Below are 56,977 nucleotides of genomic sequence, written 5' to 3' on the forward strand. Positions count from 1 at the left end.
GGGGCCCCACAGGGGAGAGCCCGGCACCACACCGCCCGTTGGCCGCGCGCGATGCCCCGGGTCAGAGGTGACTCCCGGCCACTTCCCGCTCGTGCCGCGGCGCGTGCGCGTGCCGGGGGAGCAGGAGCGGGGTCATCAGCATGAGGAGACCGGCGACCGCGATCGCGGTGCGGAGGCCGGTGAGGGCGGCCAGCAGGCCCCATAGCCCGGTGAGGGCCGCGGTGGTGGCCTTGCTGGTGACCGACCACGCGGATAGGGTGCGGGTGATCCGGTCGGTTGGCGTTCGGTCGAGCCGGTAGGTGGCGTATACCGGGTTGAACACGCCTATGCAGGTGATCAGCCCCAGCTCGACGACCATGACGAGCACCAGCCCGGTGATGCCGGGGCGGACGAAGACCAGCCCGAGCGACCAGCACGCGCGCAGCGTCCCCGCCGTGAACAGGACCCTGTGCTGTCCGAACCGCGCGACGAGCCGCCGGGCCAGTCGTGCGCCGATCAGCCCGCCGACGCAGGGCACCGCGAAGGCGAGACCGTACTGCCAGGGGGCGAACCCGAGCCGGCCGAGCAGAAGGACGGCCAGCAGCGGCGACGTTGCCATGATCAGGCCGTTGACCAGGATGGTGTTGAAGAACAGCGGGCGCAGCGCCGGGTGGGTCAGCAGGTACCGCCACCCTTCGAGCAGGTCCCCGGCCCGGAGTCGTGGGGCACCGGTACGCACGGGCCGCGGCTCCTCGCCGCCGATCGCACGGATTCCCGCCGCCGAGAGCAGATAGCTGACCGCATCGGTCAGCACGGTCAGCACCGGACCGAACAGCCCGACCGCGGCCCCGCCGAGCGGGGGGCCGAGCACGGTGGCGGTCCAGTTCGTGGACTCGAAGCGGGAGTTCGCGACGAGCAGGTCCGCCGGCCGTACCAGTGCCTTCAGGCAGGCGCCGCCGGCCGCGTTGAAGGTGATGTCCGCCGCGGCGACGACGACCGACACCACCAGGAGCTGGACGAAGCTGAGCAGACCGAGGGCGAACGCGACGGGGACGGTCAGCAGCGCCGCGCACCGCGCCAGATCCATCGCGATCATCACCGGCCGCTTGCGGCGGAACTCCACCCACGGGCCGAGCGGCACCGCCACCGCCGCCCCCACCGCCGGCCCCGCGGCGGCCAGCAGCGACACCGCCGCCGGCCCGGTGTGCAGCACCAGTACCGTGATCAAGGGGAACGCGTCGAACGCGAGCCGGGTACCGAACGTACTGACCCCGTACGCCGCCCACAGCCACCCGAACCGCCGCCCCAGCGACCGCCTGCCCCCCATGCCCACCACGTCCTTTGAACCCCCGTCGAACAACTCCACGTTGACCGGATCCATCAAAGCCAGCGGCAAGCCCCCCGATCAAACAACCAAACGAACCGGCAGGCCACAACCACCCGTTGTGTGACTACACTGCCGGGCGTGGATCTCACCGCCGTGCGCACCGTCGTCGCCGTCGCCGACGCGGGGCAGTTCCAGGACGCCGCCACCACCCTCTCGGTCACCCAGCAGGCCGTCTCCAAGCGCATCGCCGCGCTGGAGAAGGACCTCGGTGTGCGGCTGTTCACCCGCACCGCGCGCGGCGCCCGGCTCACCATCGACGGGCAGGCGTTCCTGCCGCACGCCCGGGAGCTGATCCGTGCCGCGGAGCGGGCCGCCGCCTCGGTCCGGCCGGGCAGCCGCGCGCTGCGCATCGATGTGATCGGCCGGCGGCTCTGCCCGGCGGGTCTGCTGCGCGACTTCCACCGCGCGCACCCCGGCACCGAACTCGACGTGGTGACGCTCTTCGACGCCGACGCGGCCCTCGCCGCGGTCCGCTCGGGCACCATCGACGCGTCCTTCCGCGCGGTCACCCTGCCCACCCGCCAACTCCCCGACGGCGTCGAGGCCGTCCGGGTCTTCGACGAGCCCATCCAGCTCCTCACCGGACCGGACCATGAGTTCGCCACCGCCCGCACGGTCACCCCCGCGCAGCTCGCCGGGCACCGGATCTGGATGCCCGGCATCGTCGCCGGTACGGAATGGGCCGCCTACTACGAGGACCTCGCCACCGAGTTCGGCCTCACCATCGAGGTGACCGGCCCCGACTTCGGCACCGAACCCCTCCTCGACACGATCGCCGACTCCTCCGCACTGGCGACCTTCGTCGGCGCGGACACCCGCCTCGTCTGGCCCGTCGACCAGGACCTGCGACGCGTGCCCGTACACCACCCGACACCGGTCTACCCCCACTCCCTGATCTGGCGCACCGACAACCCCCACCCCGCCCTCACCACCCTGCGCAGCTACCTCGGCGCCACACCGCCCGCCGACCGCGCGGACGGGGTGTGGACGCCGCGATGGGCGCGGTGAGCGAGGCCGGGGGCCGGTGGGAACCCGTAGGGGCTGCCGGAGGTGGTGCGGGGCTTCCGCCTTGCCGGGAAAAGGACGCCCCCTCCCGGAACCGCCCCCGCCACCCGGCCGACTACCTGTGCCGGGTCGCGCCTGCGGCCCGCCGGGCGCCGTGGCGGCCGGTGACACGGCCGGTGTTCCGGCTGGTGAGGCATAGGGGAGAAGCACCATGCGTCCTTGGAAGTTGTGCGGTGTCGCGGTAGTCGTCGCGGTGGCCGCCACCGGGTGCGGCGGCGGAGCGGGCGGCGGGCCGGACGCGGACCAGGGGGCGCCGGGACACGGCGGGGCGGGTTTTCCCGTACGGGTCGCCGACTGCCAGGGCGTCGCCACCACGTTCTCCGCCGCGCCGCGCAAGATCGTCACCAGCAATGCCGCCGCCCTGGAGATGCTGCTGCGGCTGGGCGCCGGTGACCGGGTCATCGGGACCGGATTCCCGCCCGGCAAGGGGACGTTGCCGGGCGGGCTGGACGCCGAGGCCCGGAAGGTGCCGGTGCTGTCGAAGTCCGTGATCCCCAAGGAGAAGCTGCTCGGCTCGGGCGCCGATCTGTACATCGACTCCTTCGCGGCGATGAAGATCATGGGCAAGGCCGGTGACGCGCCGACCGCGGAGGAGTTCAAGGCGGCGGGCATCAAGCACCTCTACCTGGCGTCCACCGCCTGTGCGCCGATGGCCGAGAAGCCACAGCGCGACCTGTCCGGCGTGGAGGGGGACATCAAGCGGCTGGGCGCGGTGACCGGCACCGCCGAGCGGGCGGACGCCCTCGTGGCGGGGATGCGGGCGAAGGTCGGCAAGGTACGCCGGGCGGTGGGCGGCATCCCGCCCGGCAAGCGGCCGACGTACTTCTTCTTCGACTACGACGCGGGAACCAAGCAGCCGGTCGCGGTCTGCCGCAAGCAGGTGGCCAACGCGGTGATCGGCCAGGCCGGGGCGCGCAATGTCTTCGAGGGCTGTGACGGGGACTTCAAGCCGGTCTCCTGGGAGGACGTGGTCGCCAAGAACCCGGACTGGATCCAGCTCGGGGTCCGCAACCGGGGCGATGCGAAGGCGAACGCCAAGGCGTTCGACGAGGCCGCGGCGTTCCTGAAGAGCTTCCCCGCCACCAAGGGGCTCGCGGCGGTGCGCAACGGGAAGTTCCTGCGGATCGGCTCGGAGCGGACGACGGTCGCCGGGGTCGGTACCGCGGACACCGTCGAGGAGATCGCGCACACCATCCACCCCGCACGCTTCAAGGCGGCGCCGTAGTGGCCGCGCCGGTCATCGAGCCGCACGTACGCGAGGAAGGGACCGTGCAGCCCGGCGGGCGACGGACCCCGCGCGCCGGGCTGCTCGCCCTGGGGCTCGGGATCGCGCTGGTGGCGGCGCTGACCGCGGCGGTCTCGCTGGGCGCCACCGATATGGCGCCCGGACACGTCTGGTCGGTGGTGTTCCGGCGGCTCGGCGGCGCGCCGCCCAGGCCGGGCACCGACGACCTGATCGTGTGGCAACTGCGCGTGCCCCGCGCCCTGTTGGCGGCACTGGTGGGGGCCGGACTCGGCCTGGTGGGGACCGCGACCCAGGCCCTGGTGCGCAACCCGCTCGCGGACCCGTATCTGCTGGGGATCTCCAACGGCGCGTCGCTGGGCGCGGTCACCGCCATCGTGCTGGGTTTCACGGCCGGCGGGAGCCTGGGGCTGGGGCTCTCGGGGGCCGCGTTCGCCGGGGCGCTCGGCTCGTTCGCGCTGGTGTGGTGGATGGCCCGGCGCGGCGGGGGATTCTCACCGCTGCGGCTCGTACTGGCCGGTGTGGGTGTCGGGCAGTTCCTGTCCGGCTTCACCAGCTACCTGGTACTCCAGGCCGGGGATGAACAGCAGACCCGCAGCGTGCTGTTCTGGCTGATGGGCAGTCTGAGCGGGGCCACCTGGGAGGTGCTGTGGCTGCCGGCCCTCGCGGTCGCCGCCGGGCTGCTTGCCCTCCAGGCGCGGGCCCGGGCCATGAACGCGTTGATCATGGGCGATGAGACCGCGGCCGGGGTGGGTGTGGACGTCACCCGGCTGCGCCGCGAGCTGTTCGTGGTGGCCGGGCTGCTGACCGGCGTCCTGGTGGCGGTCTCCGGGGCCATCGGCTTCGTGGGCCTGATGGTCCCGCATCTGTGCCGGCTGCTCCTCGGCGGCGACCACCGCCGGCTGCTGCCGCTGTCCGCGCTGACCGGTTCGCTGCTGCTGGTGGTGGTGGACCTGGTCTGCCGTACGGCCATGGACACCCAGGAACTGCCGATCGGGGTGGTCACCGCGATGATCGGGGCGCCCGCCCTGCTGTTCATCCTGGACCGGCGGCTGGAGGAGGGGCGATGAACGTCGAGATCGAGGAGCTGCACGTCGGCTACGCGGGACGGAACGTCGTCGCCGGTGTGCGGCTGATGGCGGCGGCCGGTGAGATCGCCGGCCTGGTCGGGCCCAACGGCAGCGGCAAGTCCACCGTGCTGCGCACCGTCTACCGGCATCTGCGGCCCACCGCCGGACGGGTCCTGCTCGCCGGGACCGACCTGCGCACGCTCTCCCCGGGCCGGACCGCCCGACAGGTCGCCGCGCTGCCCCAGGAGCGCGGCAGCGACTTCGAGCTGACCGTCCGCGAAGTGGTGACCATGGGCCGCACGCCCTACAAGCGGGCCTTCGCGGGCGACGACCGGACCGACCGGGAGACCGTGGCCCGCGCGCTGGCCGCCGTCGGGATGGCCGGACAGGGCGCCCGCCGCTTCTCCACCCTGTCGGGCGGGGAACGTCAACGGGCGCTCCTGGCACGGGCGTTCGCCCAGGACCCGGAGGTGCTGGTGCTGGACGAGCCGACCAATCACCTCGATGTACGCCACCAGGTGGAGCTGCTCGCGCTGCTGCGCGCCCAGCGCCGTACCACCCTCATCTCGCTGCACGATCTGAACGCGGCGGCGTCCCTGTGCGACCGGCTGCATGTGCTGCACGCCGGACGGGTGGTGGCGTCCGGAACGCCCCGGGAGGTGCTGACGCCGCAGCTGCTGGCCGAGGTGTTCGGGGTGCGCGCCGCGGTGACCGACCATCCGCTCACCGGGGATCCGCTGATCGCCTTCGACCACCGGGAGCCGCTGCCCGCCGGCGGCGGGTGACGCCCACCCCGCCCCCTCACCCGGCCATGAAGTGGCTCGGCCGCCCCTGGCGATACACCAGCCGGCCGAGCCGCTCGGCCGCCGACCGGTGCAGCAACTCCCGCCGCCCGTCGGCATGTTCCAGCACACACGAGTGCCAGGGCGTCAGCCACGCATCGGGCGCTTCGAGCAGCCGGATGCCGAACTTCGCCGAGCCCCGCGGCTGCGGGTGGATGGAGAGCCGGAACGCCTCCGGATGGTGCGTGGCGATCAGCTCGCCCCAGGCGCGGCTGCGCTGCATCACCCCGTACGCGCGCCGTCGGCAGTTGCGCTGTAATGCCGAACGGGTCCCCGCGAAGGCGACGGAGTCCTCGAAGAGGAACCGGGTGATGCCCTGGTACAGCCGCCGGGTCGGCTCGTCGGTGCGGGTCAGGGACCGCAGGGCCTCCAGGTCCGGGGCGTAGCGCTGGTGGACCAGGGACCGTTTGGCGTCGTGGGACAGCCGCTGACCGTAGACATCCCGCAGATCGAAGACATCGAGCCGGGTCAGCCCCTCGTCGTGGATCAGTGCGCGCAGGGCGTCGGCATAGGCGTCGATGTCACGGTCCGGCACCTGGATGAGATCGCTGAAGACATGCCCGTCCGAGCAGATGACCACCCGCGCCCCGGGCGGGTGGTGGACCGCGATCCGGGCGCAGAGCGCGTCCAGGAAGCGCAGGGCCAGCCGTTCGCCCTCGTCAGGGAGGTGGCCCAGCACCTTCGCCGGGTTGGGGGACTTGCAGGGGAAGCCCGGCAGGGTGAAGACGATCGGCTCGCCCGCCGCCACCGGGACGGCGAGCCGCCGCAACTGGGCGGGGAAGGCGTCGGGGGTGTCCCCGTGGCCGGTGTCCAGGGTGCGCCGGTAGGGCAGGAGCGTGGCGAGCACCTCGGCACAGCGGGCCCGGACGTCGGAGGGCGCCACCGGGCGCGGGGGCGCCGGGCTGGTCAGCGGCGCCGGGCTGGTCAGCACGCGGCATCGGACCCGTTCGCACCGGAGCCCGCGTACGGGCAGCCGCCGTAGGTCACCGGCAGCCGGGCGACGCCGCGCGCCAGTACGGCCGGGGTCCAGGCCAGCTCGTCCTCCGGGACGGCGAGCCGCAGGTCCGGCAGCCGTCTCAGCAAGGTGCCCAGGGCGACCTGGAGTTCGATACGGGCGAGCGCGGCGCCGGGGCAGAAGTGGATGCCGTGACCGAAGGCCAGATGCGGGTTGGGGGTGCGGTCGAAGTGCAGCGCGTCCGCGTCGGGGAACTGCCGGGAATCGCGGTTGGCCGCACTCAGCGACACGATGACGGAGTCGCCCGCCGGGATCCGGGTGCCGTACAGCTCGGTGTCCTCGGCGAAGAACCGCCAGGTGGTCAGCTCGAAGGCACTGTCATGGCGCAGGAGTTCCTCGACGGCCTGCGGCAGCAGATCGGGACGGCCGGCCAGCGTCGCGAGCTGCGCGGGGTGACGCAGCAGGGTGACCAACGCCGTGGTGATCTGGTTCGTGACCGGTTCCTGTCCCGCCACCAGGAGCTGGAACACCATCGAATCGAGCTCCTCCTGGCCGAGCCGCCCGGTGTCGCGGGCGGCCACCAGCCGGGAGAGCAGATCCTCGCTGCCCTCGGCGCGCTTGTGGCGGACCAGATCGCCGATGTACTGCTGAAGCCCGCGCAGCCGCGCCTCGTACGCCGGCCGGCCCGGGTCCGCGGGCCCCACGGGCTGGACGACCTTGCCCCAGTCCCGGTCGAAGCGTTTCGCGAACTCCTGGGGCAGTCCGATGACTTCGGCGAGCACCTGGAAGGGGAAGCGGGCGGCGAAGCCCTCGACCAGGTCGGCGCCGCCGCCGTCCGGGAGGCCGTCGAGCAGGGCGTCGGCCATCGCCTGGAAGCGCGGGCGCAGCGACTCGACCCGCTGCGGTGCGAAGGCATCGGTGATCAGCCGGCGCAGCGCGGTGTGCCGCGGCGGGTCCTGGTGGAGCAGGTGCACCTGGAGCTGGGAGTGCTGGGGCTCGGGCATGATCGAGGCGCGGGCCCGCCAGGCCGCGTTGCCCCGCGAGTGGTGCTTGCCCAGCCGGGGGTCGGTGAGGGCCCGGTGCGCGGCTTCGTAGCCGGTGATGAGCCAGGCGCACACCCCGCTGGGGAAGCGCACCCGGTGGACCGGGCCGCGCTCCCGCAACTCGGCGTACAGGGGATAGGGGTTGCGTGTGTACTCCGGTCCGTACAGCTCGACGGGTTCGGACGATGGGGACACGGTGTCTCCTCAACGGTGGGGGTCCGGCGCCCGGTTGGCGCGGCGTTGGAGAGGTCGGGCAACGGGCGTGCCGAGTTCCCGCCGGGGAAGGAGATTTCGGCCGCGCGGCAGCGGCGCGGGGGTACGGGGGACACCGTCCAAACCCAGTTAGTCGGGCGTGGCGGCCGGTGAGTTCCGGCGGCGGAACGGGACAAACCTCACGTGCGCACAACCCGCGGATCGGCCGCCGGCCGCCGTCGTCAGCTGCCACGATGACGCGATGTCCAGCTCTTCGGCCGACCGCAGTCGGCCCCCTCTTCGCCAGGCCGTCACCCGGCTGCTGCCCGCCCGGTCGGTCGTCGGTTTCCTCGCGCTGCTGGTGGTGCTCGGCCTGCTGTCGTACGCGGCCGGGACCGCCGTCGGGCCGGTGGCCCCGGGGCTGCGGCCGGCCGGCGGCACCCGTACGGGAGAGTCACCCACCGACGGCGGGGACATGGGCGGGATGCACGGCATGGGCGCCCCGGCCCCCCGCCCGGTGCCGGTGGGAGCACCGCGATGACGCCGGAGCCCCGGCCCGCTACCCCGTCGCCGGACCTCGCCCCCGCCCCGGCCCGCAGCACCACCCTGACGATCGGCGGGATGACCTGTGCCGCCTGTGTGGGCCGGGTCGAGAAGAAGCTCGGCCGGCTGGACGGCGTCGTCGCCTCGGTGAATCTCGCCACCGGCCGGGCCACGGTCAGCCACCCCGCGGCCGTCTCCGTCACCGACCTCATCGGCACCGTCGAGGCGGCCGGGTTCACCGCGGAGCTCCGGGAGGCCGCCCCCGAGCCGGCCCCGGAGGACGGGCTGCCCACCGGCCGCCAGGACGGCCAGGACGCCCGCGACACCCCGGAAACCGCAGACTCCCCGGACGACGGCGCCCGCGCCGAGTGGCACCGGCTGCTGGCGGTCGCCCTGCTCTCGCTCCCCGTCCTGGTCCTGTCGATGGTGCCCGGCTGGCAGTTCCGCAACTGGCAGTGGCTGTGCTTCGTGCTCGCCGCGCCCGTCGCGGTCTGGGGCGCCGCCCCCTTCCACACCCGTGCGCTGCGCGGGCTGCGGCACGGCGCGGCGACCATGGACACCCTGGTCTCCCTCGGCGTCGCCGCCTCCTTCCTCTGGTCCGCCTATGCGCTGTTCCTCGGCGGGGCGGGGACGCCCGGGATGACAATGCCGTTCAGCCTGCTGCCCACCGCGGGCGACGGCACGGCCCACGTCTACCTCGAAGCCGCCGTCGGCGTACCGCTGTTCGTGCTGGCCGGACGGCGGATGGAGGCCAGGGCCCGGCGCGGCACCGGCGCCGCCCTCCGCGCGCTGGCCGAACTCGCCGCCAAGGACGTCGCCGTACGTACCCCGGACGGTGAGCGGCGCATCCCGGTGAGCCGGCTGCTGGTCGGCGACCACTTCCTGGTCCGGCCCGGCGAACGGGTCGCCACCGACGGCACCGTAGTGGAGGGCAGCTCCGCCCTGGACCTGTCCCTGATCAGCGGCGAGAGCCGGCCCGTCGAGGTCGGTCCGGGCGCGGCGGCGGTCGGCGGCGCGGTCAACTCCGGTGGCCTGCTGGAGGTACGGGCCGACGCGGTGGGCGCCGACACCCAACTCGCCCGGATCACCCGGCTCGTCGAGGACGCCCAGACCGGCAAGACCAAGGTCCAGCGGCTCGCCGACGCGGTGGCGGCCGTCTTCGTGCCCGCCGTCCTGACCGTCTCGGTCAGCGTGCTGGGCTTCTGGCTCGGCGCCGGAGCCGAGCCACAGGCGGCGATCACCGCCGCGGTGGCCGTCCTCGTCGTCGCCTGCCCCTGCGCGCTCGGGCTGGCCACCCCGACCGCGCTGCTGGCCGCCACCGGGCGGGGCGCCCAACTGGGCATCCTGGTCCGGGGACCGGAGGCGCTGGAGCGACTGCGCCGCATCGACACCGTCGTCCTCGACAAGACCGGCACCCTCACCACGGGCCGGATGAGCGTCACCGCCGTCACCCCGCGCACCGGCGGCCTCGGCGCCGCGCCGGCACTGCGGCTGGCCGCCACCGTCGAGCAGGGCTCCGAGCATCCGCTGGCCTGCGCCGTCACCGCCTACGCGGACGAGCAGCAGCCGGACCAACCGCTGCCCCCCGTCGCGGACTTCAGCGCCACGCCGGGACACGGCGTACGGGGCACCGCGGACGGCCGCCTGGTGGAGGTCGCCCGGCCCGGGGACCTCACCGGCCTGCCGGCCCCGCTGCCGGACGCGGTGCACACCGCGGAGGCGGCCGGCCACACCGCCGTCCTGGTCACCGTCGACGGCACCCCGGAGGCCGTGCTCGCGGTGGGCGACGCGCTCCGCCCCGACGGCTATCGCGCCGTCGACCGGCTGCGCCGCCTGGGGCTGCGGCCGGTGCTCGCCACCGGCGACCGGGCCGCGACCGCCCGCGCGGTGGCCGGCCATCTCGCCATCACCGAGATCCATGCCGAGGCCCGCCCCGAGGACAAGGCCGCCCTGGTCACCACCCTCAAGGAGCAGGGCGGCCGGGTCGCCGTCGTCGGCGACGGGGTCAATGACGCGGCGGCCCTCGCGCTCGCCGACCTCGGGATCGCCATGGGCAGCGGCACCGACGCCGCGATCGGCGCGGCCGATGTGACCCTGGTACGCGAGGACCTCCAGGCCATCGCCGACGCCGTGCACCTGGCCCGGCGCACCCTGGGCACCATCCGCGGCAACCTCGTCTGGGCGTTCGGCTACAACCTCGTCACCCTGCCGCTCGCCGCCGTCGGTCTGCTCAACCCGATGGTGGCCGCCGCCGCCATGTCCGCCAGCTCGCTGCTCGTCGTGGGCAACAGCCTCCGGCTGCGCGCCTGGCGGCCGGGCGGCACCGGCACCTCCGCCCGCCGCCCCCACAGCCCCCGGGCGCAAGCACGTTGGGAGACCCGATGAAACGGCTGCCCCTCTCGGCCGTCGCCGTACCGCTGTTCACCTGTCTGGTGACGCTCAACGTCCTCGCCCTCTGGACCGCCACCGGCAACGCGGGGACCCCCGCGAAGCTCAGCGTCCCCGAGGGGCGGGTGCTGATCGCCGGCGGATCCGAGGCCACCGCCGCGTTCTTCACCATCCGCAACTCCGGCGGCGCGGACGACGTCCTGACCGGCGTCACCGGCCCGGCCGGCCATCGCGCGATGCTCAGCCGCACCGTCGACATCGGGAACAACGCCCGGCGCATGGCGATGGTCCGCAATGTCACCGTCCCGGCCGGCGCCGCCCTGACGATGACGCCGACCGGCCTGGACGTCATGGTCAGCCCGCCGCCCCGGCTCGCGCCCGGCGACCGGCTCACCTTCACCCTGCACTTCCGCGACAGCCCACCGCGGACCGTACGGGCCCGCGCGGTACGCCCCGGTGACGGGTGAAGCGGCCGGCGCCACGGCGGGGCTCACGGACCGGGCCCGCGCCCGTCCTTGAGCCCCGCCGCCCGCGGACGCGCGGCCCGTCAGGCCACGGCATCCGCATAGGCCCGCGGCCCGTCGGCCGTTCCGGGCCGCTCCGCGTCCGTCAGCAGCGCGATCAGCGTCTCCCGGGCGCGCGCGACCCGGGACCGCACGGTGCCGATGGGACAACCCATCACCCCGGCCGCCGCCGCGTATGGCAGCCCCAGCAGCTGGGTGAGCACGAACGCCTCCCGCCGTTCCGGCGCCAGCGCCGCCAGCAGTTCGGCCAGCGCGACGCCCTCGTCGAACCCGGGCACGCCACGCGGCTGCACCCGCTCCGCGGCCGTCTGCCAGTCGTCCGTCGCGGCCAGCCGGGGCCGGACCGCATGGGACCGGATGCGGTCCGCCACGACCCGCCGGGCGATGGTCAGCAGCCAGGTCCGCGCCGAGGAGCGGCCCTCGAACCGCGGCAGACTCCGCAGCGCCCGGACATAGGTGTCCTGTACCAGGTCGTCGGCCGCCTGCGGATCCCCGCTCAGATGCGTCACATAGCGCCGCACATCGAGCTGCGTGGCCCGCACGAACTGCTCGACGGACCGCTCGTCACCGGTCCGGGCGGCCAGCGCCCAGCCCGTCACCGCCTCGTCATCCCGCATCCCGCGACCGCCCCTCGCCGCCCGGCGCGGCTTCGGGGAGGATGGACACATGCTCTGCTCGCGCATCCGTACGGCACTCTCCGCCCGCCTCGACGGCGAGGAGCTGCCCCCCGGACTCACCGCCCGCCGGCTCGACGGCCATCTGGCCGGCTGCCCGGACTGCCGGCGGTGGCACGCGCAGGCACAGGCTCTGACGGCCGGCCTCGACCGCGCCACCGCGCGCCCCGAAGACGACCGGGCGGCCGCCGATGCGCTGCTCGCCCGGCTGCGGTCGGCTTCCGTGCTGCCGGGCCCGGTCTCTCCCGGCACGGCGGACACCGGTGGCAAACGGGCCGGTTGACCCGGCGGCCCGCGGGCACCCGCCCCCGCCGGCCGGTGCACCTACGGATGCGGGCAGCGGCGCCACCGGCATCCGGACAGGATTCATCATCTGGAGTCCTTCGCATGATCCGGCCACCGCGCTCCGGCGGGACCGGTGAAGTCGGAGCCGGGACCCGGGGCGCGTGCATCGGCGCCCGTCCGTCCTGCGGCTCGGGAATTCGTCCGTGCTGTCAGACGACAGCCGGTTCCCGCGGTGGACCCCGCAACGACCTCGTATGCGCCAGCAGCAATTGCCGCACCGCGTGCCGCGGCTCCTGCCGGGCGGTGCGGACGGCGGGCCGCGCCTCGGGCAGCGCGATCCGCAGGACCAGCACCAGGGGCGCGAACAGCCAGGCCGACACGGTCCGTACGAGCTGGAACGCGGCCCGCTCGCCGCCCCACAGCCAGCCGGCGCCGATCAGGGCGACCAGCAGGTGCGCCGCGAGCATGCCGGTCGCGCTGCCGTGCATCTCCGGCATCTGCTGCGCGGGCGCGGCCATACCGGCCATGTGGTCCATGCCCGCCATGTGGTCCATGCCCGCCATCCGGCCGCCGTGCCCGGTCGAGGGCATGGCGGCCATCTGCTGATGCATCATCCGCAGCAGCTCGGCGTGGTCAGGTCCGGAGGCCGGCATCCCCTGGGCGCCGCACAGCCAGCTGTCCGCCCACTGGCGCACGAGCGAGCGCTCGCCGCCACCGGAGCCGCTGACCGCCTGGCCGAACGAGAAGGCGGTGTGCAGGGCGGCCTGGGTGCCCACGGTCAGCAACCCCACCAGCAGCGGGCCACGTTCCCGGCCCGCACAGCACCAGGCACCGGCCGCGGCGACCGCCCAGGCGGTGAGCAGCATCCAGCCGGGTATCACGGCATCCGACATCACCGCGTGGCCCAGCGCAGCGAGCAGTACGCAGACCGCCGCGAACACCGCGGCCCGCAGCCCCCTGAGAACCTGCCCCGCATCCATGACAGGGCCATCGTCGCACCCCGCCTTCACCGCGCCACGAGAGGGGCCCCGACCTGCCGTTTCCAGCGGCGCCGGGGGGCGGTTGACGGGCCGCGGACGGGGCGCGCGACCGCCGGTTGCCCCGTACACAGCGGCGTCGCCCGCCCCGATGGCTTCGGGACGGGCGACGCGAAAGCGCTGACGTGTGGTCAGGACATGTTCTCTTCGGCGTCGAGGTACGCCTGGATCTTCTCGTCCAGCGCGTTGGCCTCCGCACGGGCACGCTCGGCGGCCTCGTGCTCGCCTTCCCCGTCCAGACGCGCGGCCTTGGCCTTCAGATCGGCGGACTGCTGACGCAGCTCGTCGATGTTGACGCTGATGCCGCCCCCGGCTGCCACGCTCTGCCGGCCGGCGGCCGTGGTGGCGGCCTGCGCCGGCAGCGCCGCGAACAGCACACCGCCGGCCACGGCCGCCGTCACGGCGAGTGCGGAAATACGTCGATACATGAGATCCCCCTGGTCGAAAAATAGGTCGTTACCGGCCAGTAAGCCTACATGAAGTGATCTTGCGTTCCGACCACGGAGGGTGAAGGGCGGAGTCTCTGCGCACGACGGGCGGGTGATGACGGGACAGTCATGAGGGCAGGTGCCGACGGCGTCGATCCGGCATGAGGGAGCGTTGGTGCGGGAGGGCCCACTCTTTCACCGGAATTGTCGTGCGCGGAACGGTGACTCCGTCAGGGATTCACTTTCTGTGATGGATTGATGACAAGTTTTACAGAGCCTCCGGCGCCTCGCGACTCCGGAGAGCCGTAAGGGCTGTCCCGTAAACCCTGCCGGGCGCACGACGACAGCTACGGCGCCTCGCCGTGTTGTCGGGACCTCCGGATACGCAAACGGGGCGTGGCCGCCGCCACGCCCCGTCGGTGTCCGCTGTCCTACGGCCGGGGTCCGATGACCTCCGCACCGTCCCGGACGGTGATGGCCGCGGCCGGACAGACATCGGCGGCGTCCAGGGCGCGCTCGTCCGCCTCGATCCGGTCCTTCAGCGGCCGGGCGTACGCGCCGTCCACGACGAAGAGGTCCGCCGCGATGGCGGCGCAGGAGCCCGAGGCGATGCACTGCTGCGGGTCGATCTCCACATGCCAGGTCATCCGGTCACCACCCCACCGGCATGACCCGCGGCCCGCGCACCAGCATCTCGCTCTTCCACACCACGTCACCGGCCAGTCGCAGGTCCGGGAAGCGGCTGATCAGGGCGCCGATCGCCTCTTGGAGCTCCAGGCGGGCCAGCGGCGCACCGAGGCAGTGATGGACGCCGTGGCCGAATCCGAGGTGCTGAAGTCCGGTCCGGGAGATGTCCAGTTTCCCGGGGGTGTCGAAGCGCAGCGCGTCCCGGTTGGCGGCGCCCACCGCCACCAGGACCGGGGTTCCGGCCCGCACCAGCGTCCCGCCGACCTCGACATCCTCCGTGGCGTAGCGGGCCTGGCTCGCGCCACTGCCCAGCGGCACAAAGCGCAGTAACTCCTCCACCGCGCCGCCGATCAGCTCCGGCCGCTCGCGCAGCAGGGCGAGCTGGCCCGGGTGGTCCAGCAGCGCCAGCACGAAGTTGGGGATCTGGGTGGCGGTGGTCTCGTGCCCGGCGACCAGAATGCCGACGCAGAGGTCCACGAGTTCGACTTCGGACAGCCGGTCGTTGACATCCCGGGCGTCGATCAGCGCCGTCATCAGATCGTCCCGCGGAGCGCGCCGGTGCTCCTCGATCAACTGCCGCATATAGGCGCGGAGTTCTTCCATGTTGGCGTCGAATTCCGCCGCGGTCAGGGAACTTGTCGACAAGGCGGCATCGCTCCACACCCGGAACCGCGGCCGGTCCTCGGCCGGCACCCCGAGCATCCGGCAGATCACGGCGACGGGAATCGGCAGGGCGTAACGGTCCACCAGATCGGCCGGCGGCCCGGCCGCTTCCAGCTCGTCGAGCAGCTCACTCGCCAGCTGCTTGACCTGCGGCCGGAGCTTCTCGACCTGGCGGACGGTGAATGCCTTGGCCACCAGCGTCCGCAGCCGGGTGTGGTCGGGCGGGTCCATCCCCAGGATGCCGCTGTCCTGGCGTCCTTCGGACTGCCGGGGCTCGTCGTGCCGTGCGCCCTCGGCGCGGCTGAAACGCTGATCACCGAGGACGAACCGGGCCTCGGCGTACCGGGTCACGAGCCAGGCCGGCTCGCCGTAGGTCATCCGGACCTTCAGCAGTCCCGGCCGGCTGCGGGCGTGTTCGTACTCTTCGGAAAGCTCAAGGCTCTCGGGAACATTGAAGGGGTAGGAGAGGGGTGCTGTGTCGGCTGTGGTCAAGGCGACCTCCCTTGTGTAAGCACCTGCTTACATCACGGTAAGCCGCCCCCCGGAGGCGGTCAACGACGCATTGTGGCCGTCCTTGTGACGGGCCGACGAAGAGGAGCGTGGCGATGGCGAAGACCCCGCAGGACGGCACGGCGAACGCATCCCGCCGGGACGCGCAGGGCACCCGGCTGCGGTTGCTCGACGCCGCATCGGAGCTGTTCGCCGAGCGCGGCTACGAACGGGCGACGGTGCGCGACATCGCGTCCCGGGCCGGGGCCAACCAGGCCCTGTTGTTCCGCTACTTCGGATCGAAGAAAGCCCTGTTCGGCGAGGTGATGGCACGCGGCGGGCAGGAGCAGCTGCGCAGCACCCCCGCCGAGCGGCTGTTCGAGGTCGCGCTGCGCGGGATGCTGGCCGGCGGCGGTGGAGCGGGCGCCGACCGCTCGCTGGAGGTGTGCCTGCGCTCCATCGGCGGCAGCGACGAGATCGGGGAGGCGCTGCGCGGGCTGGGGGAGGAGTACGCGGAGGTCCTCGCCACGCTCTCCGAGTCCGATACCGGGGGTCTGCGGGCGGATCTGGCGCTGTCCTGGCTGCTGGGAATTGGCTTGATGCGTGTGGTCGTCGGCAAGGAGCCGCTGGCGAGCGCCGACCCCGACACGGTCTGCGCGCTCGTCGCGGGCGCCCTGGGGAACCTGCTGGAGAACCTGCCGAAGGACAGGCCGGCCGACCGGGAAAGCACCGGGAATCCGGAGTGAACAGCCAGGCCACGGTGGGGTTCGTTGCCCTGCGTGCTGCGTTCCAGTGACTCTGCGGCGGGTCGCAAGTCGATGGAGAAATGCCCGCTTATCGTCGTCTTTGCAGGAAATATTCATTTTCTGCGAAGTCGAGTGAAGGTGGAAACATGCTCCGTTCGATCCCGCGCGGCCTTGCAGTGGCCGGCCTGACCGCGGCTGCCCTCGTGGTGCCGACGGCAGGCGCCGCCACCGCCGCGACCACGCCCCCCAGCGGTACCCAGGCTGCCAACTGCGCCTCGCACCGCTGCGAGAAGGGCCACCCCGGCAATCAGCAGCACAGCCGCCACCAAGGCCGCGTCGGACAGCGTGGTCACGACGGCTATGACGGCTTCGGCCGCGACCGCCGCGACGGCTACGGCCGCGACGGCGGCTACGACCGCTTCGACCGCGACGGCTACGGCCGCGACCGCGACCGCTACGACCGTGACCGCTACGACCACGACGGCTACGACCGCGACGGCCGCGGCCTGGGCAGGAACGGCCTGCTCAACCTCGGCCTGCTCGGCCTCCTCTGATACTCGTTCGGACAGCGCGCGGTGGGCCCGGGGTCATGACCCCGGGCCCTCTGTCCGTCCGGGCGTGGCCGAAGTTCACCCGGTGGCGTTCACCGCGGGTAACGGCTGGTCAGGAGCGGTGTCCCGGGGCGGGATCAAGCCACATTTCACGATTCAACGTTTTTGGTATCCATATAATCGTTGTCATTGGCCTTGCGTGATGGCAGGATTGTTCTGTCGCATCGCGAATGGGGGATTTGCGACAACGGGGGACGGGGGAAGAGTCCCTTCTGCGTAGCGCGCACCTGACCCGTGCGCCGACCAACAAGCCCGTGGGCTCCTCGCTTTGGCGAGCGCAATTGTTCTGCGCTGCCCATTTTCAAGGTTTGGATTCTGGTGATAGCGGAAGAAGTTTATGATCTCGTGCTGGATGATCTCTTCATCCGGCTTGACCAATTAGTTCCCGGCAGTTCAGTCTTCCTCAAACTGGAAGGTCTCAATCCTGCCGGTTCGGTAAAACTCAAAACGGCTGTCGCACTGGTAGCGGCGGCCGAGGAATCCGGGCGCTGCTTTCCGCGGACCCGGCTGATCGAATCGACGTCGGGAAACCTCGGCGTCGCCCTGGCGATGGTGTGTGCGGCGAAGGGTTACCGGCTGACCTGTGTCACGGACCCCAACTCCACCGTCCAGTCGCGGCGTCTGATGGAGGTCCTGGGCGCCGAAGTGGTGGTCATCGACGTCAGGGACGTCCAGGGCGGCTATCTCCAGTCGCGTATCGACTACATCGGCGAGCGGCTGCGCCGCGACCCCGACCTGTTCTGGCTGAACCAGTACGCCAACCCGGCCGGGCCGCAGGCCCACCGGGACCGCACGGGCCGTGCGCTCCTCGAGGAGATCGGCCATATCGACTACGCCTTCATCGGGGCCGGAACGACGGGGACCCTGATGGGCTGCGCGGAGTACCTGCGCCGCCACAGCCCCGCCACCCGGATCATCGCGGTGGACGCCGAGGGCTCCGTGACCTTCGGCGGGCCCGCCGCCCGTCGTCACATTCCCGGTCTGGGGACCAGCCGGCGGCCGGAAATTCTGGACACCGGGAATATCGACGAGGTCGTGCTCATTTCCGAGTCGGCTGCCGTGGAGATGTGCCGGACGCTGGCCGAAGAACGCGGGCTGCTGCTGGGGGGCTCGTCCGGCACGGTGCTGTGTGCCGTGCAGGATGCCGCGAAGGAGATCCCGGACGGAAGTGTCGTGGTGGCCATTTCACCCGACTTCGGGGACCGCTATCTGGAGACCATCTACAACGACGACTGGGTGGCGGAACGCTGGCCCGAGACCGTCGGCAACAAGAAAATATCTCAGGCACCGGCCTGAGTGGGGGGAAATTCCTGATGTTCAACTTTGAGATCGTGGCCGGGGAAACGGTCCGTCAAGTTCTGCACGACAAGCGTGCGGACGTGCTCGGCATTGTCAGCAGCGCCTACCGGGCGCATGAGGCCGGGGACTCCGTCAACCCGGACAGCTACTTCCTGCGCTTTCCGGAGAAGCCGGATTCCCGGATCATCGCGCTGCCGGCCTTCCTGGGCGCCGATGTCCAGCTCGCCGGCATCAAGTGGATCGCGAGCTTCCCGGGCAACACCCGCCGCGGCAACCCGCGCGCCTCGGCCGTCCTGCTCCTGAACGACTACGAGACCGGCTACCCGATCGCCTGCCTCGAAGCCGCCAACATCAGCGCGGCGCGCACCGCCGCCTCCGCGGCCGTCGCGGCGACCGCGCTCCGCCCGGACGGCTTCGCGGGGACCCGTATCGCCGTCGTGGGCGGTGGCGTCATCGCCCGCAACATCTGCGACTACCTGAACGTCGCGGGCTGCGCACCGGACGCCTATCTCGTTCACGACCTCGACGAGGCATCCGGACAGGCGCTGGCCGATCACGTCCGTAGCACCCAGAACCGTCCGGCCACCTTCACCGCCGACCTCGACGAAGCGCTGCGCGCCGACACCGTCGTGTTCGCCACGACCGCGCTCGAGCCCTACGTCAGCACACCGTTCAAGCCCGGCCAGCTCGTGCTCAACATCTCCCTGCGTGACCTCACCCCCGAGGTGATCCTGGGCGCGGACAACATCTTCGACGACGTCGAGCACTGTCTGAAGGCCCAGACCTCACCCCACCTGGCCGAGCAGCTGTCCGGCTCCCGCGAGTTCGTGACCGGCACCCTCGCCGGAGTGCTGAACGGCGAGGTGACGCCCTCCGCGGACCGCCCGGTGATCTTCTCGCCGTTCGGGCTGGGCGTGCTGGACCTCGCCGTGGGGGCGTTCGTCCTCGGCGCGGCCCGCAAGGACGGCAGCACCATCGAGGTGCCCAACTTCTTCGGGGAGACGCGCCGGTGGTGAATCACAGACCTCTCTCCGTCGCGATCGTGGGCGCCGGATCGCGAGGGCTGGGCGTCTTCGAGCGGCTCGTCGCGCACTGCCTGGCGCAGCCGGCCCCGCTCACCGTCCACCTCATCGACCCGCAGCCCTTCGGTGCCGGCTTCCATCTGCCCGGCCAGCCCGACCAGCTGCTGCTCAACACCGTCTGCGCACAGCTCTCGGCCTTCGCCGACGACCGGATGGTCGACGGCCCCGTACCGCTCCCCGGCCCCTCGTTACACGCCTGGTGCCGGGACCGGGACCTGCGGCTGGCGGACGACGGCTACACCGTGCGCGCGGGCGAAGGGCGGGAGATCCAGCCCAACGACTTCCTGCCGCGCCGGCTGCTGAGCGAATACCTCACCTGGGCGGCGGAGGAGATCGCCGGCGCCGCGCCCGAAAGCCTCACCCTGCGGCAGCACCGTACGACGGCCGTCGACATCCTGCCCGGAGCGTCGGACACCGAGACGGTCGTCCTCGCCGACGGCACCCGGATCGACGCCGACGCCGTGTTCGTCACCGTCGGGCACCACTCGCTCTACGCCCCCGCGGAACCCGCTCCCGACCCCCGGCTGGTCACCCGCCCCTATCCGCTGCCCGAGGCGCTGGACAGCATCGGAGCGGGCGAACGGGTCGCCGTCCTCGGCATGGGGCTGACGGCCATGGACGTCATCGCCACGCTGACCCTCGGCCGCGGCGGCCGGCACACGACGAACGCGCACGGGATGAGCTATCTGCCCAGTGGGCGGGAGCCGTTGATCGTGCTCACCAACCGCTCCGGGATGCCCTCGCGCAGCCGCCCGCGCCTCCACCCGGGACGGATGCGCTTCGTTCCGCTGGCACTGACCACGGAGCGCCTCGACGCGCTCCGGGCGCGGCGGCCCGACCGGCGGATCGACTTCACCGCCGACGTGCTGCCGCTCATCGAGACCGAGATGGAACTGGCCTACTACCGCGTCCTGTTGGGCCGGGAGATGGGCGACGCCACGGACGCGGGGCTGGAGATGGCCCGGCGCTGCGCCCAGGCCGGTCCCGAGACCCTGCGCGACGAGCTGCGCGCCCGGTTCGGCACCACCCCGGTGCCCGGGATCCTGTTCGCGAACCTCTCCGACCGGCGGTGGACGGAGTACGCCGCCTACCGCGACTGGTTCACCGCGGAGGTCGCCGCCGACCTGGCCGAGGCCCGCGACGGCCTCGGGGTGAGCCCGCTCAAGGAAGCCCTGGAGGTGCTCCGCGACCACCGCGATGTGCTGCGTGCGGTCATCGACCCGCCGGGAGTCGACGACGCGTCGCTGGCCACCTTCTTCGGGGAGTTCGCCTCGACGGTGAACCGCCAGGTCATCGGCCCGCAGCTGGACCGGTCGGCGGAGCTGCTCTCGCTGATCGACGCGGGGATCGTCCGGCTCGGCCCCGGCCCGCAGCCGAAGATCGTCGCACCGGCCGGCCAGGGCCCCTGGCGCCTGGAATCCACCTGCCTGGCCGAGCCGTTGCGGATCGAGGTCGACCACGTGGTGCAGGCGCACGTGGCCGAGCCGAGTGCCGACCGGGCGCCCGGGACGCTGCTCGGCACGCTCGTCGCCGCCGGCCGCGTCCGTACCCTCGCGCACCGCGGGACGACGGTGCACGGGCTGGACGTCACCCGGGAGGGCCAGGGGATCGACCGCACCGGCGCCCCGCAGCCACGTCTGTTCTTCCTCGGGCCGCACACCGAGGGATCCAGCTACTACAACCACTATGTGCCCTCACCCGGCGCGCCCTCCCGTGCGCTGCTGGACGCGGAACTTGCCCTGAGCACCGCTCTGCCGTCACTGATTTCGAGGAAGCGATGAACAACAGCGAGACCTTCACCCCCTGGACGCAGGAGTACCGGCCCGAGACGCGCGCCGCGCAGGGCGACGGCTGGCGCTGCCCGACCACCGGCGCGGTGCCGCCCCCGATCGGGCTGGGCGCGACCTTCGCACGCGACAACGAGTACCGGGCGCCGGCCGGAATGGCGTATCTGCGGGACCAGGGCACACCGGGGTACGAGCAGGTCGAGCAGGTGGTGGCGGGCCTGGAGGGCGGCTCGGACGCGCTGGTCTTCTCGTCCGGCATGGCCGCCGCCACCGCCGTCTTCCAGGTGCTGCCGGCCGGTGCGCGGGTCGTGGTCCCGGAGACCATGTACTTCGGTCTCACCAAGTGGCTGCGGGAGTTCGGCACGCCGCGCGGCCTGGAGGTCGTCCAGGCACCCATGAACGACCTGGCCGCGGTGACGGCCGCGGTGACCGCCGCCCCCACCGCGCTGGTGTGGGCGGAGTCTCCGGCGAACCCCACCTGGACGGTGACCGACATCGCCGCCGTCGCCGAGATCGCCCACCAGGCCGGTGCGCTGTTCGGCGTCGACAACACCGTCCCCACCCCGGTGCACTCCAAGCCATTCGCGCTCGGCGCGGACCTGATCATGCATTCGGGCACCAAGTACCTCAACGGTCACACCGATGTCGTCGCCGGACTTCTCGTCAAGGCGCCGGGCAGCAGCGAGGCCCGGGACGAGATCTGGGAGCGGCTGCGGCTGCACCGCCGGCTGACCGGCCCGATACTCGGCCCCATGGAGACCTACCTCCTGATGCGCGGCATACGGACGCTCTTCCCCCGTATGCGGCAGATCTCGGAGACCGCGATGGCCGTGGCCGAGCACTTCGCCGAGCACCCGCGCATCCGGCGGGTGGCCTACCCAGGGCTCGCCAGCGACCCGGGACACGCCGTCGCCGTCCGGCAGATGACGGGCGGCTTCAGCGGCATGCTCTCACTGCATGTCGACGGCGAGTGGCAGCAGTCCCTGCGGACCGCGAACCACTGCGAACTCTTCATCCGCGCCACGTCGTTGGGCGGTGTGGAGAGTCTGATCGAACACCGCTACACCTTCGAAGGACCGGGTAGTACCTCGCCGAAGGACATGCTGCGGCTGTCCATAGGTCTGGAGAGCCCCGCAGACCTTGTCGCCGACCTCGAACAGGCCCTGGAAAAGGCCGTGAAGGAAGACCGTTGAGTTCCAAGACACCCACGCCCCACCCCGATGCCGCACCGCCGGGTTCCGCCCCGCCGGAGCGCGCGGAGCCGGCGGAGGCGGCGGACGGGCCCCCGGCACCGGGGGCCCGGCCCGGCCTGTTCCGTGACGCCTCGCTGTCCGCGGTCCTGGCGGGCTTCGTCGCCGTCGTCGTGTCCTACTCGGGCCCGCTCGTCATCGTGCTCGCGGCGGCCTCCGCCGGACATCTGAACACCGCTCAGACCAGCTCCTGGGTCTGGGCCATCTCCATCGGCAGCGGGCTCACCTGTATCGCGCTGAGCCTGCGCACCAAGATGCCGGTCATCACCGCCTGGTCGACACCGGGCGCGGCCCTGCTGGTGACCAGCCTGGGGGCGTACTCCTACGCGGAGGCCATCGGCGCGTTCATCGTCACCGGCTTGGTGATCACCCTGGTCGGCCTGACCGGAGTGTTCGGCTGGCTGATGCGGCAGGTGCCCACCGCCGTGGTCTCCGCGATGCTCGCCGGCATCCTCTTCTCGTTCGGCACCGGGGTGTTCACCTCCCTCAAGACCGCGCCGCTCATCGCCGGTTCGGTGCTGCTCGCCTACCTCCTGGCGAAGCGGTGGCTGCCCCGGTACGCCGTCCTGGTCGCCCTGGCGGCGGGCGTCGCGGCCAGTGCGGTCAGCTCCCGGCTGGACATCCACCTGGACCGGATCGAGCTGGCCAAGCCGGTGCTGACGACCCCGGAGTTCTCGCTCGCCTCCCTCGTCGGCATCGCGGTGCCGATGATCCTGGCGACGCTCGCCTCCCAGAACGCACCCGGCATGGCCGTGCTCACCGCCTCCGGCTACGAGCCCAAGGACCGCCTCCTGATCGGTTCCACGGGCCTGGTCTCCACGGCCCTGGCCCCGTTCGGCTCGCATGCCATCAACCTCGCGGCGATCACCGCCGCCATCTGCACCGGCCCCGAGTCGCACCGCGACCCGCGGCGGCGCTATGTGGCCGGCGTCTCCTGCGGAGCGTTCTATCTCCTGATCGGAGCCTTCGGTTCCACACTGGTGGTGCTCTTCGCCGGCCTTCCGAAGGAACTGGTGGCCGCGGTCGCCGGCGTCGCCCTGCTCGGTGCGCTGGCCGGCGGGCTGACCGGGGCGGTGAAGGAGGAGAAGGACCGCGAGGCGGCCCTGATCACCTTCCTCGCCACCGCCTCCGGCCTCACCCTCTTCGGCATCGGCTCCGCCTTCTGGGGCCTCCTCTTCGGCGTCATCGCCCACCTCGTCCTGACCCGCTTCCGCAAGCCCACGGAAGCCGCCAACTGAGCCGGGCCGGCCCTGCGCCGGCAGCGGCCACGACACGACCGGGACCCGCACGGGCCGCCGGGCACCTTTGTGTGTCCGGCGGCCCGTGCGGGTTGGACGGTCTTCTCCCGCTCCTCGTACGGCCGTTGGGCGAGCGCGGCCCGGTCCGCGGTGAGCGTCGGCCGGTCGGCTAGCCCGAGGAGACCGCGGCTTCGATATGGGCGAGCTGGGCCGCGAGGAGCTCCTCGAACGCGGCGCCGCGGTCCGCCCCGAGCGGGCGGACGTCACGGGCGAAGTGCGCCAGGGCCGGGAAGCGTTCGGGGTCGGCGCCCAGTACCGCCACGCGGAACAGCTCCATGCCCTGTTCGTGCTCCTGCGGGGTGAGCGTGCCGGCCCCGGCCTCGGAAGCGATCAACGCGGAGATGAGGACCACGATCCGGTGGTAGCGCACCGGGATCTCCTCCTCGGGCAGCCCCGACGCGCGCAGCGCCTGGAGCACCTCTTCCATGACCAGCCGCGAACCGGTGCCGCTCGACGCGTAACGTCCCCAGACCGCGGCGAGCTGGGGCTGCTGCCCGAAGGCATCTCTCACCCGCAGGGCCAGGGCCGTGATGCGCTGCTTCCAGTCGCCCTCGGCGCGGTGGCCGTCCATGGCGGCCAGCAGAATCCGGTCGGCGACCGCGCGCAGCAGTTCGGTCTTGCTGCGGAAGTGCCGGTAAAGGCTGGAGGAATCGGTCCCGAGGGCCGCGGCCAGCTTGCGCACGCTGAACGAATCCGCGTCGCTCGTGCGCAGTAGCTCCGCCGCCGCGTCCAGGATCTCTTCGGTCGACCAACGCCTTCGGCCTGCCATCTCGCTCCTCTCGCCGGATTTCAGCCTAACTTATGCACTTGGTGTTGCACGCATCGCGTGCATAATGAGGACATGAGCTGGCCGGACGGCCCGGCGGGAGTGCGGGCCGGCCTGCCACGCGTGCCCTGTTGTCCGGGATCAGGCGACCGATGCGGAGCCCACCCCGGGGAATCCGAAAGGACGCATGACGTGACGAACCCACTGGATCCCGCGGCGCTGGACGCGGCCATCGAGAACGTCCACCGCGCCGGCCTGCCGGGCCTGTTCGCCGAGGTGCGGGACGGCGACCAGGTCTGGCGCGGCGCCGCCGGGGTCGCCGATGTCGCCACCGGCCGCCCGGTCACCGCCGGCATGCGGCACCGCGTCGGCAGCATCACCAAGACCTTCACCGCCGCCGCCGTCCTCCAGCAGGTCGAGAGCGGCCGGATAGGGCTCGACACACCGGTCGGCCGGTACCTTCCGAAGCTGGTTCCCGGCGCCCGCGGTGCCGCGATCACGGTCCGGATGCTGATCAACCACACCAGCGGCCTCGCCGAGTACCTCCCGTACGCCTACCCGTCCCTGAAGGCGTACCCCGCCCTCGCGGACACCGGACCCCAGAGCCTGGACGACCACCGGCTCACGCGGTTCGACCCCATCGAACTGATCGAGATGGGGGTCACCGCACCTGCCGTCGGCGCCCCGGGCGGTACACCGGGGGTGTACTCCAACACCAACTACCTGCTCCTCGTCCAACTCCTGGAACAGGCGACCGGCACCACGGCCGAGCGGTACCTCACCCAAAGCGTCATCGAGCGCGCCGGGCTCCGGGACACCGAACTCCCCGCCGGACCGTACGTCAACGGGCCGCACTCGAAGCTCTACGAGGCATGGTTCGGCATGATCGACCCGCCGCGCGACTACAGCGTCTACGACATGTCATGGGTGGGGCCGTCGGCCTCGCTGATCTCCACCGTCTCGGACCTGAACCGCTTCTACGGCCTGTTGCTGGCCGGGGAGATCGTCAGCCCGACGTCGCTGGCGCAGATGCAACGCACCGTCCCGGTCGTCTCCCAGGAGGGAAAGACGATCGACTACGGCCTCGGCCTGCACCCGATGGAGGGGCCCGGTCAGGGCACCTTCTGGGGCCATGGCGGCACGGTCTGGGGTGGCGGAGCGCTGGCCATGACCCGTGCCGACGGCAAGCGGCAACTGGCGGTCGCGGTGAACATGCAGCGGTGGAACCGGCTCGACTCCGCCGGCCGGCCGCGGGCCCATCCCATCGACGACGCGCTGGCGACGCTGTACCGCGTGGCGATGTACGGCTGACCGGGCCACCACCCGTCTGACACGAGCACCACCGTACGGATATCCGGTCACGACGCCCCGGACCCCGTTCCCTCCTGCTTCAGCTTCGTCACCTTCCGGGGGAGCGGCCCGGTGCCGTCAGCCGGCGGGGGAGTGGTGTCGGCCGGGCCGGTGCCCTGCTTCAGGCTGTCGAGAATGGCCAGGGACTGGCCGACGATGCCGGAGACGATCTCGTTCAGCCCGTCGGAGCCGTTGAGCACGGTCAGCCGGGCGCCGGAGAGGCCCTCGGCGGCGGCCTCGGCGAGGACGGGGAGGTTCTCGACGGTGCGGTTGGCGGCGATCAGTTCCTGGTTGCCGTCCCGCAGCGAGCCCGCGAGGGCCGTGTTGGCGTCGGCCCGCGCCTGGGCGACGGTCCGTTCGGTGTACGCGTGGGCGTCCGCCTCGTACCGGACCTGGTCACGCTGCGCCTCCGCCAGGGTGCGCAGCCGGTACGCCTCGGCGTCCGCGGGGCGGCGTACCTCGGCCTCCAGCCGCTGGGCGGCGAGCGCGGCCTGCCGCTGGGCCAGCGCGGTCTGCTCCTCGATGACCTCCTGCGAGGCCCTGGCCTGGGAGAGCGGGCCGGCCTGCGCGGCCCGGGCGTTGTACTGCTCGGTCTCGGCGAGGAACCCCGCCCGTTTGATCGCGGTGTCCCGCTCGTACTCGGCCTTCAACGCCGCCGCCTGCTGCTCGCGTTCGGTCGCCTCCTGGTCGGCCTTGGCCTGCGCGATCCGGGCCGTGCTGGCCACCGCGGCGGCGTGCGGTGCGGCGAGATTGGTGATGTAGCCGGAGGTGTCGGCGATCTCCTGGATCTGAAGGGCGTCGACGACGATGCCGAGCTTCTCCATCTCGGAGTGGCTGCCGTCCTTGACCTCCTGGGCGACCCGGTCCCGCTCCCGGATGATCTGCTCGACGGTCAGTCCGCCGACGATCGAGCGCAGATGACCGGCGAAGATCCGGCCCACCAGCTCTTCCATGGTGGCCTGCTCGGCCAGGAACCGGCGCGCGGCGTTGGCGATGGACGTCTGGTCGTCCCCGACCTTGAAGACGGCGACCGCCCGGACGCCGAGCCGGATGCCCTGCTGGGTGACGCAGTCCTCGGAGATCTCCGCCTCCCGCAGCGACAGCGACAGCACACTCGCCTTCTGTTTGACGGGCAGGACCCAGCAGCCGTGGCCGGTGACGATACGGAATTGGGCGTCCCCGGCCCGGCGCTTCGAGCCGGAGATCAACAGCGCCTCATTGGGCGCGGGAACATGCCAGAACAACATCGGAACGCTCCTGGTCCGGTGCGACCGGCCCGGTGGGGGTGCGGGCACGGCCGCGGGAAAAGGGAGTGCTCACGTGGCCGGCGACGGTCGGCGGGACCGCCGGGTCACGCGGGCAGCGGCGCGACGATCACCGACCGCGCCGAGGTGTGGTCCACCACGATGACCTGCGTGTGCCGGGCGATGGGCTCGCGGGACCAGGCGGCGAATGCCTCGGTGCCGCCGCGTACGGGCAGCAGCACCTCACCCGGGCCGTCGGTCGGGATGGAGACGGTCACCCGCCCGATCACCCCGATCGGGCTGAAGTCCGTGTCATCCGTCGCGCTCACCCGGGCTCCGTCGCTGGTCAAAGCCGCTGTCGGCGCAGCCGCCGGACAGCGGGAAATCCTCGACAACTCAACGGTACTCCGGCCGGGGTGCCGCCCGCGCCGCCGGTCCGGCGGGCGCCGCGGACCGGTTTCAGGCGTCCAGACGGGCGGGCCGGGCCGCCGGGACCGACGGCTTTCTCGGGGGCAGTACGTCGGGCGCACGATGGGGCCGAAGGGCCGTGAGGGCGATCTCGGTCTCCTCCATCAGCGCGCGGTAGGAGACCAGGCGCTGCCACTCGGGATCGGCGACCCCGGGCACCGTGGCGGCGCGCTCGGTCCACTGCTTCACCAGCCCGGCGTACACCGGGGTCTGCCTGATGACCTCCGCGGTGATCCACCGCGGCATCTGCCCGGGGCGGGGGAGGGACGTCGGTCCGTGACCTGCGACGGTGCCGGAAGAGGGGACGCTCATGGCCGTAGAAACGATTCTTCGACGCTGGGGTCACTGCGTATTTTTGCAGCCGTCCGTACTTCCGCCAGGCAGGCAGGGGCGCATCTCCATCGAATATCACCTTATGCAGTGATCTATAGCCGGGAAGCGGTCCAATCCGGACGAAGGAACGTTGTCGCAGTCATGGAACCGAGGGAGTTGTGGGAGCGCCACGCGGTACTCGCACAGGCGTTTTGCAGCAGCGATGACGAGGTCCGCCGTACACAGGGACTCCTCGACGAGGCCGAGGCCCGCCGTTCGCGGACCCTGGCCGCCTTCGCCGTGACCGTGGGCAGCGACGCGGTGGTGGCGGATCTGCTCGGCCTGGACGAACGCGAAGTGCGGCTGGCCCGGCGCACGGTGGGCAAGGACGACGCCCGCGCGGTCGCCAAGAGCCTGCTCGCCCAGCCCCCGTGCGAGCCCGCCCCCGCACCACAGCAGCCCGCGCCGCAGGCCCCGGCGGCGCCGGCCCCCGCGCCACAGCCCGCCCAGGGGGCCGCGGCGCCCGGCCCCGCCGCACATGTCGCGCCGCCGCCCCAGCCGGGCCCGGCCGCCGCCCCGCAGCCCTCCGAACCGGCCTGGGCCCCGGCGCTGGACGCGGTCCTGATGAGCAGCTGGCACAACGGAGTCGACCTCACCGCCCTGGCCACCGAACTCGGCCTCGACGTCCGGCTGCTGGTGGGCCGCGCACAACAACTGTCCGCAGAGAGCCGCCCGATGCCGTCTTCCCCCTCGGACCGCACGGGACGGCACCGCCGGCTGGTCAACGTGCCGCCCCCACAGCCGGAGGCTTCCCCTCTGACATGGCAGGAGCCCTGGAAGCAACAGCCGTACCAGCACTACCCGGACCAGCAGCAGTACCAGGAATACCGGGTGTACGAGGAACACCAGCAGTATCAGCAGCCCACCCCGCAGCCCACCTGGGACGCCAATGCCATCACCGCCGCCCAGCACGACTGGGACGGCATCCTCAGCCAGTGGGAGGCCACCGCCGCGCCCCAACCACCCCTCTCCGCACCGGGGCAGGGCGGCGGGTGACCGGACCGCGCCGCCGGGCGTCGATTACAGTGGGCGCCGAGCCGTGACTGGCGCTTGGGTGGAGCACCACCGGGGAGCGGCTCGGCCATCCACGGCCGGTGCCGCGCGCCTGGGCGATCCCACCTGACGCTCAGGAGTAGCCCATGTCCCCGGACGCCCGCCTCATGGACGGCAGCGCACTCGCCCGCGGTCTCGTCGAACAGGCCGCCCGGCGCGCGGCGGACCTCACCGAACGGACCGGCACGGCCCCGTGTCTGGCGACCGTACTCGTCGGCGACGACCCCGCCTCGGTGACGTATGTCCGTATGAAGCGCAACCGCTGCGCGAAGGCCGGGATCCTCTCCCGGCATGTCGCGCTGCCCGCCGCCACGACGACCGCGGAGCTGGTCGACACGATCACCGCGCTGTCGAACGACCCCGCGGTGCACGGCATCCTGTTGCAGCACCCGGCCGGCCCGCACATCGACGAGCGCGCCGCGTTCGAGGCGATCGCCCCGGAGAAGGATGTCGACGGCGTCACCTGCCACTCCTTCGCCGCGATGAGCTTCGGCCTGGACGGCTTCGCCTCCTGTACGCCCGGTGGCATCCTGCGGCTGCTGGATCACTACGAGGTCGACCTGGCCGGCAAGCATGCCGTCGTGGTCGGCCGCAGCGCGATCCTCGGCAAGCCCGTGGGGATGCTGCTGCTCGGCCGCGATGCCACCGTCACCTACTGCCACTCCCGCACCACCGATCTGGCGTCGCTCACCAGGGAGGCCGATGTGCTGATCGCGGCCGTCGGCCGGCCCCGGTTCCTGGGCGGTGAGCACCTCAAGCCCGGGGCCGTCGTGATAGACGCCGGCTCCAACCCGGGCAACGTCGGGGATGTGGACTTCGAGGCGGCACGCACCCGCGCTGCCCTGATCACCCCGGTCCCCGGCGGCGTCGGCCCGATGACCATCGCCACCCTGCTCACCCAGACCGTCGACGCCGCGGCCGCCCAGCTGAACGCGGTCTGACCGCCGGCCGGCGCGGGGCGGTAAGGGGACGGAGTATCCGCCCGGTGGAGTGGTGCGGAGGGTGACGCACGGGCGCGGCGCGGATCGGCCGCGCCCGGTGCGTCCGGTGTCAGCGCAGCGTCCGCAGCATCGAGGCGTCGAACGGCACCAGGGCGTCGGTGCGGCCCTCGAAGATCTTGGCGGCCCACTCCGGGTCGCCGAGCAGCGCCCGCCCGATGGCGACGAGGTCGAACTCGTCCCGCTCCAGCCGGTCCAGCAGCCGGTCGATGTCGGAGACCCCGGCCTGTTCGCCCTGGAACGTCCCGAGGAACTCGTTGTCGAGACCGACGGAGCCCACGGTGAGGGTCGGCCGGCCGGAGAGCTTCTTGACCCATCCCGCGAGATTGAGGTCCGAGCCCTCGTATTCGGGCAGCCAGTAGCGGCGCGTCGAGCAGTGGAACGCGGTGACTCCGGCGTCCGTCAGCGGCGCCACGATCTCCTGGAGTTCGTCCGGCGTCTCGGCGAGACGGGCCTCATAGTTGCCCATCTTCCACTGGGACATCCGGAAGAGGACCGGGAAGTCGGGCGAGACCGCGGCCCGGCAGGCCGCCACGATCTCGGCGGCGAAACGGGTACGGGCGGCGCGGCTGCCGCCGTAGGCATCGGTCCGCCGGTTGGTGCCCGACCACAGGAACTGGTCGATCAAGTAGCCGTGCGCGCCGTGCAGTTCGACCCCGTCGAAGCCGAGCCGCTCGGCCGCGGCCGCCGCCTCGGCGAACGCCGCGATGACCTCGTCCAGGTCCCGCTGTGTCATGGCATGCCCGGACGGGGTGCCGTCGAGGGCGAGGCCGGACGGGCCGGACGGCGGGGCGTCGGGGAACGGCGGTGCGCCCGCTTTCCGGGCCATGCCGACGTGCCACAGCTGCGGCATGATCGTCCCGCCCGCCGCATGCACGCTGTCCACGACCCGGCTCCAGCCGTCGAGCGCGTCCGCGCCGTGGAAGCGGGGGACGGCGTCGCTGGTTCCGGCGGCGGGGTGTCCGACGTAGGTCCCCTCCGTGATGATCAGGCCGACGCCGCCGGCGGCGCGGCGTGCGTAATAGTCCGCGACATCGGTGCCCGGGACACCGCCCGGCGAGAACTCGCGGGTCATCGGCGCCATGGCGATCCGGTTGGGCACGGTGCGGCCGCCCAGGGTGAAGGGACGGGAGAGCGTCTGGGCCGCACGGGTGGCGGCGGCGCTGGCAGTCACGTGGGGGTCTCCTAGGAAGAGAACGCGGGCGCGGAACGCCGCCGGCCGGCAGACGTTCCGCTGTTCCGAACACACCACGGCGCTGCCGTCATCCGCTGCGCACTGTCTGCTGCGCCACAGTCGCCATCCCGCGGTCGTCACCCCACAGTCGCCACCCCACAGTCGCCACCCCGCGGTCGTCACCCCGCGGTCGCCGCACCGCAGCCATCGGACCGCCGCCGGCACCCCGCAGTCGCCTCTCCCGCGGCTGTCCCTCTGCCGCGCCGCGCCGTACCCCCGGCCGGGGTCAGGTGGTGACCGGCTGGGTGGCGCGGGCGAGTTCGCGGCGGAGGCGCATGAAGGGGCGGGGGCGGTTGAGGGCCAGGACGGCGGTGGTCTGCCCGTCGCGTTCGTAGCAGGCGAGGAAGCTGCGGTCGTCGGGCGAGCCCTCGACGATGCGCGGGGTGTCGGCGGGCAGTCTCCGACCGGCGAACTGGATGCGTACGCCGTACTGGTCGGACCAGAAGTACGGCAGGCTCCGGTGGGTCGCGACGGTGCGGCCGGCCAGCAGGTTCCGGACGGCGACCGCGGCCTGTTCGGTGGCGCTGGTCCAGTGTTCGGCGCGGGCGCCGTCCGCCCTGGCGACATCGCCGACCGCCACGATGTGGGCCTGCGGAGTGACCCCGCCCGCGTCGCAGCACACCCCGTCGTCGAGGGGGAGCCCGGAGCCTTCGAGCCAGTCGGTGTGCGGGCGTACTCCGATGCCGATGACGACCACGTCGGCGGGGAGCAGCCGGCCGTCGGCCAGCTCGACCGCGGTGACCCGGTTGCCGGCGCCACCGTCGTGCAGGCGGGCGACACCGGTTCCGGTGCGCAGGGTGACGCCGTGGTCCGTATGGAGGGCGGCGCAGATCTCGGCCATCGCGCCGCCGAGTTGGGGGACGAGAGGGAGCGGAGCGGCTTCGACCACGGTGACGTCATGGCCGAGCGCGGCGCAGGACGAGGCGACCTCGGCGCCGATGAAGCCCCCGCCGATCACCACGACCCTGACCGGGCCACGGGTCAGCTCCGCGCGCAGCGCCTGGGCGTCCTCAAGGGTGCGCAGGGTGTGGGTTCCGGCGGGGGCCGGGCCGGGGAGGCGGCGCGGGGTGGCGCCGGTGGCGATCACCACGCCGTCGGTGGCCAGGGACCGGCCCGTGTCGAGGAGTACCGCGCGCCCCTGGGCGTCGAGCCCGGTGGCGCGGGTGCCGAGGAGCCATTCGGCGTCCAGTTCGGCGATCTCCTCGGCATCGGCCAGGGCGAGTTGACCCTGGTCAGCGGTGGCCCCGGTGAGGAAGCCCTTGGACAGCGGCGGGCGGTCGTAGGGGCGGTGGTGTTCCTCCCCGACGATCACCAGCCGGCCGTCGAATCCCTGGGCGCGCAGGGCCCGCGCGGCGTAGAGGCCCGCCAGCGAGGCCCCGATGACAGCGACCGACTTCATGCGGCGGTGCCTTCCTCGGCGGCGTGGTGGACGTAGATCATGCCGTCCTCGACGGTCACGGGGTGGGTGCGCACGGGCCGGCGGGCGGGCAGACAGGTCGCCGCTCCGGTGCGCAGATCGAACGACGCGGCGTGCAGCGGGCATTCGACCAGGCAGCCCTCCAGCCAGCCGTCCGAGAGGGAGGCGTCCTGGTGGGTGCAGGTGTCGTCGATGGCGTACAGCTGCCCGTCGGCATGGAAGACGGCGATCGGAGGTGCGGTGTCGATGCGTACGGACTCGCCGGTGGGCAGCTCGGCGAGCGGGCAGACAGGAATCACAGGACCCCCCTGTTACTGTTCGGTATCATCGAGTTTCGCGTTGCGCACGATGAGGCGCCATGCGCAACAGAATCCAGCCGGGGAGCGGATGCGTCAAGCGGTCCCCGGAAATGCCGACCCTTCGAATCCCGGGCCGCGGCCGGGGTGCCAGGTGGTGAGATCCAACAGATGACGGACAGCGTGGAGGGACCGGCGGAGGCCAGGCCGCCGAAGCAGCCGGGCGGTGTGCAGTCGGTCGACCGGGCGGTGACCGTGCTGGAGATCCTGGCCCGGCACGGCGAGGTCGGCGTGACCGAGGTCGCCGAGGAGCTGGGCGTCCACAAGTCGACCGCGTTCCGGCTGCTGGGCGTGCTGGAGAACCGCGGGCTGGTCGGGCAGGAGCAGGAGCGCGGCAAGTACTACCTCGGGGCCGGGGTGCTGCGGCTGGCCGGCGCGGCGGCCGTACGGCTGGACATCTCCCAGGAAGGCGCGCCGGTCTGCCGGCAACTGGCCGGGGAGCTGGGGGAGACGGTCAATATCGCGGTGCTGGAGGGCGACGCGGCGGTCAACGTCACCCAGGCGCGCGGCCCGGCCTCGGTCACCGCGCAGAACTGGCTCGGCCGGCGTACGCCGCTGCACGCCACCTCCAGCGGCAAGGCGCTGCTCGCGTACCAGCCCAGAGCGGTCCAGGAGGCCGTGCTGGCACGGAAGTTGCCTCGGCTCACCGAGCGGACGGTCACCTCGGCGGCGGCGCTGCGCCGTGAGCTCGCCGAGGTGGTCGAGAAGGGTTTCGCGGTGGCGATCGAGGAGCTGGAGCTCGGACTGCGGGCGGTCGCGGCGCCGGTGCGGGCGCCGGACGGCTCGGTGATCGGGGCGATCAGTGTCTCGGTGCCCGCCTACCGGCTGGCCGAGGAGCGGCTGCCCGAGGTCGTCAAGGCCACCGTCTCCGCGGCCGAGGAGCTGTCGCGGCGGATGGGGTACGCCTGTTGACCCGATGACGGGTGAGGCGGCGAAGGCGGGGCCGGGGTGTGCGTTCCGGCCCCGCCTTCATGTCCGGGCGCGCGAGAGGTTCACTGCCAAGAGGTGGCTCGTACCTCTTGACGGTGCCGATCCCGCGTTCCCACTATGTCTCTCATCGCGCAACCAGTCGTGCAGTGCGCAACACGGAGGGGTAGGGCATGCCACACCACGTCCATGCCGTCGTCGCGGCGAAACAAGGCGCACCGGTCGAGCGGCAGACGATCCTGGTACCGGACCCCGGCCCGGGAGAAGTGCTCGTCACCGTGCAGAGCTGCGGGGTCTGCCACACCGACCTGCACTACCGGGAGGGGGCGATCAACGACCAGTTCCCCTTCCTCCTCGGCCATGAGGCGGCCGGCGTCATCGAGTCCGTCGGCCCCGGCGTCACCGATCTCGCCCCGGGTGACTACGTCGTCCTCGCCTGGCGGGCGCCCTGCGGCAGCTGCCGCTCGTGCCGCCGCGGCCGGCCCTGGTACTGCTTCGACTCCCGCAACGCCACCCAGCCGATGACCCTGTTGGACGGCACCCCGCTCGCCCCCGCGCTCGGCATCGGCGCCTTCGCCGAGAAGACGCTGGTCGCCGCCGGGCAGGCGGTCAAGGTCGACCCGCACGCCCGTCCCGAGGCGGCCGGTCTCATCGGCTGCGGAGTGATGGCCGGTTACGGAGCGGCGGTGCACACCGGCGGGGTCGGGAGCGGGGACACCGTCGCGGTCATCGGCTGCGGCGGGGTCGGCAACGCGGCGATCGCCGGGGCCTCGATCGCCGGCGCGCGCCGGATCATCGCGGTCGACATCGACGACCAGAAGCTGGATGGCGCCCTCCGCTTCGGCGCCACCCACACCGTCAACTCCCGTGGCACGGACCCCATCGAGGCGGTCCGTGGACTGACCGGCGGCCATGGCGCCGATGTGGTGATCGACGCGGTGGGCCGGCCGGAGACCTACACCCAGGGCTTCTACATGCGGGATCTGGCCGGCACCCTGGTCCAGGTCGGCGTCCCCGACCCCGGTATGCGCCTCGAACTGCCGCTCATCGATCTCTTCTCGCGCGGCGGAGCCCTGAAATCCTCCTGGTACGGCGACTGCCTGCCCAGCCGCGATTTCCCCGTCCTCATCGACCGCTACCTCAGCGGACGGCTCGACCTCGACGGATTCGTCACCGAGACGATCGGCCTGGACGAGGTGGAGTCCGCGTTCGACAAGATGCGCGACGGCCGGGTACTGCGCTCCGTCGTGGTCCTGTAACGGCGTCACAGTCACCCCAGTGGACCACCCCGACCAGCAGGAGGAGGGACATGTCCCGTACGCCCGCCCCCAGTTCCCGTGTGGTTGTCATCGGTGCCGGCATCGTCGGCTGCTCCCTCGCCGATGAGCTGACCGCCCGCGGCTGGACCGATGTCACCGTCCTCGAACAGGGCCCGCTGCCGGCTCCCGGCGGCTCCACCTCGCACGCTCCCGGCCTGGTCTTCCAGACCGGGCCGTCCAAGACCCTCACCGAGTTCGCCGCCTACACCGTCCGGAAGTTCCGCTCCCTCGACGTGGACGGACGCTCCTGCTTCAACCCGGTCGGCGGTCTGGAGATCGCCACCACCGAGGCGCGCTGGGCCGACCTGCACCGCAAGGCCGGACTCGCGGCCTCCTGGGGCGTCCGTGGCGAACTGATCGGCCCGCAGGAGTGCAAGCGCCTGTGGCCGATGCTGGACGAGGCCACGCTGTACGGCGGTTTCCACACCCCCGACGACGGGCTGGCCCGGGCCGTGCTCGCCTGCCGCGCCCAGATCGCCCGGGCCGAGCAGCGCGGCGCCCGCTTCCTGGACCGGCACACCGTCACCGGGATCGAGCGGGCGGACGGCCGGGTCACCGGCGTCACCACCGACCGCGGCACCTTCCCCGCCGACCATGTCGTCTCGGCGGCCGGCTTCTGGGGCCCGGTGATCGGCGCGATGGCCGGGGTGGACGTACCGCTCCTCCCGCTGGCCCACCAGTACGCCACCACCGCACCGCTGCCCGAACTCGCCGGCGTCAACGACCCACGCGACGAGGCGAGCAAGCCGATCCTGCGCTTCCAGGACCGCGACCTTTACTTCCGCGAACACACCGACCGGCTCGGCATCGGCTCCTACGCCCACCGCCCGATGCCCGTCGACCCCTTCACCGTCGCCGCCTTCGACGACGCCCCCGTCATGCCGTCCTCGCTGCCCTTCACCGCCGAGGACTTCGCGCCGAGCTGGCAGGACAGCGTCGGACTGCTGCCCGCACTGGGCGCGTCCCGGGTGGCCGAGGGATTCAACGGCGTCTTCTCCTTCACCCCCGACGGCATGCCGGTCCTCGGCGAATCCCGCGAACTGCGCGGATTCTGGCTGGCCGAGGCGGTCTGGGTCACCCACTCCGCGGGCGTCGCCAAGGCCGTCGCCGAGTGGATGACGGACGGCCGGCCCGCCACCGACATCCATGAGTGCGACCTCTACCGCTTCGAGGACGCCCAGCGCTCGCCCGCCTACATCGCCGACCGCGGCGCCCAGAACTTCATCGAGGTCTATGACGTCATCCATCCGCTCCAGCCCATGGAAGCCCCGCGGCCGCTGCGCACCAGCCCCTTCTACCCACGGCAGCAGGAGCTCGGCGCGTACTTCCTGGAGGGCGGCGGCTGGGAGCGCCCGCACTGGTACGAGGCCAACGCCCCGCTCGCCGAAGGGCTCCAGCTCCCCGAGCGCGACGCCTGGTCGGCCCGCTACTGGTCGCCGATCGCCGCCGCCGAGGCCCGGGCCACCCGGGAAAGGGTCGCCCTCTACGACATGACCCCGCTGCGCAGGCTGGAGGTCACCGGCCCCGGCGCCCTCGCCTTCCTCCAGCGGATGACCAGCAACAACCTCGCGAAGAAGCCCGGCGCGGTCACCTACACCCTGCTCCTGGACGAGACCGGCGGCATCCGCTCCGACCTCACCGTCGCCCGGCTCGCCGAGGACCGCTTCCAGGTCGGCGCCAACAGCGGAGCCGACCTCGACTGGCTGCTGCGACACGCCCCCGACGATGGGGGCCCCTCCCGCTCGAGCGAAGCCGAGAGTGGGGGAGTCCAGCTCCGCGACAGCACCTCCGGCACCTGCTGCATCGGCGTCTGGGGCCCGCTCGCCCGCGCCCTGGTCCAGCCCCTGACCCGCGACGACTTCTCGCACCAGGGCTTCGGCTACTTCCGGGCCAAGCAGACCTTCCTCGGCCATGTCCCGGTCACCGCCATGCGCCTCAGCTACGTCGGCGAGCTGGGCTGGGAGCTGTACACCACCGCTGACTTGGGGCTGCGGCTGTGGGACACGCTCTGGGAGGCGGGTCAGGAGCACGGGGTGATCGCCGCCGGGCGCAGCGCCTTCAACAGCCTCCGCCTGGAGAAGGGGTACCGCGCCTGGGGCCATGACATGACCACCGAACACAACCCCTACGAGGCCGGGGTCGGCTTCGCGGTCCGCCCCGCCAAGGGCGACTTCGTCGGCCGGGCGGCGCTGGAGGGCCGCAGCGCGGACACCGAGTCCCGCCGGCTCAGCTGCCTCACCCTCGACGACCCCGCGGCCGTCGTCCTCGGCAAGGAACCCGTCTTCGTGGACGGCGCCCCGGCCGGCCATGTCACCTCCGCCGCCTACGGCTACACCCTCGGCCGCGGGATCGCCTACGCCTGGCTGCCGGCCACCGCGGCGGTCCCCGGCACCGCCGTACACATCGAGTACTTCGGCGAGAAGATCCCTGCCACCGTCGCCCAAGAGCCCCTCTTCGACCCGCAGATGGAGCGCATCCGCCGGTAGCCCCGGGCCCCGTCCGTGCAGCCGGTGATCCGCTCGCCTCCGTACGCAGAAGGAGCAACCGCATGGCTCCCACCTACGACGTCATCGTTCTCGGCCTCGGCGGCATGGGCAGCGCCGCCGCCCACCATCTCGCCGCCCGGGGCGCCCGGGTCCTGGGCCTGGAGAAGTTCGGTCCGGTGCACAACCGCGGCTCCAGCCACGGCGGTTCCCGGATCACCCGCCAGTCCTACTTCGAGGACCCCGCCTACGTACCGCTGCTGCTGCGCTCGTACGAGCTGTACGAGAAGCTGGAGCGGGACAGCGGCCGGGAGATCGCCACCCTCTGCGGCGGGGTGATGCTCGGCCGCCCCGACAGCCGGACCGTCCGCGGCAGCCTGGAATCCGCCCGCCAGTGGGACCTCCCGCACGAGATGCTCGAACCCGGGGAGATCCGCCGCCGCTTCCCGACCCTGACCCCCGCCGAGGACGAGGTCGCGCTGTACGAGGCACGGGCCGGTCTGGTCCGGCCGGAGTACACCGTCGCCGCCCATGTCCAGCTCGCCGGCCAGGACGGCGCCGAGCTGCACTTCGAGGAGCCGGTCACCCGCTGGGAGGAGCTGCCCGGCGGCGCCGGGGTCCGTGTGCACACCCCCGAGAACACCTACACCGCGGGCCAGTTGGTGATCTGCCCCGGGGCCTGGGCGCCCCAGCTGCTCACCGACCTGGGCGTGCCGTTCACCATCGAGCGACAGGTCATGTACTGGTTCGCCCCGCGCGGCGGCACCGCGCCCTTCGCACCCGACCGGCACCCGATCTACATCTGGGAGGACGACCGGGGCGTCCAGATCTACGGCTTCCCGTCGATCGACGGCCCCGACGGCGGCGCCAAGGTCGCGTTCTTCCGCAAGGGCACCGTCTGCACCCCGGAGACCATCGAACGCACCGTGCACGACCACGAGGTACGCGCCATGGCGGACCAGCTCGCGCCGCGCCTCCCCGCCCTCCCCGGCCGCTTCCTCAAGGCCGCCACCTGCATGTACTCCAACACCCCCGACGAACACTTCGTGATCACCCGGCACCCCGCGCACCCGGAGACGGTGACCGTCGCCTGCGGCTTCTCCGGACACGGCTTCAAGTTCGTACCGGTGGTCGGCGAGATCGTCGCCGACCTCGCGCTGACCGGAGCCACCGCGCACCCCATCGAGCTGTTCGACCCCCGCCGGCCCGCCGCCGCGGCCGCTTGAGGAGACACGATGACGACCACGCCCACCGAGTCCTCGCCGGCAGCCACCACGCCCGCGACCGCTGCCGCCCCCAGCCTGATCGCCACCCTCGCCGGACACCACTACACCGACCCCGGGATCTTCCGCCAGGAGCAGGAGAAGATCTTCGAGCGGCTGTGGTTCTGTGCGGTCCGCAGCGCCGACCTGGAGAAGCCCGGCGCCTTCCGCACCGTCCGGATCGGCCGGGAGAGCGTACTGATCACCCGCAACCGCGCCGGTGCGCTGCGCGCCTTCCTCAACATCTGCCGGCACCGCGGCGCGCAGCTGTGCACCGAGGAGTCCGGTGAGGTCCGCCGCAACCTCCAGTGCCCCTACCACGCCTGGACCTACGACCTCGACGGCCGCCTGGTGGCCGCCCCCAACCTTCAGAAGATGCCGGACGTCGACCGCACCGAACGCGGACTGGTCGCCGTGCCGCTCCGGGAGTGGCTCGGCTACGCCTGGGTGTGCCTGGCCGACGAGCCGCCGTCCTTCGAGGACACCGTGATCGGCGCGGCCGTCGAACGACTGGGTGACGCCGCCTCCCTCGACCGCTACCGCACCGAAGGACTCGCCCTCGGCAAGCGCCTCACCTATGACGTGCGCGCCAACTGGAAGCTCATCATCGAGAACTTCATGGAGTGCTACCACTGCGCCACCATCCACCCCGAACTCACCGAGGTGCTCCCGGAGTTCGCCGACGGCTTCGCCGCCCAGTACTACGTCGGGCACGGCGCGGCCTTCGCCGACGAGGCCACCGGCTTCACCGTGGACGGCACCGACGGCTTCGGCCGGCTCCCCGGCATCGAGGACACCCAGGACCGCCGCTACTACGCGATCACCGTCCGCCCGCAGGTCTTCGTCAACCTCGTCCCCGACCATGTCATCGTCCACCGAATGTTCCCGATGGCCCCCGACCGCACCGTGGTCGAATGCGACTGGCTGTACCTGCCCGAGATCGTCGACTCCGGCGCCGATGTCTCCAAGTCCGTCGAACTCTTCCACCGCGTCAACGCCCAGGACTTCGACGCCTGCGAGCGCACCCAGCCGGCCATGAGCTCCCGCGCCTACCGCGACGGCGGGGTGCTGGTGCCCAGCGAGCACCACATCGGCGCCTTCCACCAGTGGGTCACCGACTGCCTGGCGGGCGGGGACGGCTGACCGGCGGCCGGTGGTCCGGTCTCAGCCGTCGCGACGGCGCCGGGGCCGCGAGGACGGCTCCAGTGGCCCCGGCGGTGGGGTGAGGCCGGAGGGTGGGGGAAGACCGGCGGCGTCGAGCGGGGGATCGGTGGCGAGTACGTCCTCGCCGTACAGATCCTGCACCCAGTTGTCGTGGTAGACGGTGTCCAGGTAGCGCTCGCCGAGGTCCGGGGCGATGGCCACCGCCGTGCGGTCCTGTGCGTCGTGCCGGGTGAGCCAGTCCGTCGCGCCGCTGACCACGGTGCCGGTCGAGCCGCCGAACACGAAGCCGCGTTTGGCCAGCCGGTGGCAGGTGCGGATGGTGTCCGCCTCCGCGACCCGTACCACGTCGTCCACATAGGACTCGTCGAGCAGCGGCGGCTGGACGCTCATGCCCAGGCCGGGGATCATCCGGTGCCCCGCGGTGCCGCCGAAGGTCACCGAGCCGACACTGTCCACGGCGATGATCCGTACCGGGCGGTGCCACTCCCGGAAGTACCGGGCGCAGCCCATCAGGGTGCCGGTGGTGCCGGCGCCGACGAACAGCAGGTCCAGCCGCGGGAAGGCGCGGGCGATGGCCGGTGCCGTCCTGCGGTAGTGCGCCTTCCAGTTACTCGGGTTGGTGTACTGGCTGAGCCACAGACAGCGGTCGTCGGAGGCGCACAGATTGCGGATGTACGCGAGCCGGGCGCCGAGGAAGCCGCCGTTGGACTCCTGGTCGGCGACCACATGCACCTGGCTGCCCAGAGCCTCCATCATCAGCCGGGTGGCCAGGTTGCAGCGGGAGTCCGTCACACACAGGAAGCGGTAGCCCTTGCTCGCCGCGATCATGCTGAGTGCCACGCCGAGGTTGCCGGACGAGGACTCGACCAGGACCGTGTCCGGACGCAGGTCTCCGGCCCGTTCGGCGGACTCCACCATCTCGGTCGCGGCCTTCAGCTTGATCGAGCCGGCGAAGTTGAAGCCCTCGCACTTGAGGAAGAGAGAGTGCCCGACGATCGACCGGAGGTCGACATAGAGCTCCTCCTCGTTGAACGCGTAGGGCGCGGATATGACTGGCACGTTGGTCTCCTCACCTGCGGCAGCGCACCGTGGGACGGTCCGTCCGACCGTGGCCGCTCATCCGTACCGGCGCAGTTCGTGGAAGAAGCCGTCGACGACCCGCAGTTCCCCGGAGCGGACCACCTCGTCGTAGACGTACTTGCCGACCGCGAGATCGAGCACCCCGAGTCCGAACGGGGAGAAGACGGCGGTCCGGTCCGCGGGCACCGTGACCCGGCCGGCCAGCACGTCGTCCAGCGTGCCGTGCAGGAACTCCCGGTTGCCGGTGAGCTGTTCGGTCAGATGCGGGGAGGTGGCGGCGCGCAGACAGTGCTCGATGTCATCGACGATATTGGTCGCGGTCAGCAGGATCCGCGGGGCGAGGTCGCGCAGCGACACATGCACCACCACCGGGTGGTGACCGAACCATGAGACCTCGTGGACATGGGGCCGCGGGGCGACGGTGGCGAAGACCACCAGATCGCTGGCGCGGATCAGCTCCTCCGCACCGTGGTGCACGGTGACCCGCCCGGTGGTGCGCCGCTGCTCCAGGTACAGGCGGAAGCCGGCCGCGCTCTCCGCGGACAGGTCGTGCACACCGATCTCGTCGAACGACCAGCCGGTCCCCTCCAGGAACGTATGGATGTAGCGGGCGATCAGGCCCGCGCCGAAGAATCCGACGCGGGTCGGGCGGGGGCGCCCGCGGCTGAGCCGGTCGGCAGCCGACGCCGCCGACGCGGCGGTCCTGGTCGCGCTGATGATCGAGCTCTCCAGGCAGGCGAACGGGTAGCCGGTGTCATGGTCGTTGAGGATCAGTACGGCCGAGGCCCGGGGGATCCCGGCGGCCACGTTCGGCGGGAAGCTGGAGATCCACTTCAGGCCGTCCACCCGGGTCTCCCCGCCGATGGAGGCGGGCAGCGCGATGATCCGCGACGAGGGGCGGTCGGGGAGGTGCAGGAAGGACGAGGGCGGGTTCACCGACTCACCGGCACCGTGCAGGCGGTAGGTGGCCTCGACCACGTCCACGATCTCCTTCTCGCGGCCCTCCAGCGCCCGCTGCACCTGGGCACCGGAGAGCACCGCGAAGGACGGCGTGGGCGGCGGCCCGGGCGGTGTGGGCGGGGACGGGGTGGGACGGACGGTGGTCATGGGTCAGTTCACCTCAACGGTCGGCGAGCAGTCGGCCAGGCGCACCGGGTCGGCCAGGGCCACCACCACGTCCCGCGGCCCCTCGAATGCCTCCCGGCTGTGCGCGCTGCGGATGTTGTCGACGAGCAGCAGGTCACCGGCCTCCCACGGCCGGCGCGTGGTGTGGGCGTCGTAGGTCTCGTTGAGCAGCCGCACGACGTCCTCGGCGAGGGGGTCGCCGTTTCCGTAGCGGGTGTTGAACGGCAGCCCGTCGGGGCCGTACTCATCGATCAGGTACTCCCGCACTTCGGGCGCCATGGTCCACTCGTTGAGGAACGCGATCTGGTTGAACCAGCAGCGGCGGCCGCTGACGGGGTGGCGCAGCACGGCACTGCGGTGCTGGGTGGTGCGCAGACCACCGTCGGGCTGCCAGGTGAAGTCGAGGGCGTGGGCGCGGCAGTAGCGCTCGACGGCGTCCCGGTCCTCGGTGCCGAACGCCTGGTCCAGCGTGGCCCCGATCTCGGGGTGGTAGCTGCGGGTCAGCAGCCAGCCCTCCCGCTCGAACCGCTCGGTCAGGGCCGGGGGCAGCGCGTCCAGCACGGCCGCCGAGTCGGCCACCCCGGTGGCCCCGCCGGTGGTGGGGGCGCCCAGGCAGGCGAACAGCATCAGCCCGGGGAACTCCAGGGTGTAACTCAGCTCGTGGTGCATGCACATCGGCTGGTTCGGCGGCCACTTCGACGAGGAGTAGACGCCCTCGGCGTAGGTCTGCCGGAGGGCGAAGGACTCCCGCTCGGTCAGCGGAGCGACGCCCAGGGCGTGGCGCACGGCGGCGACCCCGTCCGGGTCTCGCATCCCCAGGCCCCGGATCAGCACCGCACCGTGCTCGGCGACGACGGCGCGCAGGGCGTCCCGTCGCTCGGCCGCCCAGTGCGCCGGGCTGTCGGTGGTCCGGACCCGCAGCATCGGAGGTGTGCCGGGTTCCCGTTCCAGGTCGGGCAGGGAGATCGAGAGTGACGACACCATGGTGGTTCTCCTCTCCGTGGCGGCTCGGGACGCGGCCGGCCGTGCGGTGTCGCACCGCACGGCGGGTGCGGCGTCGTTCGGGTGGGGCCGTGGTCGCCCGGCCGCGTCGTCGACCTGCCGGGCGAGATCGGCGAGTACCGGGTGCCGGGTGAGGTCCTTGACGGAGACCGCACGGCCCAGGGAGACCGCGAGGGCCACGGCGGACAGCGAAGTGCCGCCGCAGTCGAAGAAGTTGTCCTGCCGGCCTATCCGGTCCTGCGGTATGCCGAGGACCTCGGCCCAGGCCGCGGCCAGCCGCCCTTCCGTCGGCGTACGCGGTGCGTGGTAGTCGTCCTCGACGGTGTCGAGGCCGCCGGCGAGCGCCTCCAGCGCCTTCTTGTCGATCTTGCCGTTGGCGGTCACCGGAAGACTCTCCCGCCAGAGGAAGACCGAGGGGACCATGTACTCCGGCAGCAACTCGCCCAGCCGGACCCGCAGGACATCGGCTTCCAGCGCGTGCCGGCCGGAGTAGAAGGCCACCAGGCGTTTGCCGTGTCCGGCCCGCTGGGTGACCACCACCGTGCCGTCACCGACTCCGGGCACCCGGAGCAGGGCGTTCTCGATCTCACCCATCTCGATACGGAAACCACGGATCTTGACCTGGCTGTCCCGGCGGCCGAGGAACTCCAGCTTCCCGTCCGGGAGCCAGCGCCCGTGGTCACCCGCCCGGAAGAGCCGCCGCCCCGGATGGTGCGGATCCGGCACAAAGGCCAGCCGGGTGCGCTCGGGATCGTTGATGTACCCGCGGCCCACGCAGACCCCGGAGAAGACGATCTCTCCCGGGGCGCCGAGCGGCACCGGCGCCAGGTGTTCGTCCACGACGTACACCCGCACATTGTTGACGGGGCGTCCGAGCGGGACCCGCTCGGTGTCCGGCACCCCGTCCATCACCTCGTGGTGGGTGTCGTCCGAGGTCTCGGTCAGCCCGTAGGCGTTGACCAGCCGGATCCCGGGCCGGGCCGCGAACCAGCGCTGCACCAGCTCCTTCTTCAGCGCCTCCCCGGTGACCGACACGCACCGCAGGTCGGGCAGCGCGCCGGGCCGCTGCGCGAGGGCGGACAGCACGACATCGAGGTACGACGGGACCACTTGGAGCACCGTGGCCCGTCCGTCGCCCACCGTGTCGAGGAAACGTCCCACGTCCAGCACGGCGGCCTGCTCGACCAGCAGGGTCCGGCCGCCGACCAGCAGCGCCGAGAGCAGCTGCCACAGGGAGATGTCGAAGCACTGGGGCGCGGTCTGGGCGACCACCTGCCGCTCGTCGATCGCCAGGTCGTCGATCTTGGCGTAGAGGTGATTGAGCATGCCCAGGTGCTCGCACATCGCGCCCTTGGGCTCACCGGTGGAGCCCGAGGTGAAGTAGATGTACGCCAACTGGTCCGGGCCGACCCGGACGTCGGGGTCGCTGTCCGCGGGGCTCGCCGCGCAGACGGCGTCGATGAAGAGGGTCCGGACCCCGGGCACCGAGGTGAGGGCCCGGTCGAGGCCGGCGGTGCTGCCGGGTTCGGTCAGCACCTGCCGGCAGCCGGCGCGTGAGAGCATCAGCGCGATCCGGCCGGGCGGAAAGTGCGGCTCCACCGGCAGGTACACCCCGCCGGCCTTGAAGATCGCGATGACCGCGGCCAGCCACTCCAGGTTGCGTTCGGTGACCACCGCGACGACGTCTTCCCGGCCCAGCCCGCGGGACAGCAGGGCGTGCGCCAACCGGTTGGCACGGACGTTGAGTTCGCGGTACGTCCACCGCCGGCTCCCGTGCACGGCGGCGACGGCGTCCGGGTGCGCCCGCACCCGCTGCTGGAACAACTCGTGGAACCGGCGGTCCGGCAGCGGCCGGCCCGGCCCGGCCAGTCCTTCGAGCTGATACCGGAGTTCCTCGGCGGAGAGCAGGGACTGCCGCCGGTGCTCGGCGTCCGGATCGGCGGCGAGCAGCGTGAGCGCCGTGCGGTAGTAGCCGCCGATCCGGGCGGCGCAGTCCGCGTCGAGGACATCGGTCCGGTACCGCAGTCGCAGCACCTCCCGGCCGTCGCGGCGGACGAGGGCGACCCACAGCACGGTGTCGCCGGCCGGGCCGCCGTCCGTACCGGGCAGGTCGAATACGGTCTCCGGGGACTCCTCGGCCGGAGCCGGTGCCGGCCCGGATCCGGCGGCCGGGAAGCCCCGGCGCCGCAACAGCTCCGCCTCGGCCCGGTGGGTGTCCAGCAGGAGGGTCCGCCAGGAGCCGGCCGCGGTCGTCAGCCGGCACGGCAGCGGGGTGCCGCCCCGCTCGGCGAGGTAGCCGGTGGTGACCTCGTGGTCGCCGGACAGCGCGGCGAGCACCTTGGCGTGCGCGGCCAGCAGCACCGAACTCAGCGGTATCCGCAGCCGGTCGGCCAGCCGGCGCAGCGCGGCCGGCAGCCGCTCCGGGAGGACCGTCGTGTGCTCGGCGGTACCCGGCACCGGGTCGCGGGTCCAGCGCGGAACCCTGGTGTACGCGCCGTCGGCCGGCCCACCGCGTGCGCGGCGGGTGTGGGCTGTCATGGATGTGGTCATCGCTGCTGCCTCCAGCCCTCGCCGGTGTCCTGGCCGCTGGTCTGCCGGGCGGGATTGCCGCCCCAGTGCGCGTGCGGCGGGACGGCCTCGCCCTTCATCAGGAAGGAGTCGGGCGCGAGCACCGCGCCGTCACCCATGGCCACCCCGTAATGGACGAAGGCGCCGACGCCGAGCGTGCAGCCCGCGCCGAGCGTGCTGCGGTCGGATTTGAAGGTGCCGTCCTCCTGCGAGTGGCACTGGACGACGCTCCCCGCGTTGAGGGTGCAGCCGTCCCCGATGGCGGCCAGGGTCCGCTCGGTCAGATAGCAGCCGTCGTCGAAGACCCTGCGGCCGATCCGGACCCCCAGCAGCCGCCAGATCAGGTTCTTGAACGGGGTGCCGTTGAAGAACAGCAGATACGTCTCCGAGGGCACCTTCCAGAAGCGTTCCCGCCGCCAGAAGCGCGGATCGTAGATCGAGCAGAACAGCGGGCTCAGCGGATGGAACGCCGTCACGGCCCGTTCGACCAGCACGAAGTAGCCGGCGCCGGACACCAGCACCAGGACGTTGCCCAGCGCGATCGCCAGGGCGCCGAGGGAGTCGTAGAGTTCCGCGGCGACGGCCACGAGCAGGGTGACCCAGAAGAAGTAGAGCCACCGCACCAGCAGGTAGAGCCCCATGGTGGCGGCGTTGTGCCGGTTCTTGGCGGCGAGGTGGCGGCGCAGCTGCTCGCCGTTCTTCAACTGGTCGAAGGTGCTGTCCCGTTGGACCGAGCGGGGAATCTCGAAGCTGGGCGAGCCGAGGAGCCCGACGCCCTCCCGGACCTCGCCGTCGACCGGGACCATGACCTTCGTCGCGAGCAGGCAGTTGTCGCCCGTCTTTCCACGCGAGGGGTAGGCGATCCGGTTCCCGAGGAAGTTGCGCGGCCCGATCGAGGTCCGGCAGACGCGGAAGGACGTGTCCGTGAAGTCGGCGTTCATGACGGACAGGCCGTCGGCGACCATCGTCCCGCTCCCGACGGAACTCAGGTACGGCGTCTCGTGCTTGACCTCGGTGCCGAAGTTCGACCCGGTCTGCTCGATCCGGGAGAGGTCGTAACCGAGGCACCGCAGGTAGTGGACGATGGCGGAGCTGTCGCCGAACAGCCGCATCAGGAACTTCCGGTTGGTGGTGAGGGCGATCAGCCGGTGCACCGTGTAGTGGAAGCCGTACAGCGGATAGACCTTGCCCGGAGTGAGGGTCCGGCTGAGCAGCCGGGGGACCGTGGCCTGGAAGAGCAGGCCGAGGGGCACGGCGGCGAAGAAGAGCAGGGACACCAGCAGGGCGTCCACGTAGAACGTCCCGTCGGCCAGCGCCGTGGGGCCGGGTTCCAGGACCGCGGTGAGCTGCGGCGCCTCGGCCAGCAGGATGCCCACACCGCCGACCGTCAGCGGTACGTACAGCAACAGCACGGTCGCCAGCTGGAGCGCGCTGTGCACCGTCCTGCGCACGGCGCCGCAGCCGGCCGGTCCCACCACGCGGTAGTCCACGTCGGTCCGCTGTGCCGGTGAACCGTGCCAGTGTTCGCCGTCCGGTACGACCTGCCCGCTGTGCAGCGACGAGGCATGGCCGAGCTGCGCCCCGTCACCCAGCGCCGTTTCGATGTCGAGCACCGTGGCCTCGCTGATGACCACGTTCTTCCCGAGGACCACCGTGCCCGTCTGGATCAGACCGGCCTGGGCCCGGTAGCAGTTGAGGAACGCGTCCTTGCGGATGACGGTGCCGTCGCCGACGGCCAGCAGATCGGTGCACACCGGCACATTGCGCGAGAAGACCGTGACGCCCCGCCCGATTCTCGCGCCCAGGGCCCGGAGGTAGAGCGTGTAGAGCGGCGAACCGACGAACAGCACCAGCGGGTTCGCGCGGATCAGCGTCTTGACGACCCAGAAGCGGACGTACGGCAGGCTCCAGACGCGGAACTGCCGGGGCTGCCACCGCCCGATGAGAACCCACTTCACCAGGACCGGAAGCGCGCACAACACCAGCAGTCCGGCCGCGCCGCACAGCACCGAGCGCAGATATCGGCCGGACAGGCCGGACCCGGCGGCGATCCACTCGTAGCCCCAGGCCGTGGCGACCGCGACGAGAGAGGTGTACCCGAGGAACGTCAGCAGCTGTAGCGCTCCGCACAGGACGTACCGAGAGGTGCCCCTGACAGCGGGAGCCGGCGCCGACGGGGGAGTCGGTGCCGGGGGCGGGGCCTCGACCGGGAAAGACGGTGGGGAGCCCGCCAACGCCGTGGCCAGTTCCCGGATCGTCGGATACCGGTAGATGTCCTTCATCGACACCGGCGGCAGGTCGGCACGCTTCCTGACCCGCGCACAGAAATGTGCCATCACCAAGGAGTCGGCGCCCAGGTCGTCGAAGAAGTGCCGGTCCACCGGCGGCTGCCCGGTACCCATGACCTCGGCCAGCGTGCCGGCGAAGGCGGCCTCGATACCGGGGACAGGGCCGTCCGCGCCGCCCCGGCCGGCCGGGGATTCCTCCGGATACGAGGTCAGTTCTTCGACCGGCTCTCCGACCATGGCGACCTCCCTGTCAAGCGCCGACGACCGTCGTCCCGTCACCGGGTCCCGCAGGCGCTCGTTTGGCGTCGCACGGGCAGTTCCTAATGTGTATTCGAGGCCCGTACGGGTGTGGATTGCGCCAAATGCCCATTTTCTCCTGCGAGGATCTCCCCGTTCCCCTATGCACGAGCTCCAAAGCGGGGATGACCTGCTGCTTCGCGCCCCTTACAAACCCGGCGCGCGGGCATGGTCCGCGTCCCGTACGTGACTGCACGTCGAGTGGCACGGTGCGCGCGCCAGGACGGCGCCCACTCAGCCGAACGGGCCCCGACCGGCTGCGGTCCGCGTGAGGGAACGTCAGCCTGGGAGGGCGCGGCCGATACGTGGCAACGCGTCCCGCCGCGCTCCATCCCGGGAAACCGGGCCGCGCCGGACTGACGAGGGGACGGTCGACACGCTGTGAGGCGCATTTCGCACACCCCGCCCGAGGGGCCGCGGCCGCCGGAGCGGTCTGCCGCGGACCGTCACGTGGACGATCTGCTCGTGCGGGTCGCCCAGGGGGAGGAGCGTGCGTTCGTCGGCGTGTACGACGCCCTCGTGGTGCCCGTCATGGGCCTGGCCCATCGGATCCTGCGGGATGAGGCGCAGGCCGAAGAGGTGACTCAGGACGTGATGATCGAGGTGTGGCGGAAGGCCGACCGGTTCCGTCCCGAGCGCGGTGCCGCGAAGTCCTGGGTCCTGACGCTGGCCCACCGGCGGGCGGTGGAACGGGTGAGATCGGTGCGGGCCGGCGCGGAGCGCGAGCGGAAGGCCGCGCAGCTGGCCCATCAGACCCCGTTCGACGAAGTGGTGGAGGCCGTCGAGGAGAGGGAGGAACGGGCGCAGGTCTACCGCTGTCTGGCCGGCCTCGGGAACACCCAGCGCCTGCCGCTGGTCCTCGCCTACTACCAGGGAATGACCTACGCGGAGGTCGCCCAGGTCCTGTCCACCCCCGCGGGCACGGTCAAGACGAGGATGCGCACCGGCCTGCGGAGACTGCGCGTCTGTATGGGAGGCGACTGATGTCCGCTGACGAGGATCCGCACGAGGCGCTCGGGGCGTATGTCCTGCACGCCCTTCCGCCCGAGGAGGCGGCCGCCTTCGCCACCCACCTGGCCGGCTGCGACGCCTGTACCCGGGAGGTCGCCGGCCTGGAGGCCACCGTCGCGTGTCTGGCCGAAGCGGAAGCGGTCACCCCGTCCGACGCACTGCGCCGGCGGGTCCTGGACCGGGTCGCGAGCACCGCCCAGGAGCAGCTGCTCCGCCGCGAGCCGTCCCGGCGCGACGGGCCGCGGCTGGACCTGGAGGTCTGACCGGCCGCGACGGCCGTCCGCACGGTTCGCGATCCGACGGCCGGGCGGCCCGCGGCGTCGGGCCGTGTGGTCCGACCACACGTCCTGTGTGACATAGTTTTTGCACGGGGGCATGAGGGCCGAGCCGGGGAGTTGGGGATGACCGCCGAATGGCGACCTGTGCGGCAGTCGCGTACGCATGAGCTCGTGCTGGAGCGCATCGAAGAGCGGGTGCTCGCCGGTGAGCTCAAGGCCGGGGACCGGCTGCCGCCCGAGCGCGAGCTGGCGCCGGTCCTGGGCGTCAGCCGGTCCGCGCTGCGCGAGGCGCTGCGGGTGCTGGAGACGATCGGGGTGCTGGTCGCCCAGGCCGGGCGCGGGCCGGACGCCGGGGCGCGGATCGTACGCAACCCGGACGATGCGCTGGGCCGGCTGCTGCGCCTGCACTTCGCCCTGGGCAGTTACCGTCTGCACGATGTGCTGGAGGCCCGGGTGGTCCTGGAGCGCTCCAGCTTCGAGGCGGCCGCGGAGCACGCCTCGGCGCAGGACCTCGACGAGGCGGCAGCGCTCCTGGAGCGGATGCGCGAGCCCGGCGTGGGGGCCGCCGACTTCAACGACCTCGACACCCGGTTCCATGTCGCCATCGCGCGCAGCTCCGGCAACCAGCTGACCTCCACCCTCACCTCGGCCGTGCGGGAGTCGGTGCGTCCGCTGATCCTGCGGGCGCTGGAGACGGCGGAGGACTGGCCGGCCACGGCGGCGGCGCTGAACGCCGAGCACACCGAGCTGCTGCGACTGGTGCGGGACGGCAAGGGCGCGAAGGCCGCCGATCTGGCCGAGGCACATATCCGTGGCTTCCACGGCCGGCTGGTCGACGAGAACGCCCCGGCGGAGGAAGAGCAGGAGCAGGAGCAGGAGCGGGAGTAAGGGGCGAGGGCCGGGCGGGCGCGGACCGCCGGCCCGACCCCGCCCGTCCCTCCCGTACGCCGCCCGTCCTCCTACGGCAGCATCCAGGACAGCACCGGCAGCGACTGGAGATAGACCAGCACGCACAGGACCGCCAGCATCGCGACGCTGTAGCCGGCGACCTTGCGCAGCAGGATCCGCTCGGAGCCGGGCATCTCCACCGCGGTCGCCGCGATGGTCAGATTCTGCGGGCTGATCAGCTTGCCGACCACGCCGCCCGTGGTGTTGGCGGCCACCAGCAGGGTCGGGTCGATGCCCGCGGTCTTGCCGGCGGTCTGCTGAAGCGTGGCGAACAGGGCGTTCGACGAGGTGTCCGAGCCGGTCACGGCCGTGCCGAGCCAGCCGAGGACGGGGGAGAGCAGGGCGAACAGCCCGCCCGCGGCGGCGAGCCAGGTGCCGATGGCGAGGGTCTGCCCCGACTGGTTCATGACGTAGCTGAGGGCCATCACGGTGGCGACCGTGGCGATGGCGGTGCGCATGGTGCGCAGGGTCCGCCCGGCGCAGGACAGTCCCGTGCGCGCGGACATCGGGAAGCGGTCGGCGTCGTTCGCGCGGCTGTAGATCAGCATCACCAGGAGCCCGGAGAGCAGCAGCAGGGTGCCGGGATTGGCCAGGACCTCCAGCTTGTAGACAGCGCTGCCCGCGGGCGAGCCGTCGGGCGCGAGGAGGTGGCCGTACAGGCCCGGCCAGTCGAGCTGGACGGTGAGGGAGCCGAGCAGCCCGGGTATGTCGAGTGCGCCGACGTCGAGCTTGGCGAGCGCGAAGACCGCGATGACCAGGAGGTACGGCAGCACGGCCAGGAAGGTGCGGCGGCGGGTCAGCGGTTCGGCCGTGACCTGGGAGCGCTGGTCGTCCGGTGTCGTGGGGGTCCAGAAGCGCAGCATGAGCACCGCGGCGCCGAAGCCGGCGAGCGCGGCGACGACATCGGTGAGCTCGTAGGCGAAGTGGGCCGAGCACCAGAACTGGGCCAGGGCGAAGACGGCCCCGGTGGCCAGGGCGATGGGCCACAGCTGCCGCAGACCGCGCCATCCGTCGACGATGAAGAGCAGCAGCTGCGGCACGAAGAGGGCGAGCAGTGGGCTCTGCCGGCCGATGACCGCGGCGAGGGACTCCGCGGGGATGCCGGTGAGGGTGCCCGCGGTGGTGATGGGAATGGCCATGGCGCCGAAGGCGACCGGCGCGGTGTTGGCGACCAGGACGGTCACGGCCGAGGTGAGCCGGGGCAGCCCGAGCGCCATCAGCATGGCGGCGGTGATCGCGACCGGCGCGCCGAAGCCGGCCAGCGCTTCGAGCAGTCCGCCGAAGCAGAACGCGATGAGCATGGCCTGGATACGCAGATCGCCGCGGCCGACGGCGTTGAAGGAGCGGCGCAGATCGTCGAAACGGCCGCTGACCACGGTGAGTTCGTAGAACCAGATGGCCGAGACGACGATCAGCATCACCGGGAAGAGGCCGAAGGCCGCGCCCTGGGTGGCGGACAGCGCGCCGAGCCGCAGCGGCATTCCGTAGCCGAGGACCGCGACCAGGAGTGCGGTCAGCAGGGCGCCGAGGGCGGAGTGCAGCGCGGAGCGCTTGGCCGCCATCAACAGCAGGAAGAAGGTCGCCAGGGGCACCAGGCCCAGTAGCGCGGTGGTGGTGAGGCTGTCCCCGACGGCGGCCACGTCGGGGGTGTAGGCCGCCAGGGCAGCGGGCGGAGTGGTGGCCACGGAGTGCTCCTCATCGAGTTCTGCGCGCCGTCCGGCCGGTGGTGAACGTCCCGTTCCGGTCATCGCGGCGCCGTGTGGCTGACGATCGGTCCTCAGTAGCCCACCGAAGATGTCGCATGTCAATAAGGTCGGACCAAACTGCGCCCTCACTTTTCTCTCTCGGTTCGAGGGGAGTATGGTCGGACCATAAGCGCCAGGGAGGCTCTATGCGCATCGCCCTCTTCGCCACCTGTCTGGGAGACACGCTCTTCCCGGAGGCGGTGAAATCGACCGCGGTACTCCTGGCCCGTCTGGGCCATGACGTGGTCTTCCCGCCGCAGCAGACCTGCTGCGGCCAGATGCATGTCAACACCGGCTATCAGCGGGAACCCGTACCGCTGGTACGGAACTTCGCCGAACAGTTCGGTGACCCGGCGATCGAGGCCGTGGTCGTGCCGTCGGGCTCCTGCGCGGGCTCGGTCCGTCATCAGCACGAGCTCGTCGCCGAACGCTACGGGGACGCGGCCCTGCGCGCCGGTGTGGCCGCCGTCCGGACCAAGACGTACGAGCTGTCCGAGTTCCTCGTCGATGTCCTCGACGTGACGGACGTCGGCGCGTACTTCCCGCACCGGGTGACCTACCACCCCACCTGCCACTCGCTGCGCATGCTGCGGGTCGGCGAGAAGCCGCTGCGGCTGCTGCGCGCCGTCGAGGGCATCGACCTGGTGGAGCTGCCCGAGGCCGACGCCTGCTGCGGCTTTGGCGGCACCTTCGCGGTCAAGAACGCGGAGACCTCCACCGCGATGCTGCGGGACAAGATGGACCACATCACCGGCACCGGGGCCGCGGTGTGCACGGCTGGCGACTCGTCCTGTCTGATGCATATCGGCGGTGGTCTCTCGCGCATCAGGTCCGGTACGCGGACCCTGCACCTGGCCCAGATCCTCGCCGCCACCCGCACCGCGCCGCACGTCCTGACGGAGGCCGCCCGATGAGCAGTCCGACCGGCCCCGCGACGCCGGGCACCTTCCTCGGCATGCCGGCCGTCCCCCCGCGCTCCCCGTACGGGACGGGCCATCTGCGCGGTGAGCGCAGCTTCCCCCGGGCCGCGCACGACGAGCTGGGCAACGAGCAGCTGCGCCGCAATCTGGGCAAGGCCACCCACTCCATCCGCGCCAAGCGCCTCGCCGTCACCGGCGAACTGCCCGACTGGGAGCAGCTGCGCGACACCGGCTCGGCGATCAAGACCGACACCATGAACCGGCTGCCCGAACTGCTGGAGCAGCTGGAGCGGAAGGTCACCGAGCGCGGCGGCACCGTCCACTGGGCCCGGGACGGCGTCGAGGCCAACGAGATCGTCACCCGGCTGGTGCGGGAGACCGGCAGCGACGAGCTCCTCAAGGTCAAGTCGATGGCCACACAGGAGATCGGCCTCAACGAGCATCTGGCGAGCCAGGGGATCGCGGCGCTGGAAACCGATCTGGCCGAACTGATCGTGCAACTCGCCGACGACCGGCCGTCACACATCCTGGTGCCCGCGATCCACCGCAACCGCGAGGAGATCCGGGAGATCTTCCTCCGGCACATCCCGGGCGTCGACCCCGCACTGGACGCCGACCCCGCCCGGCTCGCGGCCGCGGCGCGCGCGTTCCTGCGCGAGAAGTTCATGACGACCAAGGTGGCCGTCTCCGGCGCCAACTTCGGCATCGCCGAGACCGGCACCCTGGCGGTGGTCGAGTCCGAGGGCAACGGCCGGATGTGTCTGACCCTGCCCGAGACGCTGATCACCGTCATGGGCATCGAGAAGGTGCTGCCACGCTTCCAGGACCTGGAGGTCTTCCTCCAGTTGCTCCCGCGCTCCTCGACCGGTGAGCGGATGAACCCCTACACCTCGCTGTGGACGGGCGTGACGCCGGGCGACGGCCCGCAGGAGTTCCATCTCGTGCTGCTCGACAACGGGCGGACGGCGGCGCTCGCGGACCGGATCGGGCGCGCGGCGCTCAACTGCATCCGCTGCTCGGCCTGCCTCAACGTCTGCCCGGTCTACGAGCGGACGGGCGGCCATGCCTACGGATCGACCTACCCCGGCCCGATCGGTGCGGTGCTCACCCCGCAGCTGGCCGGCATGCACGGCGCCAAGGATGATCCCAACAGCTCGCTGCCGTACGCCTCCAGTCTGTGCGGAGCCTGCTTCGACGCCTGCCCGGTGAAGATCGACATTCCCTCGCTCCTCGTCGAGCTGCGGCACCAGCACACCGAGCAGTCCGGGGCGACCGCGGAGAAGCTGGCGATGAAGGCCGCGGCCGCGGTCATGAAGCGGACCGGGCTGTTCACCGCCGCACAGAAGGCGGCCGGGCTCGGACGCCTGCCGGCGGGGCGGGACGGCACCCTCTCCCGTCTGCCCCCGCCGCTCAACGGCTGGAGCGACAGCCGGGACACCCCCGCCCCGCCCAAGCAGACCTTCCGCTCCTGGTTCGCCTCCGCCGAGGGCGCGGCCGCGATGCGGGCCGCGGCCGAACAAGGCGCCCGGCACACCGACGACGACCCGCAGGAGGCATCGTGACCGCGACCGCACGGGAGACGGTGCTCCGCCGTGTCCGGGACGCCCTGGCCCTCTCCGACGGACCGGAGGTGACCGTTCCGCGCGCCTATCGCACCGGCCGCTCGCTCCCCGACGAGGAGCGGCTCGCCCTCTTCGTCGACCGGCTCGTCGACTACCGGGCGCAGGTCCGCACCTGCACCGCCGGAACCACCGCGGCGGTGCTCGCCGAGGTGCTGCACGCACACGGCGCGCGGACGGTCGGGGTGCCCCCGGGGCTCGATCCGGCCTGGCTGGCCGCGTATGACGGGGAGACGGTGACGGACTCCGCGGAGGTGCCGGCGCCCTCCCTGGATGTGCTGGACGGGGTGGTGACGGGCTCCGCCGTCAGCTGCGCCGAGACCGGCACGATCTTCCTGGACGGCGCCGCCGCGGATCAGGGGAGGCGCGCGCTGACCCTCGTCCCCGATCTGCATGTCTGTGTCGTCGAGTTGTCGTCGGTGCGGACCGGAGTGCCGGAGGCGGTGGCGCAGTTGACGCCGGAGCACCCGATCACGATGATCAGCGGTCCCTCGGCCACCTCCGACATCGAGCTGGAGCGGGTCGAGGGGGTGCACGGTCCGCGCACGCTGGCGGTGGTGATCCGCACCGACCGCTGAGCGGCTGCGGCGTGCCCCGGGGCGGCCCGGGGCACGGCCGCTCTCACGGGGCGGGCCGCGCCGCCCGCCGCCAGGCCGCCTCGCGCAGCAGCCGCAGGCCGTTGAGGCCGACGAGGACGGTGGAGCCCTCATGGCCGAGGACGCCCAGCGGCAGCGGGAGTTCACCGATCAGGTCCCAGAGGACCAGCCCGGAGAGGAACACCGAGGCCAGCACCAGGTTCTGGACGACCAGCCGGTGGGCCGTGCGGGACAGCGCGAGCACGGCGGGCACGCTGCCGAGTTCGTCCCGGACGATGACCGCGTCGGCGGTCTCCAGCGCGAGGTCGGAGCCGGTCCGGCCCATGGCGACCCCGGTGTGCGCGGCGGCCAGCGCCGGCGCGTCGTTCACCCCGTCACCCACCATCAGTACCCGGTGCCCGGCCGCCTCCTGGGCACGCACGGCGCCGACCTTCTCCTGGGGCAGCAGCCCGGCCCGGACGTCCGTGATGCCGACCGCCGCGGCGAGTCGCGCGGCGGCGCGCGGATTGTCACCGGTCACCAGCACCGGCGGGTGTCCGGTGAGCGACCGGAGGCCGGCGACGGTGGCCGCCGCGTCGGGACGCAGCCGGTCGCCGAGGCCCAGCACCCCGGCCGGCACCCCGTCACAGAGGACCAGCACGGCGGTGTGTCCGGCCTCCTCCAGCTCGGTGACGAGGCCGCCGGCCTCCGCGGCGGCCGGATCACCGGCGGGCAGCAGCCGGGCCGGGGCGCCGACCGCGATCCGGGTGCCGTCGACGGTGGCCCGTACGCCGGTGCCGGGGGCGGCGGCGAACTCCCCGGCGGCGGGCAGGACCAGGCCACGGGCGCGGGCGGCGGCCACGATCGCACGGGCCAGCGGGTGTTCACCGGCGTACTCCGCCGCGGCCGCCCGGGTCAGCAGGGTCTCCTCGGTCATCCCGGAGCCGGACAGCGGGCGGATAGCGGTGAGCCGAGGGGTGCCCGCGGTCAGGGTGCCGGTCTTGTCGAGGGCGACGCGGTCCACCTGGCCGAGGCGTTCCATGACGACGGCGGACTTGACCAGCACGCCGTGCCGTCCGGCATTGGCGAGGGCGGACAGCAGCGGCGGCATGGTCGCCAGGACCACCGCGCACGGCGAGGCGACGATCATGAAGGTCATCGCCCGCAACAGGGCGCGCGCCGGATTTGCGCCGAAGACCAGCGGAATCACGAAGACGGCCAGGGTGACGGCCACCATGCCGACCGAGTAGCGCTGTTCGACCTTCTCGATGAACAGCTGGCCCGGCGCCTTGGTTTCGGACGCCTCGGCGACCATGGCCACGATCCGGGCGAGGACGGAGGCACCGGCATCGCGCTCCACCTTGACCCGCAGCCCGCCGGTGCCGTTGAGGGTGCCGGCGAACACCTCGTCACCGGGTCCCTTGGCCACCGGCAGCGGTTCACCGGTGATGGTGGCCTGGTCGATCTCGCTGACCCCGTCCAGCACCCGGCCGTCCGCGCCGACCCGTTCGCCGGGACGGACCAGCACGGTGTCACCCACC

The 56,977-nt window shown here is 72.2% G+C and carries 50 protein-coding genes and 1 riboswitch (1 of these 51 cut by a window edge); of the genes, 29 read left to right on the forward strand and 21 right to left on the reverse strand.

Translation table 11 applies throughout. From position 1 onward, the window contains the following. Positions 1-61 precede the first annotated feature (61 nt). Positions 62-1,306, reverse strand: a complete 1,245-nt coding sequence (locus ACFWJW_RS28575) for an MFS transporter (protein WP_387246811.1) — start codon at positions 1,304-1,306, stop codon at positions 62-64. 138 nt (positions 1,307-1,444) lie between these two features. Between ACFWJW_RS28575 and ACFWJW_RS28580 the strand changes: the two genes are divergently transcribed. From ACFWJW_RS28580 to ACFWJW_RS28595, 4 genes are all read left to right on the forward strand, one after another. Beyond that, on the forward strand, positions 1,445-2,374 hold the full coding sequence (locus ACFWJW_RS28580; RefSeq protein ID WP_387246814.1) for a LysR family transcriptional regulator: 930 nt from the start codon (positions 1,445-1,447) through the stop codon (positions 2,372-2,374). 208 nt (positions 2,375-2,582) lie between these two features. Continuing rightward, positions 2,583-3,656, forward strand: a complete 1,074-nt coding sequence (locus tag ACFWJW_RS28585) for an ABC transporter substrate-binding protein (RefSeq protein WP_387246816.1) — start codon at positions 2,583-2,585, stop codon at positions 3,654-3,656. Positions 3,657-3,670: 14 nt separating this feature from the next. Continuing rightward, positions 3,671-4,744 (forward strand): FecCD family ABC transporter permease, encoded by a 1,074-nt coding sequence (locus ACFWJW_RS28590; protein WP_387246926.1) that lies wholly within the window; start codon positions 3,671-3,673, stop codon positions 4,742-4,744. Beyond that, positions 4,741-5,529, forward strand: a complete 789-nt coding sequence (locus tag ACFWJW_RS28595; RefSeq protein WP_387246818.1) for an ABC transporter ATP-binding protein — start codon at positions 4,741-4,743, stop codon at positions 5,527-5,529. The genes ACFWJW_RS28590 and ACFWJW_RS28595 overlap by 4 nt, the downstream gene beginning before the upstream one ends. A gap of 16 nt (positions 5,530-5,545) precedes the next feature. Here the strand turns inward: ACFWJW_RS28595 and ACFWJW_RS28600 are convergent, their stop codons facing one another. Then, a complete protein-coding gene (locus tag ACFWJW_RS28600) occupies positions 5,546-6,517 on the reverse strand; it encodes an L-tyrosine/L-tryptophan isonitrile synthase family protein (protein WP_387246820.1) in 972 nt (323 codons plus the stop codon). Next, positions 6,511-7,779: a cytochrome P450 gene (locus ACFWJW_RS28605; RefSeq protein ID WP_387246822.1), complete on the reverse strand. Its 1,269-nt coding sequence runs from the start codon at positions 7,777-7,779 to the stop codon at positions 6,511-6,513. Before ACFWJW_RS28605 ends, ACFWJW_RS28600 begins: the two co-directional genes overlap by 7 nt. Positions 7,780-8,038: 259 nt before the next feature. Between ACFWJW_RS28605 and ACFWJW_RS28610 the strand changes: the two genes are divergently transcribed. The 3 genes from ACFWJW_RS28610 to ACFWJW_RS28620 are packed head-to-tail and all read left to right on the forward strand — an operon-like array spanning position 8,039 to position 11,174. Continuing rightward, on the forward strand, positions 8,039-8,317 hold the full coding sequence (locus ACFWJW_RS28610; protein ID WP_387246824.1) for a hypothetical protein: 279 nt from the start codon (positions 8,039-8,041) through the stop codon (positions 8,315-8,317). Beyond that, positions 8,314-10,704, forward strand: coding sequence for a heavy metal translocating P-type ATPase (locus ACFWJW_RS28615; RefSeq protein ID WP_387246826.1), 2,391 nt, complete (start codon positions 8,314-8,316; stop codon positions 10,702-10,704). Before ACFWJW_RS28610 ends, ACFWJW_RS28615 begins: the two co-directional genes overlap by 4 nt. Then, positions 10,701-11,174: a copper chaperone PCu(A)C gene (locus ACFWJW_RS28620; protein WP_387246829.1), complete on the forward strand. Its 474-nt coding sequence runs from the start codon at positions 10,701-10,703 to the stop codon at positions 11,172-11,174. The genes ACFWJW_RS28615 and ACFWJW_RS28620 overlap by 4 nt, the downstream gene beginning before the upstream one ends. A gap of 80 nt (positions 11,175-11,254) precedes the next feature. Here the strand turns inward: ACFWJW_RS28620 and ACFWJW_RS28625 are convergent, their stop codons facing one another. Further along, complete coding sequence (locus tag ACFWJW_RS28625; protein WP_387246831.1) at positions 11,255-11,848, reverse strand: sigma-70 family RNA polymerase sigma factor; 594 nt, start codon at positions 11,846-11,848, stop codon at positions 11,255-11,257. A gap of 49 nt (positions 11,849-11,897) precedes the next feature. Here ACFWJW_RS28625 and ACFWJW_RS28630 point away from each other — a divergent pair, with 49 nt between their 5' ends. Then, entirely contained in the window at positions 11,898-12,188 is a 291-nt protein-coding gene (locus ACFWJW_RS28630; RefSeq protein ID WP_387246833.1) for a zf-HC2 domain-containing protein, read from the forward strand. Between the two features lie 211 nt (positions 12,189-12,399). On the opposite strand, the gene ACFWJW_RS28635 is transcribed toward ACFWJW_RS28630, so the two are convergent. The 4 genes from ACFWJW_RS28635 to ACFWJW_RS28650 all read right to left on the reverse strand — a co-directional run bounded on the left by ACFWJW_RS28635 (position 12,400) and on the right by ACFWJW_RS28650 (position 15,497). Further along, on the reverse strand, positions 12,400-13,170 hold the full coding sequence (locus ACFWJW_RS28635) for a PE-PGRS family protein (RefSeq protein ID WP_387246835.1): 771 nt from the start codon (positions 13,168-13,170) through the stop codon (positions 12,400-12,402). Between the two features lie 188 nt (positions 13,171-13,358). Beyond that, positions 13,359-13,655: a hypothetical protein gene (locus ACFWJW_RS28640; RefSeq protein WP_387246838.1), complete on the reverse strand. Its 297-nt coding sequence runs from the start codon at positions 13,653-13,655 to the stop codon at positions 13,359-13,361. Between the two features lie 431 nt (positions 13,656-14,086). Beyond that, positions 14,087-14,302, reverse strand: a complete 216-nt coding sequence (locus ACFWJW_RS28645; RefSeq protein WP_387246840.1) for a ferredoxin — start codon at positions 14,300-14,302, stop codon at positions 14,087-14,089. Positions 14,303-14,306: 4 nt separating this feature from the next. Further along, positions 14,307-15,497 (reverse strand): cytochrome P450, encoded by a 1,191-nt coding sequence (locus ACFWJW_RS28650; RefSeq protein ID WP_387246843.1) that lies wholly within the window; start codon positions 15,495-15,497, stop codon positions 14,307-14,309. 113 nt (positions 15,498-15,610) lie between these two features. Here ACFWJW_RS28650 and ACFWJW_RS28655 point away from each other — a divergent pair, with 113 nt between their 5' ends. From ACFWJW_RS28655 to ACFWJW_RS28685, 7 genes are all read left to right on the forward strand, one after another. After that, on the forward strand, positions 15,611-16,240 hold the full coding sequence (locus ACFWJW_RS28655) for a TetR/AcrR family transcriptional regulator (protein ID WP_387246845.1): 630 nt from the start codon (positions 15,611-15,613) through the stop codon (positions 16,238-16,240). A gap of 146 nt (positions 16,241-16,386) precedes the next feature. Then, positions 16,387-16,794, forward strand: coding sequence for a hypothetical protein (locus ACFWJW_RS28660; protein WP_387246848.1), 408 nt, complete (start codon positions 16,387-16,389; stop codon positions 16,792-16,794). Positions 16,795-17,196: 402 nt separating this feature from the next. Next, positions 17,197-18,147 (forward strand): 2,3-diaminopropionate biosynthesis protein SbnA, encoded by a 951-nt coding sequence (gene sbnA, locus ACFWJW_RS28665; RefSeq protein WP_387246851.1) that lies wholly within the window; start codon positions 17,197-17,199, stop codon positions 18,145-18,147. A gap of 17 nt (positions 18,148-18,164) precedes the next feature. After that, on the forward strand, positions 18,165-19,166 hold the full coding sequence (gene sbnB, locus ACFWJW_RS28670; protein WP_387246853.1) for a 2,3-diaminopropionate biosynthesis protein SbnB: 1,002 nt from the start codon (positions 18,165-18,167) through the stop codon (positions 19,164-19,166). Beyond that, positions 19,163-21,013 carry an FAD/NAD(P)-binding protein gene (locus ACFWJW_RS28675; protein WP_387246856.1) on the forward strand — a complete coding sequence of 617 codons (1,851 nt, stop codon included), beginning with the start codon at positions 19,163-19,165 and terminating at the stop codon, positions 21,011-21,013. The genes sbnB (ACFWJW_RS28670) and ACFWJW_RS28675 overlap by 4 nt, the downstream gene beginning before the upstream one ends. Next, the gene (locus ACFWJW_RS28680) at positions 21,010-22,212 is read left to right on the forward strand and encodes a trans-sulfuration enzyme family protein (RefSeq protein WP_387246858.1); all 1,203 of its coding nucleotides are present in this window, start codon (positions 21,010-21,012) and stop codon (positions 22,210-22,212) included. Before ACFWJW_RS28675 ends, ACFWJW_RS28680 begins: the two co-directional genes overlap by 4 nt. Next, a complete protein-coding gene (locus ACFWJW_RS28685) occupies positions 22,209-23,507 on the forward strand; it encodes a benzoate/H(+) symporter BenE family transporter (protein ID WP_387246862.1) in 1,299 nt (432 codons plus the stop codon). The genes ACFWJW_RS28680 and ACFWJW_RS28685 overlap by 4 nt, the downstream gene beginning before the upstream one ends. A 169-nt stretch (positions 23,508-23,676) precedes the next feature. Here the strand turns inward: ACFWJW_RS28685 and ACFWJW_RS28690 are convergent, their stop codons facing one another. Continuing rightward, entirely contained in the window at positions 23,677-24,336 is a 660-nt protein-coding gene (locus ACFWJW_RS28690) for a TetR/AcrR family transcriptional regulator (RefSeq protein WP_387246865.1), read from the reverse strand. A 189-nt stretch (positions 24,337-24,525) separates the two neighbouring features. Between ACFWJW_RS28690 and ACFWJW_RS28695 the strand changes: the two genes are divergently transcribed. Next, positions 24,526-25,644: a serine hydrolase domain-containing protein gene (locus tag ACFWJW_RS28695; protein WP_387246867.1), complete on the forward strand. Its 1,119-nt coding sequence runs from the start codon at positions 24,526-24,528 to the stop codon at positions 25,642-25,644. 47 nt (positions 25,645-25,691) lie between these two features. On the opposite strand, the gene ACFWJW_RS28700 is transcribed toward ACFWJW_RS28695, so the two are convergent. From ACFWJW_RS28700 to ACFWJW_RS28710, 3 genes are all read right to left on the reverse strand, one after another. Beyond that, positions 25,692-26,930: an SPFH domain-containing protein gene (locus ACFWJW_RS28700; protein ID WP_387246870.1), complete on the reverse strand. Its 1,239-nt coding sequence runs from the start codon at positions 26,928-26,930 to the stop codon at positions 25,692-25,694. Positions 26,931-27,034: 104 nt separating this feature from the next. After that, on the reverse strand, positions 27,035-27,256 hold the full coding sequence (locus tag ACFWJW_RS28705) for a hypothetical protein (RefSeq protein ID WP_078885681.1): 222 nt from the start codon (positions 27,254-27,256) through the stop codon (positions 27,035-27,037). Between the two features lie 130 nt (positions 27,257-27,386). Next, the gene (locus ACFWJW_RS28710; protein WP_387246873.1) at positions 27,387-27,707 is read right to left on the reverse strand and encodes a hypothetical protein; all 321 of its coding nucleotides are present in this window, start codon (positions 27,705-27,707) and stop codon (positions 27,387-27,389) included. 162 nt (positions 27,708-27,869) lie between these two features. On the opposite strand from ACFWJW_RS28710, the gene ACFWJW_RS28715 reads away from it, so the two are divergent. Beyond that, on the forward strand, positions 27,870-28,763 hold the full coding sequence (locus tag ACFWJW_RS28715) for a hypothetical protein (protein WP_387246875.1): 894 nt from the start codon (positions 27,870-27,872) through the stop codon (positions 28,761-28,763). 33 nt (positions 28,764-28,796) lie between these two features. Next, a riboswitch (ZMP/ZTP riboswitch) is annotated at positions 28,797-28,885 on the forward strand. A gap of 21 nt (positions 28,886-28,906) precedes the next feature. Further along, a complete protein-coding gene (locus tag ACFWJW_RS28720) occupies positions 28,907-29,761 on the forward strand; it encodes a bifunctional 5,10-methylenetetrahydrofolate dehydrogenase/5,10-methenyltetrahydrofolate cyclohydrolase (RefSeq protein WP_387246878.1) in 855 nt (284 codons plus the stop codon). A 109-nt stretch (positions 29,762-29,870) separates the two neighbouring features. On the opposite strand, the gene ACFWJW_RS28725 is transcribed toward ACFWJW_RS28720, so the two are convergent. From ACFWJW_RS28725 to ACFWJW_RS28735, 3 genes are all read right to left on the reverse strand, one after another. Next, positions 29,871-30,992, reverse strand: a complete 1,122-nt coding sequence (locus ACFWJW_RS28725) for an NADH:flavin oxidoreductase (RefSeq protein WP_387246881.1) — start codon at positions 30,990-30,992, stop codon at positions 29,871-29,873. Between the two features lie 286 nt (positions 30,993-31,278). Further along, a complete protein-coding gene (locus ACFWJW_RS28730) occupies positions 31,279-32,451 on the reverse strand; it encodes an NAD(P)/FAD-dependent oxidoreductase (protein ID WP_387246883.1) in 1,173 nt (390 codons plus the stop codon). Then, positions 32,448-32,768: a bifunctional 3-phenylpropionate/cinnamic acid dioxygenase ferredoxin subunit gene (locus ACFWJW_RS28735; protein WP_387246885.1), complete on the reverse strand. Its 321-nt coding sequence runs from the start codon at positions 32,766-32,768 to the stop codon at positions 32,448-32,450. Before ACFWJW_RS28735 ends, ACFWJW_RS28730 begins: the two co-directional genes overlap by 4 nt. 168 nt (positions 32,769-32,936) lie before the next feature. Between ACFWJW_RS28735 and ACFWJW_RS28740 the strand changes: the two genes are divergently transcribed. The 5 genes from ACFWJW_RS28740 (at position 32,937) to ACFWJW_RS28760 (ending at position 39,959) form a co-directional block, all read left to right on the forward strand. Beyond that, entirely contained in the window at positions 32,937-33,737 is an 801-nt protein-coding gene (locus tag ACFWJW_RS28740; protein WP_387246887.1) for an IclR family transcriptional regulator, read from the forward strand. A 188-nt stretch (positions 33,738-33,925) separates the two neighbouring features. Continuing rightward, the gene (locus ACFWJW_RS28745; RefSeq protein WP_387246889.1) at positions 33,926-35,011 is read left to right on the forward strand and encodes an S-(hydroxymethyl)mycothiol dehydrogenase; all 1,086 of its coding nucleotides are present in this window, start codon (positions 33,926-33,928) and stop codon (positions 35,009-35,011) included. Between the two features lie 50 nt (positions 35,012-35,061). Further along, positions 35,062-37,557 carry an FAD-dependent oxidoreductase gene (locus ACFWJW_RS28750; protein ID WP_387246892.1) on the forward strand — a complete coding sequence of 832 codons (2,496 nt, stop codon included), beginning with the start codon at positions 35,062-35,064 and terminating at the stop codon, positions 37,555-37,557. A gap of 62 nt (positions 37,558-37,619) precedes the next feature. Further along, positions 37,620-38,780 (forward strand): N-methyl-L-tryptophan oxidase, encoded by a 1,161-nt coding sequence (gene solA / locus ACFWJW_RS28755; RefSeq protein ID WP_387246894.1) that lies wholly within the window; start codon positions 37,620-37,622, stop codon positions 38,778-38,780. 9 nt (positions 38,781-38,789) lie between these two features. Beyond that, on the forward strand, positions 38,790-39,959 hold the full coding sequence (locus ACFWJW_RS28760; RefSeq protein WP_387246897.1) for an aromatic ring-hydroxylating dioxygenase subunit alpha: 1,170 nt from the start codon (positions 38,790-38,792) through the stop codon (positions 39,957-39,959). A 21-nt stretch (positions 39,960-39,980) separates the two neighbouring features. Here ACFWJW_RS28760 and sbnA (ACFWJW_RS28765) read toward each other — a convergent pair whose 3' ends face one another. From sbnA (ACFWJW_RS28765) to ACFWJW_RS28780, 4 genes are read right to left on the reverse strand one after another with little or no spacing between them, the layout of a single operon-like run. After that, entirely contained in the window at positions 39,981-41,039 is a 1,059-nt protein-coding gene (gene sbnA, locus ACFWJW_RS28765) for a 2,3-diaminopropionate biosynthesis protein SbnA (RefSeq protein ID WP_387246899.1), read from the reverse strand. A gap of 57 nt (positions 41,040-41,096) precedes the next feature. Continuing rightward, positions 41,097-42,167 carry a 2,3-diaminopropionate biosynthesis protein SbnB gene (gene sbnB / locus ACFWJW_RS28770; RefSeq protein WP_387246902.1) on the reverse strand — a complete coding sequence of 357 codons (1,071 nt, stop codon included), beginning with the start codon at positions 42,165-42,167 and terminating at the stop codon, positions 41,097-41,099. A gap of 3 nt (positions 42,168-42,170) precedes the next feature. Further along, entirely contained in the window at positions 42,171-45,725 is a 3,555-nt protein-coding gene (locus ACFWJW_RS28775) for an amino acid adenylation domain-containing protein (RefSeq protein WP_387246905.1), read from the reverse strand. 8 nt (positions 45,726-45,733) lie between these two features. Further along, positions 45,734-48,280, reverse strand: coding sequence for a Pls/PosA family non-ribosomal peptide synthetase (locus tag ACFWJW_RS28780; RefSeq protein WP_387246907.1), 2,547 nt, complete (start codon positions 48,278-48,280; stop codon positions 45,734-45,736). Between the two features lie 450 nt (positions 48,281-48,730). Between ACFWJW_RS28780 and sigK the strand changes: the two genes are divergently transcribed. From sigK to ACFWJW_RS28795, 3 genes are all read left to right on the forward strand, one after another. Next, entirely contained in the window at positions 48,731-49,324 is a 594-nt protein-coding gene (gene sigK / locus ACFWJW_RS28785) for an ECF RNA polymerase sigma factor SigK (protein WP_387246928.1), read from the forward strand. Continuing rightward, positions 49,324-49,614 (forward strand): zf-HC2 domain-containing protein, encoded by a 291-nt coding sequence (locus ACFWJW_RS28790; protein WP_387246909.1) that lies wholly within the window; start codon positions 49,324-49,326, stop codon positions 49,612-49,614. The genes sigK and ACFWJW_RS28790 overlap by 1 nt, the downstream gene beginning before the upstream one ends. Before the next feature lie 138 nt (positions 49,615-49,752). Further along, entirely contained in the window at positions 49,753-50,517 is a 765-nt protein-coding gene (locus ACFWJW_RS28795) for a FadR/GntR family transcriptional regulator (protein ID WP_387246911.1), read from the forward strand. A gap of 71 nt (positions 50,518-50,588) precedes the next feature. On the opposite strand, the gene ACFWJW_RS28800 is transcribed toward ACFWJW_RS28795, so the two are convergent. Next, positions 50,589-52,262, reverse strand: a complete 1,674-nt coding sequence (locus ACFWJW_RS28800; protein WP_387246913.1) for an L-lactate permease — start codon at positions 52,260-52,262, stop codon at positions 50,589-50,591. 206 nt (positions 52,263-52,468) lie between these two features. On the opposite strand from ACFWJW_RS28800, the gene ACFWJW_RS28805 reads away from it, so the two are divergent. From ACFWJW_RS28805 to ACFWJW_RS28815, 3 genes are read left to right on the forward strand one after another with little or no spacing between them, the layout of a single operon-like run. Beyond that, complete coding sequence (locus ACFWJW_RS28805) at positions 52,469-53,236, forward strand: (Fe-S)-binding protein (protein ID WP_042152615.1); 768 nt, start codon at positions 52,469-52,471, stop codon at positions 53,234-53,236. Further along, positions 53,233-54,804, forward strand: coding sequence for a lactate utilization protein B (locus ACFWJW_RS28810; RefSeq protein ID WP_387246916.1), 1,572 nt, complete (start codon positions 53,233-53,235; stop codon positions 54,802-54,804). The genes ACFWJW_RS28805 and ACFWJW_RS28810 overlap by 4 nt, the downstream gene beginning before the upstream one ends. Further along, positions 54,801-55,439, forward strand: coding sequence for a lactate utilization protein C (locus ACFWJW_RS28815; RefSeq protein WP_387246918.1), 639 nt, complete (start codon positions 54,801-54,803; stop codon positions 55,437-55,439). Before ACFWJW_RS28810 ends, ACFWJW_RS28815 begins: the two co-directional genes overlap by 4 nt. Positions 55,440-55,482: 43 nt before the next feature. Here ACFWJW_RS28815 and ACFWJW_RS28820 read toward each other — a convergent pair whose 3' ends face one another. Beyond that, a protein-coding gene (locus ACFWJW_RS28820; RefSeq protein WP_387246920.1) for a heavy metal translocating P-type ATPase crosses the window boundary here: on the reverse strand, positions 55,483-56,977 show its 3' portion. It continues 482 nt past the right edge of the window; 1,495 of the gene's 1,977 nt are visible here — the last part of the coding sequence; the start codon falls outside the window, past its right edge; its stop codon occupies positions 55,483-55,485.

The organism is Streptomyces sp. NPDC127097 (assembly GCF_042724075.1).
Taxonomy (GTDB): Bacteria; Actinomycetota; Actinomycetes; order Streptomycetales; family Streptomycetaceae; genus Streptomyces.

Bases quoted from the DNA above. Each gene is read 5' to 3' on its own strand.
- ACFWJW_RS28740 (WP_387246887.1), top strand. From the start codon at position 32,937: ATGACGGACAGCGTGGAGGGACCGGCGGAGGCCAGGCCGCCGAAGCAG.
- ACFWJW_RS28775 (WP_387246905.1), bottom strand. From the start codon at position 45,725: ATGACAGCCCACACCCGCCGCGCACGCGGTGGGCCGGCCGACGGCGCG.
- ACFWJW_RS28805 (WP_042152615.1), top strand. From the start codon at position 52,469: ATGCGCATCGCCCTCTTCGCCACCTGTCTGGGAGACACGCTCTTCCCG.
- ACFWJW_RS28635 (WP_387246835.1), bottom strand. From the start codon at position 13,170: ATGGATGCGGGGCAGGTTCTCAGGGGGCTGCGGGCCGCGGTGTTCGCG.
- ACFWJW_RS28780 (WP_387246907.1), bottom strand. From the start codon at position 48,280: ATGGTCGGAGAGCCGGTCGAAGAACTGACCTCGTATCCGGAGGAATCC.
- ACFWJW_RS28710 (WP_387246873.1), bottom strand. From the start codon at position 27,707: ATGAGCGTCCCCTCTTCCGGCACCGTCGCAGGTCACGGACCGACGTCC.
- ACFWJW_RS28745 (WP_387246889.1), top strand. From the start codon at position 33,926: ATGCCACACCACGTCCATGCCGTCGTCGCGGCGAAACAAGGCGCACCG.
- ACFWJW_RS28610 (WP_387246824.1), top strand. From the start codon at position 8,039: ATGTCCAGCTCTTCGGCCGACCGCAGTCGGCCCCCTCTTCGCCAGGCC.
- ACFWJW_RS28620 (WP_387246829.1), top strand. From the start codon at position 10,701: ATGAAACGGCTGCCCCTCTCGGCCGTCGCCGTACCGCTGTTCACCTGT.
- ACFWJW_RS28715 (WP_387246875.1), top strand. From the start codon at position 27,870: ATGGAACCGAGGGAGTTGTGGGAGCGCCACGCGGTACTCGCACAGGCG.
- ACFWJW_RS28640 (WP_387246838.1), bottom strand. From the start codon at position 13,655: ATGTATCGACGTATTTCCGCACTCGCCGTGACGGCGGCCGTGGCCGGC.
- ACFWJW_RS28625 (WP_387246831.1), bottom strand. From the start codon at position 11,848: ATGCGGGATGACGAGGCGGTGACGGGCTGGGCGCTGGCCGCCCGGACC.
- ACFWJW_RS28720 (WP_387246878.1), top strand. From the start codon at position 28,907: ATGTCCCCGGACGCCCGCCTCATGGACGGCAGCGCACTCGCCCGCGGT.
- ACFWJW_RS28575 (WP_387246811.1), bottom strand. From the start codon at position 1,306: ATGGGGGGCAGGCGGTCGCTGGGGCGGCGGTTCGGGTGGCTGTGGGCG.
- ACFWJW_RS28690 (WP_387246865.1), bottom strand. From the start codon at position 24,336: ATGGCAGGCCGAAGGCGTTGGTCGACCGAAGAGATCCTGGACGCGGCG.
- ACFWJW_RS28680 (WP_387246858.1), top strand. From the start codon at position 21,010: ATGAACAACAGCGAGACCTTCACCCCCTGGACGCAGGAGTACCGGCCC.
- ACFWJW_RS28700 (WP_387246870.1), bottom strand. From the start codon at position 26,930: ATGTTGTTCTGGCATGTTCCCGCGCCCAATGAGGCGCTGTTGATCTCC.
- ACFWJW_RS28630 (WP_387246833.1), top strand. From the start codon at position 11,898: ATGCTCTGCTCGCGCATCCGTACGGCACTCTCCGCCCGCCTCGACGGC.
- ACFWJW_RS28795 (WP_387246911.1), top strand. From the start codon at position 49,753: ATGACCGCCGAATGGCGACCTGTGCGGCAGTCGCGTACGCATGAGCTC.
- ACFWJW_RS28790 (WP_387246909.1), top strand. From the start codon at position 49,324: ATGTCCGCTGACGAGGATCCGCACGAGGCGCTCGGGGCGTATGTCCTG.
- ACFWJW_RS28810 (WP_387246916.1), top strand. From the start codon at position 53,233: ATGAGCAGTCCGACCGGCCCCGCGACGCCGGGCACCTTCCTCGGCATG.
- sbnB (WP_387246902.1), bottom strand. From the start codon at position 42,167: ATGACCACCGTCCGTCCCACCCCGTCCCCGCCCACACCGCCCGGGCCG.
- ACFWJW_RS28645 (WP_387246840.1), bottom strand. From the start codon at position 14,302: ATGACCTGGCATGTGGAGATCGACCCGCAGCAGTGCATCGCCTCGGGC.
- ACFWJW_RS28655 (WP_387246845.1), top strand. From the start codon at position 15,611: ATGGCGAAGACCCCGCAGGACGGCACGGCGAACGCATCCCGCCGGGAC.
- ACFWJW_RS28660 (WP_387246848.1), top strand. From the start codon at position 16,387: ATGCTCCGTTCGATCCCGCGCGGCCTTGCAGTGGCCGGCCTGACCGCG.
- sbnB (WP_387246853.1), top strand. From the start codon at position 18,165: ATGTTCAACTTTGAGATCGTGGCCGGGGAAACGGTCCGTCAAGTTCTG.
- ACFWJW_RS28730 (WP_387246883.1), bottom strand. From the start codon at position 32,451: ATGAAGTCGGTCGCTGTCATCGGGGCCTCGCTGGCGGGCCTCTACGCC.
- ACFWJW_RS28750 (WP_387246892.1), top strand. From the start codon at position 35,062: ATGTCCCGTACGCCCGCCCCCAGTTCCCGTGTGGTTGTCATCGGTGCC.
- solA (WP_387246894.1), top strand. From the start codon at position 37,620: ATGGCTCCCACCTACGACGTCATCGTTCTCGGCCTCGGCGGCATGGGC.
- ACFWJW_RS28585 (WP_387246816.1), top strand. From the start codon at position 2,583: ATGCGTCCTTGGAAGTTGTGCGGTGTCGCGGTAGTCGTCGCGGTGGCC.
- ACFWJW_RS28615 (WP_387246826.1), top strand. From the start codon at position 8,314: ATGACGCCGGAGCCCCGGCCCGCTACCCCGTCGCCGGACCTCGCCCCC.
- ACFWJW_RS28595 (WP_387246818.1), top strand. From the start codon at position 4,741: ATGAACGTCGAGATCGAGGAGCTGCACGTCGGCTACGCGGGACGGAAC.
- ACFWJW_RS28760 (WP_387246897.1), top strand. From the start codon at position 38,790: ATGACGACCACGCCCACCGAGTCCTCGCCGGCAGCCACCACGCCCGCG.